At 46.3% G+C, this 57,671-nt stretch carries 39 protein-coding genes and 2 tRNA genes (1 of these 41 running past the window's edge); 20 read left to right on the top strand and 21 right to left on the bottom strand.

Annotation, left to right across the window (positions count from 1 at the left end):
* The 6 genes from ACWJAO_RS02100 to ACWJAO_RS02075 all read left to right on the top strand — a co-directional run.
* A protein-coding gene (locus ACWJAO_RS02100) for a sigma-54 interaction domain-containing protein (protein WP_449139100.1) crosses the window boundary here: on the top strand, positions 1 to 1,051 show its 3' portion. The gene continues 314 nt to the left of window position 1, outside the view; only the last 1,051 of its 1,365 coding nucleotides appear in the window; the start codon falls outside the window, past its left edge; its stop codon occupies positions 1,049 to 1,051.
* On the top strand, positions 1,048 to 1,569 hold the full coding sequence (locus tag ACWJAO_RS02095; protein WP_006846339.1) for an LptE family protein: 522 nt from the start codon (positions 1,048 to 1,050) through the stop codon (positions 1,567 to 1,569). Before ACWJAO_RS02100 ends, ACWJAO_RS02095 begins: the two co-directional genes overlap by 4 nt.
* A gap of 34 nt (positions 1,570 to 1,603) precedes the next feature.
* Complete coding sequence (locus ACWJAO_RS02090) at positions 1,604 to 2,392, top strand: tetratricopeptide repeat protein (RefSeq protein WP_449139099.1); 789 nt, start codon at positions 1,604 to 1,606, stop codon at positions 2,390 to 2,392.
* Between the two features lie 93 nt (positions 2,393 to 2,485).
* Positions 2,486 to 2,878: a preprotein translocase subunit SecG gene (secG, locus tag ACWJAO_RS02085; RefSeq protein WP_449139098.1), complete on the top strand. Its 393-nt coding sequence runs from the start codon at positions 2,486 to 2,488 to the stop codon at positions 2,876 to 2,878.
* Between the two features lie 78 nt (positions 2,879 to 2,956).
* Positions 2,957 to 3,032: transfer RNA gene (locus ACWJAO_RS02080), tRNA-His, on the top strand.
* Between the two features lie 34 nt (positions 3,033 to 3,066).
* Positions 3,067 to 3,142, top strand: a tRNA-His gene (locus ACWJAO_RS02075).
* Between the two features lie 193 nt (positions 3,143 to 3,335).
* Here ACWJAO_RS02075 and ACWJAO_RS02070 read toward each other — a convergent pair.
* The 6 genes from ACWJAO_RS02070 to ACWJAO_RS02045 all read right to left on the bottom strand — a co-directional run bounded on the left by ACWJAO_RS02070 (position 3,336) and on the right by ACWJAO_RS02045 (position 9,935).
* Positions 3,336 to 3,908: an L-threonylcarbamoyladenylate synthase gene (locus ACWJAO_RS02070; protein ID WP_449139097.1), complete on the bottom strand. Its 573-nt coding sequence runs from the start codon at positions 3,906 to 3,908 to the stop codon at positions 3,336 to 3,338.
* A gap of 37 nt (positions 3,909 to 3,945) precedes the next feature.
* Positions 3,946 to 5,040, bottom strand: a complete 1,095-nt coding sequence (gene fmt, locus ACWJAO_RS02065; RefSeq protein WP_449139096.1) for a methionyl-tRNA formyltransferase — start codon at positions 5,038 to 5,040, stop codon at positions 3,946 to 3,948.
* Between the two features lie 79 nt (positions 5,041 to 5,119).
* Complete coding sequence (locus ACWJAO_RS02060) at positions 5,120 to 6,880, bottom strand: chloride channel protein (protein WP_449139128.1); 1,761 nt, start codon at positions 6,878 to 6,880, stop codon at positions 5,120 to 5,122.
* A gap of 69 nt (positions 6,881 to 6,949) precedes the next feature.
* Entirely contained in the window at positions 6,950 to 8,536 is a 1,587-nt protein-coding gene (locus ACWJAO_RS02055) for a peptide chain release factor 3 (protein WP_117692056.1), read from the bottom strand.
* A gap of 68 nt (positions 8,537 to 8,604) precedes the next feature.
* Positions 8,605 to 9,159, bottom strand: a complete 555-nt coding sequence (locus tag ACWJAO_RS02050) for a DUF4924 family protein (protein WP_006846332.1) — start codon at positions 9,157 to 9,159, stop codon at positions 8,605 to 8,607.
* Positions 9,160 to 9,257: 98 nt separating this feature from the next.
* On the bottom strand, positions 9,258 to 9,935 hold the full coding sequence (locus ACWJAO_RS02045) for a LysE family translocator (RefSeq protein ID WP_118253816.1): 678 nt from the start codon (positions 9,933 to 9,935) through the stop codon (positions 9,258 to 9,260).
* Positions 9,936 to 10,248: 313 nt separating this feature from the next.
* Between ACWJAO_RS02045 and ACWJAO_RS02040 the strand changes: the two genes are divergently transcribed.
* Entirely contained in the window at positions 10,249 to 11,229 is a 981-nt protein-coding gene (locus tag ACWJAO_RS02040) for an ROK family protein (protein ID WP_449139095.1), read from the top strand.
* Positions 11,230 to 11,456: 227 nt separating this feature from the next.
* Here ACWJAO_RS02040 and ACWJAO_RS02035 read toward each other — a convergent pair whose 3' ends face one another.
* The 7 genes from ACWJAO_RS02035 to trpD all read right to left on the bottom strand — a co-directional run bounded on the left by ACWJAO_RS02035 (position 11,457) and on the right by trpD (position 18,500).
* Positions 11,457 to 12,023 carry an anthranilate synthase component II gene (locus ACWJAO_RS02035; protein WP_449139094.1) on the bottom strand — a complete coding sequence of 189 codons (567 nt, stop codon included), beginning with the start codon at positions 12,021 to 12,023 and terminating at the stop codon, positions 11,457 to 11,459.
* 82 nt (positions 12,024 to 12,105) lie between these two features.
* Positions 12,106 to 13,641, bottom strand: a complete 1,536-nt coding sequence (locus ACWJAO_RS02030) for an anthranilate synthase component I family protein (RefSeq protein WP_449139093.1) — start codon at positions 13,639 to 13,641, stop codon at positions 12,106 to 12,108.
* Positions 13,642 to 13,660: 19 nt separating this feature from the next.
* A complete protein-coding gene (trpB, locus tag ACWJAO_RS02025; protein WP_022121018.1) occupies positions 13,661 to 14,860 on the bottom strand; it encodes a tryptophan synthase subunit beta in 1,200 nt (399 codons plus the stop codon).
* Positions 14,861 to 14,966: 106 nt separating this feature from the next.
* Entirely contained in the window at positions 14,967 to 15,743 is a 777-nt protein-coding gene (gene trpA, locus ACWJAO_RS02020; RefSeq protein ID WP_449139092.1) for a tryptophan synthase subunit alpha, read from the bottom strand.
* 34 nt (positions 15,744 to 15,777) lie between these two features.
* Positions 15,778 to 16,512 (bottom strand): phosphoribosylanthranilate isomerase, encoded by a 735-nt coding sequence (locus ACWJAO_RS02015; protein WP_449139091.1) that lies wholly within the window; start codon positions 16,510 to 16,512, stop codon positions 15,778 to 15,780.
* 8 nt (positions 16,513 to 16,520) lie between these two features.
* On the bottom strand, positions 16,521 to 17,330 hold the full coding sequence (gene trpC / locus ACWJAO_RS02010; RefSeq protein ID WP_449139090.1) for an indole-3-glycerol phosphate synthase TrpC: 810 nt from the start codon (positions 17,328 to 17,330) through the stop codon (positions 16,521 to 16,523).
* Between the two features lie 165 nt (positions 17,331 to 17,495).
* Positions 17,496 to 18,500: an anthranilate phosphoribosyltransferase gene (trpD, locus tag ACWJAO_RS02005; RefSeq protein WP_449139089.1), complete on the bottom strand. Its 1,005-nt coding sequence runs from the start codon at positions 18,498 to 18,500 to the stop codon at positions 17,496 to 17,498.
* A gap of 570 nt (positions 18,501 to 19,070) precedes the next feature.
* On the opposite strand from trpD, the gene ACWJAO_RS02000 reads away from it, so the two are divergent.
* Together ACWJAO_RS02000 and rpe are read left to right on the top strand one after the other, a co-directional pair.
* Positions 19,071 to 19,199: a hypothetical protein gene (locus tag ACWJAO_RS02000; RefSeq protein ID WP_022120798.1), complete on the top strand. Its 129-nt coding sequence runs from the start codon at positions 19,071 to 19,073 to the stop codon at positions 19,197 to 19,199.
* 13 nt (positions 19,200 to 19,212) lie between these two features.
* Positions 19,213 to 19,866, top strand: coding sequence for a ribulose-phosphate 3-epimerase (gene rpe, locus ACWJAO_RS01995; protein WP_449139088.1), 654 nt, complete (start codon positions 19,213 to 19,215; stop codon positions 19,864 to 19,866).
* Here the strand turns inward: rpe and ACWJAO_RS01990 are convergent.
* The gene (locus tag ACWJAO_RS01990) at positions 19,863 to 20,459 is read right to left on the bottom strand and encodes a sigma-70 family RNA polymerase sigma factor (RefSeq protein ID WP_317596053.1); all 597 of its coding nucleotides are present in this window, start codon (positions 20,457 to 20,459) and stop codon (positions 19,863 to 19,865) included. The genes rpe and ACWJAO_RS01990 overlap by 4 nt on opposite strands.
* A gap of 283 nt (positions 20,460 to 20,742) precedes the next feature.
* On the opposite strand from ACWJAO_RS01990, the gene ACWJAO_RS01985 reads away from it, so the two are divergent.
* Together ACWJAO_RS01985 and ACWJAO_RS01980 are read left to right on the top strand one after the other, a co-directional pair.
* On the top strand, positions 20,743 to 23,367 hold the full coding sequence (locus ACWJAO_RS01985) for a glycoside hydrolase family 88 protein (RefSeq protein ID WP_449139087.1): 2,625 nt from the start codon (positions 20,743 to 20,745) through the stop codon (positions 23,365 to 23,367).
* A gap of 58 nt (positions 23,368 to 23,425) precedes the next feature.
* A complete protein-coding gene (locus tag ACWJAO_RS01980; RefSeq protein ID WP_449139086.1) occupies positions 23,426 to 25,219 on the top strand; it encodes a pectate lyase in 1,794 nt (597 codons plus the stop codon).
* A 79-nt stretch (positions 25,220 to 25,298) separates the two neighbouring features.
* On the opposite strand, the gene ACWJAO_RS01975 is transcribed toward ACWJAO_RS01980, so the two are convergent.
* Complete coding sequence (locus ACWJAO_RS01975) at positions 25,299 to 25,949, bottom strand: hypothetical protein (protein ID WP_449139085.1); 651 nt, start codon at positions 25,947 to 25,949, stop codon at positions 25,299 to 25,301.
* Between the two features lie 280 nt (positions 25,950 to 26,229).
* Entirely contained in the window at positions 26,230 to 27,795 is a 1,566-nt protein-coding gene (locus ACWJAO_RS01970) for an AAA family ATPase (RefSeq protein WP_449139084.1), read from the bottom strand.
* Positions 27,796 to 28,137: 342 nt separating this feature from the next.
* Between ACWJAO_RS01970 and ACWJAO_RS01965 the strand changes: the two genes are divergently transcribed.
* The 8 genes from ACWJAO_RS01965 to ACWJAO_RS01930 all read left to right on the top strand — a co-directional run bounded on the left by ACWJAO_RS01965 (position 28,138) and on the right by ACWJAO_RS01930 (position 49,516).
* Positions 28,138 to 31,329, top strand: coding sequence for a pectinesterase family protein (locus ACWJAO_RS01965; RefSeq protein ID WP_449139083.1), 3,192 nt, complete (start codon positions 28,138 to 28,140; stop codon positions 31,327 to 31,329).
* A gap of 431 nt (positions 31,330 to 31,760) precedes the next feature.
* Positions 31,761 to 35,009 (top strand): SusC/RagA family TonB-linked outer membrane protein, encoded by a 3,249-nt coding sequence (locus ACWJAO_RS01960; protein WP_449139082.1) that lies wholly within the window; start codon positions 31,761 to 31,763, stop codon positions 35,007 to 35,009.
* A 20-nt stretch (positions 35,010 to 35,029) separates the two neighbouring features.
* Positions 35,030 to 36,955: a RagB/SusD family nutrient uptake outer membrane protein gene (locus ACWJAO_RS01955; RefSeq protein ID WP_449139081.1), complete on the top strand. Its 1,926-nt coding sequence runs from the start codon at positions 35,030 to 35,032 to the stop codon at positions 36,953 to 36,955.
* A gap of 18 nt (positions 36,956 to 36,973) precedes the next feature.
* Positions 36,974 to 38,560, top strand: coding sequence for a DUF5123 domain-containing protein (locus tag ACWJAO_RS01950; RefSeq protein ID WP_449139080.1), 1,587 nt, complete (start codon positions 36,974 to 36,976; stop codon positions 38,558 to 38,560).
* A gap of 1,854 nt (positions 38,561 to 40,414) precedes the next feature.
* The gene (locus ACWJAO_RS01945; RefSeq protein ID WP_449139127.1) at positions 40,415 to 43,663 is read left to right on the top strand and encodes a SusC/RagA family TonB-linked outer membrane protein; all 3,249 of its coding nucleotides are present in this window, start codon (positions 40,415 to 40,417) and stop codon (positions 43,661 to 43,663) included.
* Positions 43,664 to 43,687: 24 nt separating this feature from the next.
* Positions 43,688 to 45,397, top strand: a complete 1,710-nt coding sequence (locus ACWJAO_RS01940; RefSeq protein WP_449139079.1) for a RagB/SusD family nutrient uptake outer membrane protein — start codon at positions 43,688 to 43,690, stop codon at positions 45,395 to 45,397.
* Between the two features lie 243 nt (positions 45,398 to 45,640).
* Positions 45,641 to 47,704, top strand: a complete 2,064-nt coding sequence (locus ACWJAO_RS01935) for a glycoside hydrolase family 28 protein (protein ID WP_449139078.1) — start codon at positions 45,641 to 45,643, stop codon at positions 47,702 to 47,704.
* A gap of 21 nt (positions 47,705 to 47,725) precedes the next feature.
* Positions 47,726 to 49,516 (top strand): glycoside hydrolase family 43 protein, encoded by a 1,791-nt coding sequence (locus ACWJAO_RS01930; RefSeq protein WP_449139077.1) that lies wholly within the window; start codon positions 47,726 to 47,728, stop codon positions 49,514 to 49,516.
* A 110-nt stretch (positions 49,517 to 49,626) separates the two neighbouring features.
* Here ACWJAO_RS01930 and ACWJAO_RS01925 read toward each other — a convergent pair whose 3' ends face one another.
* From ACWJAO_RS01925 to ACWJAO_RS01915, 3 genes are all read right to left on the bottom strand, one after another.
* Positions 49,627 to 51,075 (bottom strand): glycoside hydrolase family 57 protein, encoded by a 1,449-nt coding sequence (locus ACWJAO_RS01925; protein WP_449139076.1) that lies wholly within the window; start codon positions 51,073 to 51,075, stop codon positions 49,627 to 49,629.
* Positions 51,076 to 51,160: 85 nt separating this feature from the next.
* On the bottom strand, positions 51,161 to 52,429 hold the full coding sequence (locus ACWJAO_RS01920; protein WP_022121648.1) for a glycosyltransferase family 4 protein: 1,269 nt from the start codon (positions 52,427 to 52,429) through the stop codon (positions 51,161 to 51,163).
* An 18-nt stretch (positions 52,430 to 52,447) separates the two neighbouring features.
* Complete coding sequence (locus ACWJAO_RS01915; RefSeq protein WP_449139075.1) at positions 52,448 to 54,391, bottom strand: glycogen debranching enzyme N-terminal domain-containing protein; 1,944 nt, start codon at positions 54,389 to 54,391, stop codon at positions 52,448 to 52,450.
* A gap of 212 nt (positions 54,392 to 54,603) precedes the next feature.
* Between ACWJAO_RS01915 and ACWJAO_RS01910 the strand changes: the two genes are divergently transcribed.
* The gene (locus ACWJAO_RS01910) at positions 54,604 to 55,308 is read left to right on the top strand and encodes a Crp/Fnr family transcriptional regulator (protein ID WP_449139074.1); all 705 of its coding nucleotides are present in this window, start codon (positions 54,604 to 54,606) and stop codon (positions 55,306 to 55,308) included.
* A gap of 55 nt (positions 55,309 to 55,363) precedes the next feature.
* Here the strand turns inward: ACWJAO_RS01910 and ACWJAO_RS01905 are convergent, their stop codons facing one another.
* Both ACWJAO_RS01905 and miaA read right to left on the bottom strand, forming a co-directional pair.
* Positions 55,364 to 56,293, bottom strand: coding sequence for a diacylglycerol/lipid kinase family protein (locus ACWJAO_RS01905; protein ID WP_449139073.1), 930 nt, complete (start codon positions 56,291 to 56,293; stop codon positions 55,364 to 55,366).
* 116 nt (positions 56,294 to 56,409) lie between these two features.
* A complete protein-coding gene (miaA, locus tag ACWJAO_RS01900) occupies positions 56,410 to 57,366 on the bottom strand; it encodes a tRNA (adenosine(37)-N6)-dimethylallyltransferase MiaA (RefSeq protein ID WP_449139072.1) in 957 nt (318 codons plus the stop codon).
* Positions 57,367 to 57,671 lie beyond the last annotated feature (305 nt).

The following is a 57,671-nucleotide window of genomic DNA, read 5'->3' as shown; positions in this document are numbered from 1 at the left end:
TGCCAACAAGGGTACCATCTTCCTCGACGAGGTGGGCGAACTCCCGATACAGACGCAGGCAAGACTGCTGCGCGTGCTCGAAACGGGAGAATACATCCGCGTGGGTGGAACTGAGATAAGAAAAACGGATGTCCGCATCGTGGCAGCCACCAACGTAAACATGCGCAAGGCTGTGAGCGAAGGCCGCTTTCGCGAGGACCTCTACTACCGCCTCAACACCATTCCGATACAGATGCCTGCATTGAGAGAGCGTGGAGACGACATCCTCCTGCTCTTCCGCCTCTTCGCCATGCAGATGGCCGAAAAATACCGTCTGCCTAAGATTTCACTCTCAGATGAGGCCAAGCAGATCATGCTGAAATACAAGTGGCCGGGAAATGTGAGACAGCTCAAGAACATTACCGAACAGATGTCAGTGCTGAGCCGAGAAAGAGATATCGATGCACAGACCCTCACCCAGTTTATTCCGAGAGATGAGGAGTCTACACAGCTCGCCACCATACAGAAGGATGGCAAGGACGACCATAGCTACGCCAGCGAGCGCGAACTGCTCTACAAGATTCTCTACGAACTGAGGGGCAACGTGAGCGACCTGAGACGGGAGATGAACAGCCTGCGCAAGCAGCTCGATGAGGCACGCCAGCTGGGCGGCACCAGCGGATATGTTTCGCCGGTTCAGCCAAACACCCAGGTAGCTCCGGTTTCAACGGTTCCATCCGTATCTCCAGTTTCATCAGTTTCTCCGGTTTCATCGGTATCTTCGGTTTCTCCGGTATCTTCCGTGCCTCCAATTACCGATCTCGACGAGCTCCAGCACATCCGCCAGGAAATGGCTGCAGGAGGCATGAGGGGTGCTTACAAGCCCGAAACCGAGGATGCGGAGATTGAAGAGATTAAGGAAGAAAACGAGAATCTGAACCTCAGCGACCTGAGCAAACAGATGATAGAAAAGGCATTGGAGAGAAACAACGGAAACCGCAAGAAAGCGGCTGAAGAACTGGGCATCTCCGACAGAACCCTTTACAGAAAGATTAACAAATATAAGTTATGAAGCATATACGCGCGTACCTATATATAATAGGAGTCACACTGATGGTGGCGGTCATGGCCGCATGCTCCGTGAGCTACAAGTTCAACGGTGCCAGCATCGACTACACCAAAACCAAGACCATACAGATTGCCGACTTCCCTATCAGAAGTTCCTATGTATGGGGTCCGATGGGTCCGATGTTCAACAACGAACTCAAGGATAAGTTTGCCAGCAACACCCAGCTCATACAGGTGTCGCGCAACGGCGACCTGAAGATAGAGGGCGAAATCACCCAATATTCTCAGCGAAACAAATCGGTAAGTTCTGAGGGATACTCAGCTCAGACTGAGCTCAGCATAACCGTAAACGTGCGCTTCACCAACACCAAGAACCATGCCGAGGACTTCGAAAAGCAGTTTACATCTGCCAAGACCTACGACACCACCCAGAGCCTTGCCTCGGTGCAGGAAGAACTGGTAACCCAGATTATCAAAGACCTGGTAGACCAGATATTCAACGCTACGGTAGCTAACTGGTAGAAAAGTTAATAGTTTAAAGTTAATAGAAAAAATCGTGGAATTAAGCAGATTGATACAACACCCAGAGGAGATGAACCGAGAGACGCTTTACGACTTGCGCGCCCTCTTGGCTCTATATCCGTATTATCAGACAGCGCGCCTGCTGATGCTGAAGAATCTGTACCTGCTCCACGACCCAAGTTTTGACGAAGAACTGCGCCGGGCAGCCATCTACATCACCGACCGCAAGATTATCTTCGAGATGGTAGAGGCAGCCCACTATCAAATAAAACCCGATCCTGCTGAGGCTGAAACCAACCAGCAGCAAGGTACAAAAAAAGTGAGAACGGGAGAAGAAAAGTGCGGCGACCGTACTAGCGACCTCATCGACCACTTTCTGGGTTCCATACCGATGGATGCCGAAGAGGAAGAGAAGAAGAAGGAGAAGCGCAAGCCTACACCGGCTGACGCGGCTGTAGACTATGTGGCTTATCTCATGGAGACCGAAGACCAGCAGGAGCCTGAAGATACTTCGCGCACCATGAGCCTTATCGACGACTTTATGGAGGATGGCGGATTTAAACTGCCTAAAATCCAGCAGGACGAAGATTACAAGCCGGAATTCACTCCCGAACTTCAGACTGATTCCGGCAAGGATGGCGAAGAGGAAAACAGCGGCGTATTCACCGAAACCCTCGCCCGCATCTACATCAAGCAGGGCAAGTATCAGAGGGCTTACGACATCATCAGCCGACTGCATCAGCAGCATCCAAACAAGAACGGATATTATGTTGACCAGCTCAGATTTCTGGAGAAACTGATGCTGAACAGCAAGAAGAAATAATGAGAAGAAGAAGTAATATTCGGAACAAAGGAAGAAAACTTCGAAACATAGAAATAAAGAAGAATAATAAATAAATAAAACTAGTTTTAAAAAATGGCTTACACATTATTAGTAGTATTAATCGTCCTGGTAGCTATCTTGATGATTTTCATCGTGCTCATCCAGGAATCAAAGGGAGGTGGACTTGCAAGTAACTTCTCTTCAACCAACTCAATCATGGGTGTTCGCAAGACCACTGACATTGTTGAGAAATTAACATGGGGCCTCGCTGCAGCCTTGGTTGTCATCAGCGTGGCATGTGCTTATGTAGCCCCTCAGGCAGCTGGCGAAAGCAGTGTTTTGGAGGGAGCCACTCAGGAGCAGACCGCTCTTCCTGCTATGCCAGGTGCTAGCAAGGATGCAGCAGGTGCTCAGAAGGCTGTTCCTGCAGCTGGTGCAGATGCCCAGAAGGCAGCTCCAGTAGTTCCAACAAGCCCTGCAAAATAAAAAATAGGAAAAAAGGTACGAAAAAATTTGGTAGAATCATTTTTTTTTCGTACCTTTGCACCCGCTTAACAAGAATATGGTGGACGTAGTTCAGTTGGTTAGAGCGTCAGATTGTGGTTCTGAATGTCGTGGGTTCGAGTCCCACCTTCCACCCAACTATTTTTGAAAAAGCAAAACATAACCAACATGGTGGACGTAGTTCAGTTGGTTAGAGCGTCAGATTGTGGTTCTGAATGTCGTGGGTTCGAGTCCCACCTTCCACCCAGGATAAGCCCTGCAAGATTGATTTCTTGCAGGGTTTCTTGTTATATATCCGTATTGGGGTAAATTCTTCTTGCAATAAAAACACATTGCAATGACTAATTCTTTATGAACATTAGACTGAAAGCATACAAAAAAGCCTGCTAAAGGAAGTAAATCCCCTACCAGGCTTTCTATAAGGATCAATATACAAATCTTATCTAATTACTTTCACCTCACCGTCCTTCGCTATTTTTACAATACTTGAAGGCTGATGAGGTTTATGCTCCTGACGGCGAGTCCAGCAAACATAATCTACGGCATTGAGAATTTCCTCGGAGATATCACGATAATTCTGTGCTGCAGGCTCACCACTCACATTGGCACTAGTACTCACAATTGGTTTCTGAAACCGGTAACAAAGCTGCTTGGAGAAAGACTCATAAGTTACTCGCATAGCCAGACTACCATCCTCTGCTACAAGATTATTAGCCACACCATTCGCATCATCCAGTATAACCGTGGTAGGCTTTACTGGCATGGCGGCATCGATGAAATCCCATGCTACCTGTGGCACATTGCGGAAATAACGCGCCATGCGGTCAGCAGAATCTATCAGGCAGATAAGCGCCTTAGAATCGTCACGTTTTTTTATTTCATAAACTTTCTTTACCGCTTCAGGGTTGGTGGCGTCGCATCCTATGCCCCATACGGTATCTGTAGGATAGAGTATCACTCCACCCTTTCGCATGCACTCTACAGCACGCTTGATGTCTTCTTCTACAGTCATAATACAATAAAACTAAAAATCAAAAATCTTTTGAATCTTAAAAATCGTCACTAACATCTTTCTTCAAACACTCATAATAAGCTATGTCCTTCATACCATTGAGAAAAGCAGAAGCATCCATGCGTTTCTTGCCACTGAGCTGCAACTCCTGAATAATGAGCCATTCATCAAGGCAGGCTACTTGTAACGACTTCCCCTCAACGCGGAGCGATCCTACAGGCGCATCACCACGCTTCATACATGAAAGACGGGTAGAAAATATCTTAAGTACCTGAATTTTCTGTGTACTCTGCTTATGGGATGGATGAGTAGTAGGCTCAGGGAACCTCACGTAATCATCATCTCCCTTAGGATAGTCAAAGAATACTACTGTCTCCTTCTTCTTAATTTCAGTCCATGCACCAGGGTATGGAGAAAGACCGCGGATGAAATCATACACCTGTTTGGCAGGCTTGTGGAAGTCGATGCGGCAGGTATCCTTGAAGATTTTCGGAGCCGGCTTGAGTTCGGCACCCTGTCCTATCAATTCGCTCTGAGGAATGGAACCGATATTGCCATCGGCAGCGATGAGCGCATCAATGGTTTCCAGCGCCAATTCAGCACCAAGATGCATCAACCCGTCGTAAACATACTCCACATTTGCCGTCTCCGGAATAGGAAAACGTTTCTGCAGGATGATGCGACCGGTATCAATATCGTGGTCGAGGAAGAAGGTGGTAACACCCGTCTCCTTCTCGCCATTAATCACTGCCCAGTTGATAGGCGCCGCACCTCGATACTGCGGAAGGAGGGCTGCATGTACATTAAAAGTACCATATTTCGGCATCGCCCAAACCACCTCTGGCAGCATGCGGAAAGCAACTACCACCTGCAAGTCAGCCTGATAAGAATGCAACTGCTCCACAAAGTCAGGGTCCTTCATCTTTACAGGCTGCAGCACCGGTAAACCATGCTCTACGGCATACTGCTTAACCTGCGAAGGTTGCAGCGTATCCTGATGTCTGCCCACCGGTTTATCAGGCTGGGTAACCACAGCCACCACGTTGTAACCGCCCTCTACCAGGCGCTTGAGGGATTCCACCGCAAACTCCGGTGTTCCCATGAAAACAATTCTCAAATCCTTCTTCTCCATAAAACACTAATATTTTTTTAAAAAACAGCAAAGCCATTGAATTCTTCACTCTTCGTTCTTCACTCTTCACTTAAAACTCCTACTCTGCCGACATATCCGCTACAATCTGCCTGTACATGGAATAGATTCTAGTACGGCTGATGTAACCCTTCAGTATGCCTGCCACATCAACCACTGGCAGTTGGGCAGCATCGGTTTTATCAAATTTCTGCATCACCTCGTCCATACTGTCATGTTCAGTAAGAACGGCAGAAGGCTGCATCATCAGCTGACGCACGGTGAAATGCTGATACAGTTCGGTGCGGAAGATGATGTGGCGAATCTTCGTAATATCTATTACTCCCAGCAGCACGCCCGCCTTGTCGAGAACCGGCAAGAAGTTGTTGTTACTGCGGCTTATCTCACTCACCAGCTTGCTCATCGGCAGATCCGGACCTACCGGATGATAATCTTTCTCAATGACATCCTGCATGCCCAGCAGCGTGAGCGCAGCCTTGTCAATATGGTGGGTGAGCAGCTTGCCCTCTCTTGCCAGACGCAGGGCGTAGATGCTGTGGCTCTCGAAGATGCTGATGGTGAGCAGCGAAGAGATGCACACTATCATCAGCGGCATGAAGAGCTGGTAGCCGCCCGTGAGTTCGGCGATGAGGAAGATGCCCGTAAGCGGGGCATGCATCACGCCCGTAATGAGGCCCGCCATGCCCAAGAGTGTAAAGTTTTGCTCAGGAATGTAGACGCCCACCTGGTTCACATTCCAGAGGCGCGCAAAGAGGAAACCGGCAAAACCGCCAATGATGAGCGAAGGGGCAAAGGTACCACCGCATCCGCCACTGCCGTTGGTTGCCGAGGTGGCAAAAACCTTGGTAAAGGTTACCAGGGCGATGTAGAGGATGAGCAGCTGGTTGTGCCCGTAGAAGAGCGAACGGCTCATCACCTGCCCCCAGTCTTCCACATTCTGTCCCTTCAGCAGCACGTTGACTGCCGAATAGCCCTCGCCGTAGAGCGAAGGGAAGAGGAAGATGAGCGAACTAAGAATCAGTCCACCAAACAGCAGTTTTACGTATGGATAAGGTGAAAGCTTGGCAAAGAAGCCCTCGCACACCGACATAGTGCGCATGAAATAAAGGCTCACCAAGCCGCAGAAAATGCCCAGCAAAAGGCAGGCAGGCACCCTGTCGAGCGCCCACGGACTGGTAAGCGTAAAATCGAAAAGGCTCTTGGAGCCCATCAGGATGTAAGTAAAGCAAGTAGCTGTTACACAACTGATAAGGATAGGCAGCAAGGAAGCCATGCTCAAGTCTACCATCAGCACCTCAAGTGTAAACACGAGTCCGGCAATAGGCGCCTTAAAGATTCCAGCAATGGCTGCAGAAGCGCCACAGCCCACCAGCAGAATCATGGTTTTCTTGTCCATGCGGAAGATTTGTCCCAGGTTTGAGCCGATGGCCGAACCCGTGAGCACAATAGGAGCCTCGGCTCCCACGGAACCACCGAAACCGATGGTGATGCCTGATGCCACCACCGATGACCAGCAGTTGTGGGCCTTGAGCTTGGAATTTTTGGTAGAGATGGCGTAAAGCACACGGGTGATACCATGGGAAATATTATCTCTGACCACATATTTAATAAAGAGCATGGTGAGGTAAATACCCACAATCGGGAAGAGCAGGAAGAGCAGGTTATAGGTGCCCTTGTTAAATCCCGAAGTGAGCAGCAACTGTATTTCGTGCACAATGCCGTGCAGGAAATATCCTGCCACCGACGCCAGAAGGCCGATGATAAAAGCCAGGATAAGGGTCATCTGGCGGTCAGAAATATGTTTTTTCTGCCAATCCACCATCTTACTGACCCATCCCTCTTTCTGCTCGTTGTAATCTAGAATTTCTTCATCCATCTTTTTTACATTGATTTAGAATTCCGATGTGAAATGGAACTTGATGTGTTCAAAATCCTGCTGCGCCATGCTCAACACGTAGCCCGAATCGGCAAGAAAGACATCACGCCCCTCAATATCCTTGGCCATGTACTGGTACTTGCGCTTCTTGAAGTTCTCGAGTTCCTTCTCGTCATCTGCCTCTATCCAGCAAGCCTTGTGAAGATGCACAGGCTCCCAGCGGCACTTGGCGTTGTACTCGTTCTCCAGGCGGTACTGGATAACCTCGAACTGCAGCTGACCCACGGTGCCCACAATGCGGCGGCCGTTGAACTGGTTGACGAAGAGCTGCGCCACACCCTCGTTCATGAGCTGCTCCAATCCCTTTTGGAACTGCTTGCTCTTCATCGGGTCATCATTCTCGATGTACTTGAAAAGGAGTGGAGAGAAGCTTGGCAAACCGCGAAAATGCATCTTCTCTCCCTCCGTCAACGTATCTCCTATCTTGAAAATACCGTTGTCTGGCAAACCTACAATGTCACCCGGATAAGCCTCGTCAATGGTACTCTTGCGCTGTGCCATGAACTGGGTAGGCGAAGAGAAACGCACGTTCTTATCCAAGCGCACGTGGTAATATGGCTGATTTCTCACAAATTTGCCCGAGCATATCTTACAGAAAGCGATGCAGGAGCGGTGGTTTGGATCAATATTGGCTGTAATCTTGAAGATGAAACCACTGAACTTAGGTTCTTCAGGCTTCACCAGTCGCTCCTCTGCCTGGGTTGGTCTAGGAGATGGGGCAATATGAACGAAACAGTCGAGGAGTTCCTGAACACCGAAATTGTTCAGCGCCGAACCGAAGAACACTGGAGCTACCTCGGCTGAGCGGTAGGTTTCTTCCTCAAACTCAGGGTAAACACCATCTACCAGTTCCAGTTCCTCACGCAGCTGTGCAGCCTCACGTTCACCAACCCGCTCGTCGAGTTCTGAACTTTGGATGTCTACCTCTACCTTCTCGGTAACTCGCTGTTTGTTAGGGGTAAAGAGGTTCAGCTGATGCTCGTAGATGTTGTAAACGCCCTTGAAACGAGCGCCCTGACCGATAGGCCAGCTCAGCGGGCGAACCTTGATTTTGAGCTCTTCTTCCAACTCGTCGAGCACATCAAACGGGTCGCGTCCCTCACGGTCCATCTTGTTGATGAAGATGATTACCGGGGTATTTCTCATGCGGCACACCTCCATGAGTTTGCGGGTCTGTGCCTCCACACCCTTGGCAGAGTCAACCACGATGATGGCTGAATCTACGGCTGTAAGTGTGCGGTAGGTATCCTCGCAGAAGTCCTGGTGACCTGGAGTATCCAGAATATTCACCTTATAAGGTTCTCCCTCCTGTCCAGCAGGGAGATAATCAAATTCCATTACAGATGTAGATACCGAGATACCACGCTGTTTCTCAATATCCATCCAGTCAGAAGTCGCAGTTTTGCGAATCTTGTTATTCTTTACGGCACCTGCCACCTGAATCTGTCCACCGAAAAGCAGAAACTTCTCGGTCAATGTTGTCTTACCAGCATCCGGGTGAGAGATAATGGCAAATGTTCTTCTTCTTTCTATTTCGTTCATCCTGTTGTATATATATAATGTATATTCTAAAAAGTAATCACTAATAACTAATCACTAATAACTAATCACTACATGTCGTCATCATCAAACTTGAGTCCCTCGGTTCGGTCTTTGATGTAATAATCGCTGAGCAGACCTATGAAGACGGTAATCTCCTTGATGGCCCTTTCGGTTTCGGGCGTAATTTCCTTCTTCTGCAGGCGCAGCATCATCACACCATAGAGGGCATCGAGGCAGGTTTCAATCTCGTTGAGATCCTTGTCGCCCCGCTGGCGCAGCTCTACTATGAAAGGCAGCACCTTGTAATATTCGGCATTGTAGATAGGAAACTTGGTGCTCTGCAGCAGCATGCCGTGCAGGTCAATGACGTCCTTTAGTATCACCTTATTAATATTAAGGTGTCCTCCCTCGCGCTTTCCCTCCTCGTTCATCATGCGAATCAGGTTGCCAAACCAGTCGAGTTCTTCCTCGCGCTGCTCGGGTGTAAAGTCGAACCGGTCTACATAATTTTTCTTGATGACAGGCAGCGAGCATCCGTAAGCTCGGATGATGTCCTCAATCTGCCACATATATAATAAGTATTCTGCGATACTTTTCTTTCTTAATTCTTGTGCTACAAACATTTTTTCTGTATAAGAAGAAACGAGCTTAAGCCCTATTAACTATAAACTCTAAAGCGGCTAAAGCCCCTATAAACTATAAACTATTAACTATAAACTCTTTAAAATTCCGGCAGATGATACAGATTGAAAATCGTGCCGAAGAGAGCGATGATGGAGAAGATGATGACCACGCTGCCTATTACCTTATTGATAATGACGATGCCGTTGGTATCAAATTTGTTCCTAATCTTGTCGACGAGCCAGGTGAGTCCGAACCACCACAGCAGGGCTCCGAAGACGATGCTGAGATACCCTACTCCCATTTCTACCGGCATATCCGGTACGACGAAAGCAAACTGCGCGAAGGTGGCCATGAAGAGGAACACGATGAGCGGATTGGAGAGTGTTACGAGGAACGCCGTGATGCCGTTGTGCATCAGGGTACCCTGCTTGTTGCTCGACTTGTGCATGTTCTTCATCGGGTCGCTCTTGAAGCAGTAGATTCCAAACACGAGGAGCATCAGGCTTCCGAAAATCTGAAGATAGAACTTGTTCTCGGAGTTGCTCACAAAATCCATCACAAAACTCATGCCCAAGCCTGTGAATAAGGCATATACGATGTCGCTGCATGCGGCACCCACACCTGTTACAAACCCATACCAGCGGCCCTTGTTGAGCGTGCGCTGGATGCATAGGATGCCTACCGGACCCATAGGGGCTGAGGCAAGAACACCGATGACAATTCCTTTGAATATGAAGTCAAGGATGTTTATCTCAATTGGAAATGCTAAATTCATCTTATTAGTATCGTTACAATTTCTAACAGGCGGCAAAGTTACAAAATTTCGGGCACAAAGCACAATTTTTTCGCCTAAAAGTTCATTTTATATCCGTTTTTTATATTTTCGGGCACGGATTACACGGATTACGCGGATGTTCTGCATGAATATAAACAGGATTTAGGGCAACAGAGAAACTTCGGACAGCAAATCATCTGGCAGAAAAAAAAGAAAATTAAAATTTTTTATATTTAAAAATAAACGAGATTCAAAAGTTTTCAGTATCTTTGCCGAGAAATAAAATAATTCTAACTAATTTTAAATAATTAACATGACAGATAATACACTTAAACCGTACGTAATAGGCCTTGACCTCGGCGGTACAAATTCAGTTTTCGGCATCGTAGATGCTCGCGGAGAGATCAAAGCAACAACTGCCATCAAGACAGGCGGTTACGGAAAAGTTGAAGACTATGTGAAGGCAGCCGTAGAAGCCCTCCAGCCTATCATTGATACAGTAGGCGGCATTGACAAGATCAAGGCAATGGGTATCGGTGCGCCAAACGCAAACTATTATAATGGAACCATTGAGTTTGCTCCAAATCTTCCTTGGGCACACGACGGAGTAGTGCCATTGGCTGATTTGTTCAGCAAAGCCCTCGGCGGCTTGCCTGTAGGTATGACCAATGATGCCAACGCTGCTGCGCTCGGCGAGATGACATACGGTGTAGCAAGAGGCATGAAAAACTTCATCGACGTTACACTCGGTACAGGCGTTGGTTCTGGTATCGTCATCAACGGACAGATGGTTTACGGCTGCGATGGATTCGCTGGCGAATTGGGTCACGTTACCATGGTACGTGGCAAAGAAGGCCGTACCTGTGGATGTGGCCGTACAGGATGTCTCGAGGCTTACTGCTCTGCCACTGGTGTGGCTCGCACAGCACGCGAGTTCCTTGAGAAGAGTGATGAGCCTTCATTGCTCCGCGAAATGAACCCAGAAGACATTACATCTTATGATGTGAGCGTTGCTGCAGGCAAAGGCGACAAGCTGGCGCAGCGCGTATATGAGTTCACCGGCAAGATGCTCGGTGAGGCTTGCGCTGATTTCGCTGCCTTCTCTTCTCCAGAGGCTTTCGTCTTCTTCGGTGGTCTGACAAAGGCTGGCGACCTGATCATGAAGCCTATCCAGAAGGCTTATGATGAGCACGTGCTCCGCATCTTCAAGGGCAAGGCTAAGTTCCTTGTTTCTACCCTTGATGGTAGTTCTGCTGCCGTACTCGGTGCGAGTGCAGTGGCTTGGGATATGTAAAGGGATTGATTGTAAAAATAAAAAGATTTAATTTTCCATTTTTGGAAAAATCAGTTTAGGTAATATGCTTCGCGAAACTCGTGAGAGGATTGTAGCGAGGGGTAAGACTTGGTTAATTATTAAAGCCTGACACTCGAGAGAGCGTCAGGCTTTGCTGTTTCTTATCATAAAACAAAAAACCTTAACAACCACCATGCGGTCATGGTGGTCATTAAGGTCATTGGTCATTAAGCTTTTTCCAACCAGTTTCTCACCATTTTCTTGCCGTCTGGCGTCAGCACGCTTTCCGGATGAAACTGGATACCATGAATACCATAGTTCTTATGCTTCAGACCCATGATGCAACCATCATCGCTTACTGCCGTAACGTCCAGGCAGTCAGGGAATCCCGAGCGGTCTACCACCCAAGAGTGGTATCTGCCAATCTCTATGCGCTTGTCCAACCCGTCGAAAATAACATCGTTGCCAAACTGGGTGCAAGGGGTAGCCACTCCATGATACACCTCAGAAAGATTGGTAAGCTTGGCTCCAAACGCCTCGCCTATGGCCTGATGGCCCAGGCAGACGCCCAGCATCGGCTTGCGGCCCGCATACTTGCGGATAACATCCATCAGCAGTCCTGCCTCCGAAGGGATGCCCGGACCCGGACTGAGAATAATCTTGTCGAAACGCTCCAGCTCCGACAACTGGAACTGGTCGTTGCGGTAAACCGTAACATCAGCTCCCAACTCCTTTACCAGATGGGCCAGATTATAGGTAAAGGAATCGTAATTATCTATGATTACTACTTTCATCTTTTATTATTGATTATTTATTATTGATTATTTATTATTGATTATTGAGTAGTGAGAAATAATCACTAACAACTAATCACTATTACAACTCTTCAGCAATGTGAATCGCCTTGGTCAGCGCACCAAGCTTGTTGTTACACTCTTCCAGCTCATACTCATCATTGCTCTTTGCCACTACTCCACTACCCGCCTGGAACCAGAGTTCGCCATTTCGGCTGATAAAGGTACGGATGACGATAGCCTGATTCAGGTCACCGTTCAGACCGATGAAACCGATGCAGCCTCCGTAGGCACCGCGGTTGTGAGGTTCCAGCTCTGAGATAATCTGCATCGCTCTCACCTTAGGCGCACCGCTCAGCGTGCCGGCAGGGAAGGTATCAATAAACTCCTTGATGTGGTCGGCATGCTCATCCAACTCTCCGCTCACACGACTCACGAGGTGGATGACATGACTGTAGAACTGCATATCCTTGTAGAAATCTACCTTCACCCCATGACAGTTGCGGCTCAGATCATTTCGCGCCAAGTCTACCAGCATCACGTGCTCAGCATTCTCCTTCGGGTCGTTGCGCAGGAATTCGGCAGCCTTGCGGTCCTGCTCCATATCTCCCGTGCGTCGGGTGGTTCCGGCAATCGGGTCGATGAATGCCTTATTGCCCACGATGCGGTTGTGGGTTTCAGGCGAAGAACCGAAGATACGGAAACCGCCGAAGTCGAAATAGAAGAGGTAAGGCGAAGGGTTGATGCTGCGCAACGCACGATAGAGTTTGAAATCATCGCCCTCATATTTCTGTACGAAGCGGCGACTCACCACAATCTGGAATACATCTCCGCGCAGGCAGTGCTGAATGCAGCGGCGTATGTTTGCCTTGTGCTCCTCATCGGTGAGGGTAGAGGTAGTTTCGCCCACCGGGTGGAAATCGTAAGGCTTCACATTGGCCTTGTTCACCGCCTTCAGCAGCTCGTCGAGTTCTGGAAGTGAAGAGTGAAGAGTGAATAGTGAAGAATTCTCTTGCTCTTCTCCCTGAGTTTTCGAAATAGAGTCTTGAGCAACAGAACTATTGGATTCTTCACTCTTCACTCTTCGTTCTTCACTCTCCTGGAGCGCAATGAACTCCATGGTGTTGTTGAAATGGTCGAAGACGATGATGTCCTTATACATGATGTAATAGATGTCGGGCGCATCATTCTTCTCCATGGTAGTATCCTTAACCGGGATGTTTTCGAAATATCTCACCGCATTGAAGGTGGTGAAACCATAGAGTCCGCAGTATTCCTTGCTCTCGCCCTCAACATGGAAGGAAGAGATGAAATCGTTGATACTCTTTGAGATGGCGAGCTTGCACTCCTCGCCCTTACCTGCACCGAAGGCAGGAAGCTGCTCTTTCTCTACACTTCCGTCGGGATAGGTCTTGATGACCTCACCATGACTTACGGCGATGCTTGCCAGCGGATGCACACCGATGAAGGAGCGCGAATTCTCGGAGCCATGATAGTCGGAACTCTCCATCAGAGCCGACTGCGGATAAATATCTCTCAGTCGCATGTAGACTCCCACCGGCGTATAGAGGTCGGCGAGAATCTTGCGGGTAACTGTCTTGTAACTAAACTTTGCCATTTTAATTAAATCTTTGCTATTAGAAGTTTCCGTACTCTCCCGCCATTTCCTTATGGCTCAAATACGTTTCTACATCCTTGTCGCCACGGCCTGATACGGTGAGCACCACCACATCATCCTTCTTGAACTTCATCTTCTTCAGGGCAGCCACGGCGTGCGCACTCTCAATGGCTGGAATGATGCCCTCCATGCGGGTGAGCTCGTAACCGGCGTAGATGGCCTCATCATCCTTGATGGCGAGCACATGACTTCTGCCCGAAGTGGCAAGATCGGCATGCATAGGGCCGATGCCCGGATAGTCGAGACCGGCACTGATGGTGAAGGCTTCCTCAATCTGTCCATCTTCGGTCTGCATCACGAGGGTGCGGGCTCCGTGGATGATGCCCTCTGTACCGCAGTGCATGGTGGCAGCGGTGTAGTCGGTATCTATTCCGTGTCCGGCAGCCTCAGCCAGGTAAATCTTCACGCGGTCATCATCAATATAGTGGTAGATGGTTCCGGCAGCGTTGCTTCCGCCACCCACGCAGGCGATGAGGTAATCAGGATAGTCGCGGCCTATCTTCTCCTCAAGCTGCCATTTCAGTTCTTCGCTGATTACGCTCTGCATCTTAGCAACAATGTCTGGATAAGGGTGCGGACCCATGGTAGAACCTACAATGTAGAAGGTATCCTGTGGGTGGCAGCACCAGTCGCGTATGGCCTCAGAGCAGGCATCGCTCAGCGTCATGTTACCGGTGCGCACAGGGTTCACCTTGGCTCCCAGCATCTTCATACGCTCTACGTTGGTATGCTGGCGTTCCACATCGGTGGCACCCATGAAAATCTCACACTTCATGTTCATCAGGGCGCATACCGTAGCGGTAGCCACACCGTGCTGTCCGGCTCCGGTTTCGGCAATGATGCGGGTCTTGCCCATCTTCTTGGCCATGAGGATCTGACCGATGGTGTTATTGATTTTGTGTGCACCGGTATGGTTCAGGTCCTCGCGCTTCAGATAGAGCTGGCATCCGTACTTCTCGCTCATGCGCTTGGCATAATAAAGAGGTGAAGGGCGGCCCACATAATCTTTGAGCAGCGCGCGGTATTCCTTCTTGAACTCCTCGCTCTCAATGATTGGCTTGTAAGCCTGCTGCAACTCGGTTACACATTTATATAATATCTCAGGAACATAAGCTCCTCCGAATTTTCCAAAAAATCCTTTTTCGTCAACTTGATACATCGCTTTTTAATTTTGAATGTTAAATGTTGAATGTTAAATTAGGCTTTCGCCCTTGAGTCACAAACGAAACGGATGAATTCTTCTCTCTTCGTTCTTCACTCTTCACTTACTTTTTGAGTGCCTCAAAAAGCCTATCTAATGCCTGATCCGGATCACCGGTTTCATTGAGCAGGGTAACAAACTTGCTGCCGATGATGGCTCCCGCCGCATTATCCTGCGCACTGGTAAGGGTCTGCTTGTTGCTGATGCCGAAACCAATCATGCGAGGGTTGCGCAGATTCATGCCGTTGATGTGGTTGAAATAAGCCAACTTGGCATCACCGAAACAGCTCTGGGCACCCGTGATACTCGCCGAACTGACCATGTAGATGAAACCATCGGTATGCTCATCGATGAAACGGATGCGCTCCTCGCTGGTTTCCGGCGTAATCATCATGATGACACGGATATCATACTTGTCGGCAATGGGTTTCACCACCTTCAGATAATCATCAAAAGGAAGATCTGGGATGATGGTGCCGCTCACGCCGCTCTCTACGCAGCTCTTGAAGAAAGCCTCAATGCCGTAGTGCATGATTGGGTTCAGATATCCCATCAGCACGAGTGGAAGCTGCACTTCATCCTTGATTTCCTTCAGCTGGGCGAAGAGTTTCTTCACCATCATTCCGTTCTTCAAGGCCTTGGTTCCGGCGCTCTGAATCACCGGACCATCAGCCAACGGATCGCTGAAAGGGATTCCTACCTCAATCATATCTATCCCCTTGCGCTCCATCGCCTTGATTACATTACCGGTACCTTCCAAAGTTGGGCATCCGGCGCAGAAATACAAGCTCAAAAGCTTGCGTTCTTTATTGTTTGCAAATAATGCATTTATCTTGTTCATCTCTCTTTATTTTTAATCATTAAAAATCTGCAGTTTATTCTATTTCTCTCTTATACTCAGGACCGAGTGCATCAATAAATTCCTTTACTTTCTGTGCATCCTTTATGCCCGGCGAAACTTCAAATTTAGAATTGATATCAATTCCACCACATTTCGGATGGTTGAAAGCCTTACAGCGCTCTAAATCATCAGGACCGATGCCACCACTCAAAAGAAATTCTACATCTCCGTCATACTGGTTCAGTATGCTCCAGTCAAATTGCTGACCGCTACCACCCTTCTCTTCACACTTGGTGTCGAAGAGAAAGAAGTCAACAACCCCTACATACTCCTTATATTTCTGAAGATCTTCAGGTTTAGAAATACTGATGGTCTTTACAATCTGACAGCAGCAATTAGCAGGAAGTTCTTTTCCTATACTTCTATAAGCTGGCACGATTTGCTTCTCCCAGATATTCTGCATTTTATCCCTCATCTGCCTGCAATATTCAGGGGTCTCTTCTCCATGCAGCTGAATAACGCTAAGCGAATAATCGTAATAAACTTGAAGCACAGTTTCTATGGATTCATTCACAAAAACACCAAATCGAGGCACCTGCATTTTATCCTCCATTTCTGTTCTAAAGATAATTTTATCACTATCAGTTTCTATGGTAACACCTCTAGGACTTTTATCATAGAAAATCATACCCACGGCTGTAGCACCAGCCTTTATTACCTCTTCTATATTCTTCGGGTCGCGCAAACCGCACACTTTTACATATTTCATAATTTCTTTTATTTTAATTGTTTGATAAACTCTTGAAGCGCCACGCCCGGGTCTGCCTGTTTCATGAACTGTTCGCCCATCAGGAAACCTCTGAAGCCGCCTTCTTCTCTCAACCAGAGAACCGTCTGCGGGTTGGAGATACCACTCTCGCTCACCCTGCACACATCCTTCGGAAGTTTCTCTGCCAATCTGAAGCTGTTCTCTACATCCGTAAAGAAGGTTCCAAGATTTCGGTTGTTGATGCCGTACATATCCGGTTCCAGTTCAGCATACTCGAAGTCGCGCTCATTATGCATCTCGAGCAGCACCTCCATGCCCAGCTGGTGAGCCATGTTCATGAGTTGCTTACACTCCTCCTTAGTCAGGCAGGCCGCAATGAGCAGCACGGCAGAAGCTCCGCAGTATCTCGCCTGCAGCAGCTGGTATTCCTCAACCACGAAGTTCTTATATAAGATAGGTAGGGTAACGCCCACATGGCGCGCCTCCTGAATATACTCATCATATCCTCCGAAATAATCAATATCGGTCAGGATGCTGAGTGCCGAAGCTCCGTTCTGCTGGTAGGCGAGCGGGATGATACTCGGCTTACCTTCCTGCTTGATCCAGCCCTTGGAAGGCGATTTGCGCTTGAATTCAGCGATGATTCCCGTCTCTGAGTTCATCAGCGCCTCCTTCATGCTTCCGCCCGGCACCTTTCCCCCATCCTCCTGCATCTTCTGCTCGGTGAGGGTTATCATCTGCCGTGGCTGGATAAAGCGCTTGCGCTGCTCAATCTCTATCCTTTTATGAGCCACAATTTCCTCTAAAATATCAGCCATTTTTTTCGTTTTTACCTTTTAACCTTTATTGGGGGACCAGCGATGGAATCGCTGGGAACGGGGGCGCAAAGAGGAACAAAGGGGTTAAGGCTCTTTTTACCCTTTTACCTTTTTACTTTTAAAGGCTCTTTTTACCCTTTTACCTTTTTACCTTTAAAAAGCCCTTTATCTATTAATCTCTACGAATTTTTTGAAGGTAGCGAGCGCCTTACCCGAATCGATACTCTCTCTTGCAATCTCCACACATTCCTCAATGTTCTTCTGGCCCTTCTCCATCACCTGGATACCGAAGGCTGCATTGGCGAGAACGATGTTCTTCTGGGCTGGGAGAGCACGGTTTTCAAGCACTGCATCAAAGATATCCTTTGCCTCTTCCTCGGTAGCTCCGCCTCTCACCTCTTCAGGTTTGGCAATCTCGAAACCGAGATCCTGTGGTTTGAAAATCTTCTCATAGTTGTTGGTGGTTACCTTGAAGTCGCTGGTGAGTGAAATTTCATCATATCCGTCGATGCTGTTCACGATACCATAGTCGATGCCCAACTTCTGGTAAACCTGATTGTAGAGGCGCATCTGGTCGAGATTGGCTACACCCAGCAACTGACATTTAGGCTGACTAGGATTGACAAGAGGACCTAACAGATTGAACACGGTAGGGAACTGCAAAGCCTTGCGGATAGGACCTACAAACTTCATTGCCTTGGCAAAGAGCTGGGCATGAAGATAAACGATGCCTGCCTCGTTGATGCTGCGGTTCAGCTTGTCTATATCATCGGTAAACTGAACACCATGGTTCTTGATGACGTTGCTGGCACCGCTCACCGAAGTAGCCGCATAGTTGCCGTGCTTTGCCACCTTGTAACCCGCACCCGCAATGACGAAGCAGGAAGTAGTAGAAATGTTAAAGGTGTTCTTGCGGTCGCTACCGGTTCCCACCACGTCAATGTAGCGGTCGCAATCCAGGATGGCTGGCACGCCTGTAGCAAGAATACCATCACGGAAACCGAGCAGTTCATCTACCGTTACGCCTCTCATCTGCAGTCCGGTGAGCAGGGCTGTAATCTGTTCCTCAGGAAATTCACTCTTGGTGATTCCTACAATGATGTCTCGGGTTTCCTCACGAGAAAGTTCCTCGTGGTTCAACATTCTGTTCAAAATGTCCTTCATTTCCATAGTTAATATCTCCTATATTTTTGTTTTTATTTTTCGTTGTAAAAGAAAAGGGGCCTGTCGTAAGTTACGGCAGGCCCCTAGTATATTATGTTGTTCACATCCACATACGGCGTCTCGACTCACGACTTCTGGAATCTTGAGTTACGCCACCACCATGATGTAGATACGAATGTATTCATATTGCTTTTCCTTTAAATTGTTTGTTACTAAAACGAGGCGTTTCTTTCTTTTTAACGAAAAGATTCTCCTTCGTTCTTCATTTTCTACTGCAAAAGTACAGTTTTTCTTTTAAACTACAAACTTTTTGTCGAGAAATTTTAAGATTTAGCACAATTTTATCATCTAAAATACCTTTTTCCTCACTTTTTCCCTTCCTTCTTCCCCCTATACCTTATTATATATAGAGAGAAAAAGAAAAAAATATTTCGACAGAATGTAATAAATTGCCAGAGACGCCGTTATTAATTTAGAGAACAGGTTAAGAAAAGAGGAAAACTCACCTCAAGACAAGCCCGTTCTGAAATCAACAAATAATAAGTAGTATTCATTTAAACAAAAAGATTCACGCCTATGAAGCAAGTTTTTACACCAAAGAAAATGAGACCTTCGGCTCAAACCATCTACTTCATCAAGCAGATAGCCTATTCCTATCATACCATGGTGCAAAATGGTAAGCTTAAGGTGTGCTATCCTAACTAACAGAAGAAGAAAGATGAAAACAATGATATCCCCTTCATTGCTCTCAGCCAACTTTATTGACCTGAAGAGTGATATCGAGATGATAAACAAGAGTGAAGCCGACTGGCTCCACCTCGATGTGATGGATGGTGTCTTCGTGCCCAACATCTCGTTCGGATTCCCTGTGATTGAAGCCGTGAGCAAGGTATGCACCAAGCCCCTCGACGTCCACTTCATGATTCAGCACCCGGAAAATTACATTGAACAGACTGCCAAGCTCGGTGTCATGATGATGAACGTGCACTACGAAGCCTGCACCCATCTTCACCGCACCATCCAGCAGATTCACGCAGCAGGCATGAAGGCAGGAGTTACCCTCAACCCTTCTACCCCGGTATGTGTGCTGGAAGACATCATCTGCGATGTAGACATGGTACTTTTGATGAGCGTTAACCCAGGCTTCGGCGGACAGAAATTCATCGAGAACACCATCAAGAAGATAGGCCGTCTGCGCCAGCTCATCAAAGAGAGCGGAAGCCAGGCACTCATCGAGGTAGATGGCGGTGTGCAGGCAGAAACTGCTCCAAGACTGGTGAAAGCCGGAGTAGACGTGCTGGTAAGCGGAAGTTATGTATTCAAGAGCACAGATCCTTATGCTACCATCCATGCTCTGAAAGAACTCCACTAATCAAGATTCAGATAGATATTGTGCTCCTTAGCCATCTTGCGGAGGTTAAGGAGCGCATAACGCATTCTTCCCAGACTCGTATTGATGCTCACATTGGTACACTCAGCAATTTCCTTGAAAGACATTTCCTGATAATAACGCATATAAACCACCTCGCGTTGTGGAGCCGGCAGAAAGTCTACCAGTTTCTTCACATCACGAAGCACCTGTTTGCGTACTATCTCCTGCTCAGCACAGTCCGCCTGGAATTCTTCGCCGCGCAGACAGGAAAGATCATTGTCGTTCCCCTGTTCAACCATGCGGAACACACACTGACTGCGATAACCGTCGATGATGACATTATGCGCTATACGCATTAACCACGAAATAAATTTGCCTGAACAAGAATACTGGCCAGCATGCAAACGACTGATTGCTTTTACGAATGTCTCCTGGAAGATATCATTCGCCAGATCCTCATCGTGAACCACGAAAAGGATATAAGAGAACAGTTTCACCTCGTTGCGTGAAAGCAAGAGGTCAAAGGCTCTGTTGTCGCCCCCGACATAAGCCAGGGCCAACTCTTCGTCTGTCATTTCATTGAGTTTACTCATTTTCTTAATCTTATTTTATTCATTAAGTAAATGTCTATCCAATAGGCTACCCAGTATTTATTGCGTTAATAATGTTAATTATCGTTGCAAAGGTAACATTTTATTTTCAAAACACCAAACTTTTTTCCAAAAACATTTAATTTTAACATTACCAGCACCTGTTTTACAAATAAAATTCGTATCTTTGCACCGATGTGTTAAACGTCAGAAACGACAAACGAACAAACAGATCAATACAAACGAATTCATAAATACAAATAATCATAAAACTAGAACAAAGACAATGAAGAAATTCTTTAAGACCTTACTCGTTGCTCTGCTCCTCATCCCTACCTGCGCTTGGGCAGATAAAGGATGGAACGATGCTGAATATCAGCGCATTGAACAGAGCATACAGTTGCCTAACATCAAGCAGGCAGCTAAGAAGTATGTAATTTCTGCCTATGGAGCCAAGCAGAACGCTTCGGCTGCACAGAACCAGAAGGCAATCAACAAACTCATCGCCCTCGTCTCTAAGAAAGGTGGCGGTACTGTAGTCATCCCGAAGGGTACCTGGCGCACAGGAGCCATTGAGATGAAGAGCTTCGTAGAACTGAACCTCGAAGAAGGTGCCGTACTGCAGTTTGCCTTTGAGCCAAAGCTCTATCCGCTGGTTCGCACCGCATGGGAAGGATTGGCATGCTGGAACTACTCTCCATGCATCTACGCCTACAAGGTTTCCGACATCGCCATTACCGGTAAAGGTACCATCGACGGAGGCGGCAACAATGATACATGGTGGCAGTGGAACGGCAATCCTTACTTCGGATACAAGGAGGGCGTAACCAAGGAACACCAGAAGATGGGCTCCCGCGCCAGACTGCAGAAAATGGCAGAAGATGGTGTGCCTTTTGATGAGCGCAAGTTCGGTATGGGACAGGGTCTCCGCCCTCAGCTCGTCAACTTCGTACGCTCTGAGCGCATCCTCATCAAGGACGTAAAGATGATCAATTCGCCTTTCTGGGTGATGCACCCTCTGCTCTGCAAGGACATCACGGTAGACGGCGTAACCGTTTGGAACGAAGGCCCTAACGGAGACGGATGCGACCCTGAGGCATGCGAGAATGTACTCATTCAGAACTGTATCTTCCACACCGGCGACGACTGCATCGCCATCAAGAGCGGACGAAACAACGACGGTCGTCTCTGGAATAAACCATCTAAGAATATCATCATCCGCAACTGTCGCATGGAAGACGGACACGGTGGCGTAGTCATCGGTTCTGAGATTTCAGGCGGATGCGAGAATGTATACGCCGAAAACTGCGAGATGGACTCTCCTCATCTGGAGCGCATCCTCCGCATCAAGACCAACAACTGCCGCGGCGGACTCATCCAAAACATCCACATGCGCAAGGTTACCGTAGGACAGTGTAAGGAAGCCGTGCTCAAAATCAACCTCGACTATGAGCCAAGAGAGGCTTGCTACCGCGGATTTGAACCTACCGTGCGCAACGTGAGCATGGAAGATGTTACCTGCCAGAAGAGCAACTACGGTGTGCTCATCATCGGTGGAAACAAGGTAGAAAACGTATACGACATCCATGTAAAGAACTGTAAGTTCGACGGTGTCATCAAGCAGCCTACCAAGGTTACCGGCAAGACACGCGATGTGAAGTTCGACAACCTCATCATCAACGGTTCACTGGTTCTCAACAAGGAAGACCGTCCTTACCAGACCTACTCAGAGTGGCTCACTCACAGCGAGATGCAGCGCGTGCCTCAGTCTTACCTGCTCGACTTCAGCAAGAAGCCAAAGTGGAGCTACGTAATGGGCATTGAGATGGAAGGTATGCTCGACACCTACCTCCATTACAAAGGCGGAAAGAGCACCTTCAAGGGAGCTGATGCCGAAGCCAACAACGAGGCAATCATCAACTACCTGAAAGAATATCCAGCCAAGATGATTGACGAAAAGGGAAACATCACAGGCTACAAATATGAGGACTTCAACCTCGACAATGTGCGCACAGCGAAGTTCATCCTCCGCATGCACAACCTCTTCCCTAGCAAGAGCAGCGAACTGGCACTGAAGACGCTCTTCAAGCAGCTCCAGAACCAGCCTCGCACCAAGGAAGGTGTTTACTGGCACAAGGCAATCTACGCCAACCAGGTATGGCTCGACGGCATCTTCATGGGGCTGCCATTCTACTGCAACTACGCCGTTCAGAACCTCAAGCCTAAGAAGGCGAAGAAGATTCTCGACGATGCGGTAGACCAGATTGTGAAGACCGACCTGCGTACCTACGATGAGAAGACCCAGCTCTGGAAGCATGCATGGGACGAGACCCACAGCCAGTTCTGGGCAAACAAGGAAGACGGAAAGAGCCAGCATACCTGGGCAAGAGCCCTCGGATGGTACGTCATGGCGATGACCGAATGCCTTGATGCCATGCCTGAAGATTATGCTCGCCGCGGTGAAATCATCACCTTATTAAATAAGGCAATGAAGAGCGTGGTGAAATATCAGGATAAGAAGACGGGCGTATGGTACGACGTGATGGATGTAAAGGATCCTCGCAACTACCTCGAGAGCACCGCTTCAAGCATGTTTGCCTATGTTCTCCTCAAGGGTTACCGCAAGGGATACCTCGGCAAGGAATACCAGGAAGCAGGTATCAAGGCTTATGAGGGAATCCTGAACAACTTCATCCAGGTAAATCCTGACAAGACCATCAGCCTTACCCGCTGCTGTGCTGTAAGCGGACTCGGTCCTGGCCCTGGTCCATACGTCAAGAAGCCAAACTTCAAGCGCGACGGAAGCTTCGACTATTACATGAGCGAGCCTATCCGCGACAATGATGCCAAGGGCGTAGGTCCTTTCATCTGGGCTAGTCTGGAAATGGAAATGCAGGGGCTGAATAAGTAAACTGCTAAGATTTGAATACATCATTTTTAAAATGAATAACAAGAAGATATTAACAAGTATGGCAGCAGCGCTTATGAGTGCTGCTGCTTTGGCACAAGCACCAGCCTTCCCGGGCGCAGAAGGTCACGGAAGATACGTAACGGGCGGAAGAGGCGGAAAAGTAGTACACGTAACTAACCTCAACGACAGCGGAACGGGTTCTTTCAGAGAGGCTGTCAAGTCGGGTAAAAGAATCATCGTCTTCGATGTGGCTGGCGTCATCGCCCTTAAGTCTGATCTCAAGATGGGTGACAACATCACCATTCTCGGACAGACTGCTCCATCTCCGGGCATTACCCTCAGATATTACACCGTTCAACCGGGCAGTAACAACATCATCCGTTTCCTCCGCATTCGCCGAGGTGAAGAGAAGGACATCAATGACGGAGCGGATGCTTCCTGGCAGCGCAACAAGACCGGCATCATCTTCGACCACTGTTCCTTCAGTTGGAGCATCGACGAGGTGGCTTCGTTCTACGACAACAACAATTTCACCATGCAGTGGTGTACCGTTGCCGAGAGTCTCACCAATCCGGGTCACTCTAAGGGAGCACATGGTTACGGAGGCATCTGGGGCGGTAAGCTCGCCAGCTTCCACCACAACTTCGTAGGTCATCTCATGAACCGCGGTCCACGATTTAATGGTGCAAGATACGGATGGACAGGCTACACCAGCAACAAGGATTACGCTACCTATAAGTGGAAGAATACCGTGCAGGCTGAAAACGTAGACTTCCGCAACTGCGTGATGTACAATGCGCAAGGTACCTGCTACGGAGGTCCAGGCGGTGGACAGATCAACATCGTGAACAATTACTACAAGGCAGGTCCAAGCCAGGGACTTAAAGAAACTACTCTGAATGGGCTCAAGGTAGATGTAAGCACCGGAAAGGAACGTGGCAGCCAGGAACGTATCACTCTGGTTACCTTATCTAACAAAAGTAATTCTGACGAGGATCATCCTGAGTTATACGACATGACCAGCCGTTACTTCATCAACGGAAACACCACCGAAACCACCAAGGGTTCTGTTACCAAGAATCAGGATTGGAAAGGTATCAGCTACGACAAAGGCATTCCAAGCCAGAACGGAGAATACTACAGTCCGGATGCCAAAAACTTTTATGGTGACAATGTTGCCCATGTAACCATCAGCGGCAAGTCTTGTGTCAAGATCAAGATGGACGCTCCTGCTCCAACAGGAGAGGTTACCACCCACTCTGCTGCCGAAGCATTCAGTAAAGTACTGACATACAGCGGAGCCTCACTCTACCGCGATGAGATTGATGCCCGCTACATGGAAGAAGCAAAGACAGGTACAGCCAAGTACAAGGGAAGTATTACCAAATCACCTGGCATCATCGACAAGGTATCAGATGTAAACGGCTACACCGAGTCAAACTTCGGAAAAGGCTCTCGTCCTGCCGACTTCGACACAGATAATGACGGAATCCCAGATGCATGGGAGACTGCCAACGGCTTAAATCCAAACGATGCCTCAGATGCCCTCACCTACTCACTCGACAGCAAGGGTTACTACACCAACCTTGAGGTCTACGCCAATTCGCTGGTTGAGGACATCATGAAACAGGGCAATGCTGATGCCGAGAACAAGGTAGATGAATACTATCCTGCATGGAAGAATCCTACAGGTATCTCACAGATCATCACCTCCAATCCCAGTGAAGTAGCCGAAGTAAAGTATTACAGCCTCAACGGCACCCTCCTTTCTGCTCCTCAAAAAGGAATCAACATCCGCAAGATGTTGTTCCAGAACGGAAAGACCGTAGTGGATAAGGTAATAAAGGAATAAAACAAAAACTTCTTATAAAACAAAAGGGCATCCCCTCGTTTGGGAATGCCCTTTTTGTTTTATCTGTTTACACAATCTGTTACTTTACATACTTCTTACCGTTCTTGATAATCAAGCCCTTTGTAGAAGAAGAAACCTCCTGACCAGCGAGGTTGTATGTCTTACCATCATTCTTGGCTGCGGCAGCGTTTACTGAAGAAATGCCAGTGCCAGTACCACCACGTACAACTGTGACCTTTACTACACAAGCACCAGTATTACCACTTCTTCCAAACTTCACGCTAGGCATGTCTTCCGTCAACGTAATTTGCTCCTCTGCAGGATCATCTGCCACAAGTTTACTATTGATAAACTGTTCCGTCGTATGATAAGTTTTTGCCTTTTCACCAACTTCACCAGTGAAGAAAGCAACAGCAGCTTTTTTTGTGTTATCTGAATTATTAAACACACCTGAAACAGTAATTACATCACCCTTTTTAAATCCACCTTCTGTTGTCAACTCAACAAAGTTATCAACAACAAGGTCATTTGCACTAAAGCTTTTTCCTATCTTAATGCAAGGCACCGCATCTTTATTAGTATGAATTTTCACTGTTGCAAACGAAATCTGTTCGTCAACATTATGAAGGGTTATACCTGACTGAGAAGTTGGATAATCAATCAAAGTTGTCTGCGCATTAACACTAGCAGCCAAAGCTACGGCTGCAATAAGAGTAAAGAATTTCTTCATAATCGTTTAATTTTAAGTTTATATATTATTAATTAGTTGTTGAATAACTTTATTTTAGTTTGATTCATTTACCAGTTTATTTCGCTGGCAAATTTAGCAAATCATTTTGAGAATCTCGGAAAAATGTGAACCAAAATGAGCTTAAACTACGAAAACGATTACGTAAATCCAAACGTCGAGTATCAGAATATAAGAGAGTTTTAACTAGCAGACATCAAACGGGCTGAAGAGACAGCAGCCCCTTCAGCCCGTTGCAAAACTATATACTAAAGTACAGTATTTATCCTTCCTTTATCTTCCAATCACTAATTGTCCGCTGATTACTATCGTAATTAACACCAATTTTGAACAAGCGTTTACCATCAGAAGAATATGGAATCAGATATCCCTTTTCATCTATCTGTTTGATTGCTTCTTCGGCAGAACCATCATACTTCAACTCGAAAACAAATACAGCATCAGGCATATACACAACGGCATCAGCCCTGCCTATTGCACTATCCTCCTCTACCCTCATATGGGCGCCCATCAGGTTGAAGATCAGATAGAACACCGTCTGGAAATCCCGTTCGTTCTTATTGCTCAAACGGTTGGAGATGCTGGCAAGATACGCTTTCAATCGAATCATTGCTCCCTCTACATCTCCATCATAAAGCATTTCCAGGAAATCACCTACCAAGCTGTTATTATCCAAAGATATTGGTGAAAGATAGTTAGGTGCAAGACTCTTGAGCATACCTATCTTTACCTCCCTGTTAGGATATTCCAGTGTATAACGATGCAGCATCGGGTTATACTTCTTGATGGTGAGATAACCACTCTGATAGAGCAATGGAAGCGCAGAAGTCATCATTTCCGGCGAAACATCAAAGTCATCCACATCACATGATTTCTTCTCAATATCCATCACATTGACGTGATACTTCTGCAGCGTCTTGATAAGATAAGTCGGCGTACCCGAGCCAAACCAGTAAGGAGCAATATCCCGTGCATTCAGTGCCTTTACCAGGCTGAACGGATTGAATACATCTTCAGATTTCTTACTGAAATGATAGCCGTCGTAGAATCTTGTCAGCTCTGCCAGGCACTCCTCATACGTCATACCCAGGTCTTCTCCCAATGCCTCTATATCCGGTTTCATCTGAGTGGTAAGTTCCTTCTTGCTGATACCGCAGATAGCCGAATACTGGTCGAACATGCTGATATTGTCTAGGTTATTCAGCTCGCTGAAGATGCTGAGCTGCGAGAACTTGGTGATACCCGTAATGAAGGTAAACTCCAGATATGGGTCGAGCTTTTTCAGAGGACTGTAGAAGTTCTGCATGATGCGGCGGAGGGGCTGCAGGTTCTCCTTCTCATGTACCACATCCAGCAATGGGGCATCATATTCATCGATGATGACAACCGCCTTTTCGCCCGTTTGTTCATAAGCACGCTTTACGATACCATCCAGTCTTTCATTAGGATATTTTTCACCTTCTCCCTTACCGTATAGCTTTTCATAGGGCAAAAGCTGTAGATTCAGATAACTGTTCAAGGCATCAGCATCAAAGTGCTTGGCACCGCTCATATCAAAATGAAGCACAGGATGCTTCACCCATTCCTTCTCATAATCAGCTATTGCCAATCCCTTGAAGAGTTCCTTTCTACCCTCGAAATAAGCTTGAAGAGTAGAGGCAAAAAGCGACTTTCCGAATCGTCTTGGACGACTCAGAAAGACATACTTCATACCTTTTTCTCTGAAATCCACGATGTATTTGGTCTTATCTACATAGAGATAACCTTTCTCGCGAATTTCTTCAAAAGTCTGAATTCCTACAGGATATTTATTTACTATTTTTACCATATTCCTACATGCTTTACGTTTTGCGCGGCTAAATTACAAAGAAAATCTGAATTAACCAAAGAAAAAATCAAATAACTTAACTTTCACTTATCAAGAAATGAAAGCACCCTCTATATACCTTACTAAAGTTTAGTAGTTTGTTTTTGCCTGCAAAAATACGACTTAATTCTCATTTGGCAAAGAGAGATAAAAAGGCGGAAATGTACGAAAACGATTGCGTAGCTTTTGAGACAAATTCGCAACAAAAAGTTCTTAAATAGAAATAATAAGTGTAATTTTGCACTTACAATCTTAAAGATAGAAAGAGAAAATAATAAGTATAACAACCTAAAAGGCAAACAAATGAAAAAGAATCTACTCAGATTTGGGCTTCTCAGCCTGCTGCTTGTCTTTGCTTTTATTGCAAAGGCACAAAATGTCACTGCTGTTTGGGACTTTCAGAACAATCTTCCTGAAGGTATCAACACTGCAGCTAACTTTCAAGGTAAGGAGGGCGACCTCGCTTCTACCGTAGAAGGCATCACTATGCACGTAAACGCTACACAAGGTAAGTTGAAGGGCAGAACATCTGATGCACAGTTTAACGCAGGAACCATCCTGCAGATTCCAGTAAAATCAGCAAATGATGTTGTAACCGTAACAAGTTACCCAAACTACCACAACCTCACCGTAGGCGGAAAGGCTGCTACTGAAGACGTAACAGAATACAACGCAACATCAGCCGAAGTGGCTAAGGGATATGTAGAAGTTGTTGCTACAGGCGGCTGCTACCTCTATCAGGTTAAGGTGGTACACGTAAGCGCCATCCAGGAGAAGGCACTCTACACTACCGACTTCACCAACTGGGAAAAAATTGACAACACAAAAGCTACGGGCGTAGTGGTAAATCTCAAAACCCTTTACAGCAAGGAGGCATTTACCTTTACATTCAATGGAGTGGGTGTTGACCCTCAGGGAAATCAGGCTAAGTTCTCCGACCGTACAGGATATATGATTACTGCTAAGTATACAAACCAATACAAGGATGCAGAACCAAGCGCAGTAACCTCTCCATTGTCTAGCATCACAAAGATTATGCTCCATCAGGCAGCTACAGGTGGCACACGAGGTATCAAAGTATCTGTAAAGGGCGACGGCGATGCTGACTGGGTAACCATCCACAATGTATCAATTGTAACCGCAAGCGGTGAAGATCTGACACTCGACGTAAACCGCACCAACTGCCAGATCAAGTTCGAAAACTTCGCCCTCAACCAGAACGCTTACGTTACCGACCTCGCCATCTACGGAAATGTAGATATGAGCAAGACTCCAATGCTCGGCGCTTTCAGCCTCAACGGCACCAAGTATTCAGCCGTTGACATCTTCAATGAAGACGCATCAGGCAAGCAGCTCGCTACCCTCCTCGTTTCAAAGAAGGCAAACCTCATCAGCGAGACCAATCCGCTGAAAGATCTCGTTGCTGCAAACGGAACCATCAAGAGCACAACATACACTACCACCGGCGAAGGTGCAGACCAGAAGACTGTGGTAACCATCGTTGTAGAATCTAAGGGAGATGAAGTAACTTACGAGCTCACCGTAGGTTTCAAGCCAGACTTCACCCTCACCTATTATAATATAGACGGCACAACAGTGCTCGGAACCCAGAAGGTGGAGCAGGATGCAAACATCGAAAAATTTGCAGAAGGCATGGAAGAAAAGGTAACCGTAGCCGAAGGTAAGAAATTCCGTGGCTGGGCCAGCAACCAGAAGAAAGACAGCAAGAAGTTCACTACCTCTTCTGTTATCACAGCAGATGCTCAGCTCTATGCACTCGTTACAGATATTGAGACCGTAAACGGAACAGCCCGTTACGACTACGACTTCCAGAAGGAAGGTTTCGACATCAACGACCACGAGGCTATCTCAGTAGAAGGCAACGGCAAGTGGCATGATACCACACACGGCTGGAGTTTCGAAGCTACCGACAAGCTCAAGGTTAAGATGGGCGGCAAGGGTTACATCAAGATGAATCTCTGCCAGTATTCTAAGTCAGGCAAGATTACCCTCCTCGACCCTCAGGGAAATGAAGTAAGCTCTATTGATGCAAAGGCAACAAAGGACGGCAACCTCGGCATTCTCCAGAACGGATCTACCGAGAGCGGTGAGTATACCATCACCTTCGATGCTGATACTTACATCCACAACCTCAGCATCGTAAACCTGACAACTCCTGCTTACACACAGAACGGCAACTGGATGGAGGTTAAGGCTGGCGATGCACAGAGCTTCATCACAGCCCTCGAAATTGCAAACGGCAACAATGCAGCAGCCAACGCTGCCCGTACATACATCTTCTTGCCTAACGGCACATACGACCTCGGCGACAAGTGTCTTACCACTATCAGCGGTAGCAACATCTCTATCATCGGCGAGAGCATGGACAACACCATCATCGTCAACAAGCCAGAGGTAGAAGGTATCGGCGTAACTGCAACATTGTATAACACAAGTACAGGTCTCTACATGCAGGATCTCACACTGAAGAATGCATATCCATTCAACAACAGTACCGGTCGTGCAGTCTGCCTCCAAGACAAGGGTACACAGACCATCTGCAAGAATGTGAAGATGCTTTCTTATCAGGACACTTACTACAGCAACAATAATAATGGTCAGTACTACTTCGAAGGTTCAGATATCCACGGAATCGTAGACTTCATCTGCGGCGGTGGTGATGCATTCTTCAACAAGTGTACACTCACATTGGAACCAGGTAAAGGTTCATACATTACTGCCCCTTATACAGACGGCACCAAGTATGGTTACGTATTCGACGGCTGCAAGATTGTAGGTTCAGCTACAGACAGCTTTACTTTCGGTCGCTCTTGGGGCGGTACAGCCAACTGTGCTTTCCTCAACACCATTCTCGACAAGAATGCAGCAGCCAAGATTGCTTCTACCCGCTGGTCAACAGGTGGTATGAACGTAGTTGCCAAGAACTTCTTCGAGTACAACACACTTGATGAGGACGGTAAGGTGATTTCTCCAGCCGAGAACATCGTGAAGTTTACCAAGGATAAGGAAGTAAGCGAGTACAACACCATCATCACAGCAGAGAAAGCAGCCGAGTTCAGCCTCGACAAGGTATTTACCAACTGGAAGCCTGCCGACCTCGCTTCTCAGACCACAGCGACAGCGGCTACATTGAGCAACGACAAGCTTTCATGGACCGGTGATGCCCAGATGTATCTCGTAGCAAAAGACGGCAAGTTCTTTGCCCTGACCACAGAGAAGTCAGTAAACCTCAACGGCGAGAAGGGTTCATTCACCGTACGTGCAGCCAACCAGATGGGTGGTTTCGGTGCAACAGCCAATTCAGTAAGCACCGGTATCCGCAACATCGCCTCAGCTACAGATGCAGCAGTCATCAAGACCGCCATCTATGCAGCCGACGGCACCCAGCTCTCAAATCTTCAGAAGGGGATCAACATCATTGTGAAGACCCTGGCAGATGGCAGCAAGAAGACAAGCAAGGTCATCGTAAAGTAAAGAAGCTGAGACCATAAGTAATTAGATTGACAGATAACATTCGGAGTGCAATATCCCCATCTTCTTTTAGAAGGGTGCCGGATATTGCACTTTTTTTGTTCCCTCAGCTTCTGAAACAGCAGAAACGGGAACTGAGAAAACAGACCGTCGAAATGTAAAAAACAGAGTATTTACGCAAAAATCTGTAAACGTTTACGTAATTTTTTACCCCAAACATACCTAGATTCTCATATTTTTTATCTAATTTTGCAGCAAGAAAACCGGGACTTAGCTAACGCTACGCATTCAGGTTGCCCTCCTCGGAGCCTTCGGGAGCCAAGAGGAACTGCCATGATAAAGCAACTGCTCAGGACTGGGATTCTACTTAAAAACATTTCAAAAACATTAGAAAATTAGTAATTTAGAATAAGTTTTATCTAAACCTAAAGTGTATGTCTGGTAATTTTAGAAAAAAGAAAATTGCTTTGGCGGGCGCACTGATGTTCGTAGTAACAAGTGTATCTGCACAAACAGTAAAAGGCGTTGTTACTGACAATACGGGCGAGCCAATCATCGGCGCATCTGTCATGGAGGTAGGTGTAGCTGGCAATGGTGGCGTGACCGACATTGACGGTAACTTCACAGTAAACTTAAAAGGCAAGAGCAAGAAACTGAAGATTTCATACATTGGTATGAAAGCTAAGGAAGTAAGCGTTGCAGGTAAAGAATCAATCGATGTAAAGCTTGAGGATGACAACACCACCCTCAACGATGTCGTAGTAATCGGTTATGGTACGATGAAGAAGAAGGACCTTACCGGTTCTGTGGCTTCTGTATCAGCAAAGGATATTGCCAATGTGCCAGTATCAAGTGCTGCACAGGCTATCCAGGGTAAAATGGCCGGTGTCTCTGTTATGCAGACAGAAGGTTCACCTGATGCTGATGTAAAAATCCGTGTGCGTGGTGGTGGTTCTCTTTCTCAGGACAACTCTCCTCTCTACATCGTTGATGGTTTCCCAGTAAATTCTATCAGCGATATTGCTCCTAGCGACATCGAGACTATCGACGTATTGAAGGATGCCTCTTCTACTGCCATCTATGGTGCCCGTGGTGCCAATGGTGTTATCATCGTTACTACCAAGAGTGGTAAGGAAGGTAAGGTTCAAGTTAACTTTGGTGCATCTGTAGGTGTAAGAAAACTCATCAAGGAAGTTGCTGTTCTTAACCCATACGAGTATGCTAAATACCAGTATGAGTTGGGTGAGACTTCAGCTTATGGAAGTTATGACGACCTCGACATCTGGAAATCTGTAAAGGGCAACGATTTTCAGGACGACCTCTTTGGACGTACTGGTTTGCAGCAGATTTACAATGTAGGTATCAGTGGAGGTTCTAAGGATACCAAATTCAACGTCAGCTATGCCCGCACCAACGACAAGAGCATCATGATGGGGTCTGATTATAGCAAGGATAATATCAATGCTAAGTTGAATTCTAAGCTCAACAAATGGTTTACCCTTGACTTCAATGCCCGTTTGAGCTATCAGAAGGTGAATGGTCTCGGTTCTGGTGCAGACACCAACGAGAGCAACGCTGCTAATTCTATCGTTGCACGTACTGTCATTTTCCGCCCAATCGATCCAATCACAGCAGGTCTTGAAGATGATGACGATTCAAGTTCTAGCTATGAGGCTAGTCCATATGAGCGTATGCTTGATACTTACAAGCAGCAGCGCACATTCCGTCAGAACTACAACCTCGGTTTGAACTGGAAGCCTTGGAAACATGTTACCTTCCGCTCTGAGTTTGGTTATGGCTGGACCTTCGCCAAAACCGAGCAGGCATGGGGTACAAAGGCAAGCCGTAACTCTAAGTTCGGTTATGCAGGTATGCCTCAGACAGAGATTGACCGCAAGGACAACAAGAACTGGCGTAACGCCAACACCTTCACTTACGACAACAAGGGTATCTTCTTTAAGAAAGATAAGGTGAACTTTCTCTTGGGTCAGGAGTGGTCTAGCTCACAGGATGAGACATATACATCTACAACTGTAGCTTTCCCAACCTCATTCGATCTTAAGGAAGCACTTGCTAACCAGAACTCTGGTACAGCATTGGCAAACTCAAATAATATAGCAAGAAAAGACAACATGTTCTCTTTCTTCGGTCGTTTAAACTATACCATCAACGAAAAGTATCTCTTTACAGCTACACTTCGTGCCGATGCATCATCTAAGTTTGCCAAGGGCAACCGTTGGGGTTACTTCCCATCAGCAGCTTTCGCTTGGCGAATGAGCGATGAGAAGTTCATGAAGAATACTCAAGACTGGTTGTCAAACCTGAAGCTTCGTCTCTCATATGGTACAGCTGGTAACAACCGTATCAGCTCTGGTCTTATCGACCCAACATATGCATTGGGAACAGCTACAGACAAGATTCCATACTTCGGAGAGTTGTCTTCTACCATTCTCGATATGAGCAAGCTTTACAACCCTGATTTGAAATGGGAAACTACCGTTACCCGTGACTTCGGTATCGACTATGGTTTCTTTAACGGCAAGATTAATGGTACTATCGATTTGTACTGGAACACTACCAAGGACTTGTTGATGCAGGTACCTATCACATCCGTTTCAGGCTACAACTACCAGTATCAGAACTTTGGTCAGACTTCAAACAAGGGTTTTGAGTTCGCTGTTAATTATAATGCAATTGAGAAGAAGAACTTCACTTTGACTGTGAATGCCAACATCTCTTACAACCGCAACCACATCGACAAGCTGAACACCACATCTGAGTATCAGAACTACAAGTGGGCCGGTTCAACATTCAATGATGGAGAAAACTTCAAGGTTGTAGAAGGCGGCCGCTTGGGTGAAATATATGGCTACAAGTATAATGGTTTCTATACAGCATACGATGAGACAACAAATCCAAATGGTGAACTTATCTGGAATGGTAAGCAGTGGGCTTTGCGTGATGGCATTAAGGACAACAGCTATAAGACCATCGGCGGCAAATTGATACCAGGTGCTATCAAACTCGAAACAGATGAGGATGGCAATGCCGTTAAGAAGCGCCTTGGCAATACAGTAGCTCCATGGCAGGGTGGTTTTGGTATTAATGCAACCTTCCACGGTTTTGACGCATCTGTATTCTGCAACTACTCATTCGGTAATAAGATTGTGAATGGTACTAAGTTGGCTTCTTGCTTCAACTGGGGTTCTCGTAAGGGTTACAACCTGAACAACGACTTTACTGGCCGTTATACAGGTCTTGATCTCAACACAGGTATCAACATTGCAACCAACCCAGGATCAGATGATGCTATTGCAGCATATGGTACACAGGAAGCTGCGATTACTCGCCTCAACGAGATGAATCAGGGTGCAAATACCTGGAATCCAGCAGTAGTTGGAACCATGTCATTGATGGATTACGCTGTAGAGGACGCTTCATTCCTCCGCATCCAGAACGTAACACTTGGCTATACCCTTCCTAAGGCCCTGGTCAACAAGTTGTACTTGAGCAATGTGCGTTTCTACGTTACAGGTTACAACTTGCTTACCATTACAAGTTACTCTGGTTCTGACCCAGAAACTGACGTAAGCAGCAAGAAGAACCCAATGTGCCCAGGCATCGATTATGCAGCTTATCCAAAGAGCCGCCTCTTCGTATTCGGTGTCAACGTTTCATTCTAATCGCAAGGAGGATATAAACAATGAAAACAAATATTATCAAATCAATATTGATGGGCGGTCTTATCATCGGAGCTACTTCATGTAATGACTTCCTCGACCAGACCTCTCCATCAGAGCACGACAGAACAGATGTGTTCGACTCACCTTATTATACAGGTCTCGCCCTGAATAAGGTATATGGTCAGTTGACTGAAGATGCAGCATACGCCCAGGTGATGGCTTTCACTGTAACAGCAAATAGTGACTGCGAAATCATTGATGGTATAGATGCCAGCGCTTCTACCCAGACCTCAAGTGAGCGCGGTGTTATGAACTATAATGCTGTAGCAGGTGGATGGTCAAAGATTACTGACGCATGGGACATGATGTATCAGATCATTGAAAACTGCAACAACATCGTCTATGGTGTAGACCATGGTAAGTATGCAGAAGCAAAGGGTTCTGATGCAACAAGCATGAAACAGTACAAGGCAGAAGCTCTTGTTATTCGCGCCATGTGTTACTATGACCTGGTTAAAAACTTCGGTGATGTTCCTTTCAAGACAGATCGTACAGACCCAAGTTTGAACAATGCATTCATTGGCAAGACAGACCGTGACGTCATCATGGAGAGTCTGATAACAGACCTTCAGAACGCAGCCGAAATCTTACCATGGGCAGGTACTCATGGTTATACCACAGAGCACGTAACTAAGGGTTATGCTCATGCTCTCTGCGCACAGATTGCCATGCAGCGTGCAGGCTGGGCTATCCGTGAGACTGCAAAAGAGGGTTACGAGACCGCAGCTGAAAACAGCGATCCAACCTACCCTACACAGCGTCCTGCTGCGGCTGACCGTACCAAGTTCTACAAGATTGCCCTGCAGAATCTCAATGAAGTTATCAACAGCGGCGTTCACAAATTGAACCCAAGCTTTGAAAACGAATGGTATCTTGTAAACCAGCGCAAACTGGATACTCAGTATCAGGAAAACCTCTTCGAAATTCCTATGGGATTGAACAAGAGTGGTGAGCGTGGTTATACTGTAGGTGTACGCGTTGAAGCAAAGACCAACAAATATGGTCCTAAGGGTAACTCATCTGGTAAGATCAAGACTACCGCTCCTTTGTTCTGGTCATTCGACAAGAAGGATACCCGCCGCGATATCACATGTGTACCTTATCAGATCAAGAACAACGGTGGTTTGACCAAGGAAACATTTGACAGCAACAAACCATTCGAGTTGTATATCGGTAAATGGGATGTTCGTAAGATGGCTGAGGACTGGCGCGATGCAGCTTGTGCTAGTACAGAAAAGGTACCTACCGGTATCAACGAAATCAAGATGCGCTATTCTCAGGTATTGCTTAACTATGCAGAGTGTATTAACGAGTTGAATGGCGGACCAGATGACGCTACAGGCGGAGCTGGTTTGACTGCACGTCAGGCATTGGCTCAGGTTCATACCCGTGCATTTGCAGAGAATGCTAAGTCTGCTGCTCAGGATTATGTCAACAACTTGCCAACAGACAAAGAAGGATTCTTCAATGCCATCGTTGATGAGAATGCATGGGAATTCACAGGTGAAGGTGTCCGCAAGTTCGACTTGGAGCGTTGGAATATCCTGAGTTCCAAGATTGACGAGTTCAAGGCAAAGTATCAGGAAGAAATCAATGAATATCCTGACAAGTTGTACTATAAGGAAATCAAAGATGAAGAAGGTAACATCAGCATTGACATGAATACTGTATGCTGGTATGCTGCTCCATCAAGCACTAGCGGCTACAAGAGCGCAAACTGGTGGGGAGCAGGCAATGAGAACAAGAAGCAGGAGAACCTCTTGAAGAAGTTGCCATATATCAGTGCAGGTCTTAACACTACTGTCAAGAACCGCTATTTGTTACCTATCGCAACATCTACTATTGCTGACTCTCGCAATATGATTCAAAACTCTTATGGTTTCTAAACATAAAAGACTAGAAAGATGAAACTCAATAAAATAACAAACATAGCACTTTCAGGAGCATTCATGCTCCTGGGTGCAGTTTCTATCAGTTCTTGCGCTGACCAGAACGATTGGGATGTAGACTCATCATTTGACCGTCTGTTCCATACAACAAGTCTAAGCGTAAGCCCTGACGAGAACTCTGCCGAAATTACATTCGACAAAACGCCTAATACTACCAGTTATCAGGTAGAATACAGTACAGAAGAGCTCAATGACGAAATGGAGTTGGGTACAGCTGCAAACAGTAAGACTGCAACCCTGACTACCACACCAGCTACTATTGATGGTTTGGAAGCAGAAACTACTTACTATCTGCGCCTTCGCAGTATGAATGATGAGGGTAAGACTTCAAAGTGGGTATATCTCGAAGATAAGAGCTTTACAACAAAGGCTGAGCAGATTATCTCTAAAGTTACTCCTAAAGCCAAAAGTGCATTAGTAGAATTCGGCGATAATAAAGACCTCAGCAATGTAACCCGCATCGCATGGTATCATGTAAGTAATGGAGAGGAAGCTGAAGAAGGTTCTGTTGATGTAAATGGTGCAGATTTAGCTACAGAAAAATCTTACAATATCAAAGGTTTAAAGGCTAACTACAGCTACACTGTAAGAGTTTTTGCCGGTGATAAGAAACGTGGCGAATTAAAGTTCCGCACTACAGAGGAGTTGCCAGAGAATTACGAATATCTCAACTGGGATGCAAACACTACCATCGCTGACCTCCTGTCAAGTGCAACACAGAGCGACGTTTTCATTATCTTCCCACAGGGTGCTAAGATTGACGAAGGTTCAACAACAGTTCCTTCAAACATCAAGAACATCTACTTCTGGGGTGCTGAAGGAAACAACAAGCCTGAGTGGACAGTAAAAGTTGTAAAACTGGAAGGTGACAAGGGTATTGTTAAGTTCAAGAACATAAGTTTGAAGAACGCAGGAACAGATAACGATTACGTTATCACACCAGATGCAGAAGCAGGCAATATCGGTTCTATCGAATTGGAAAAATGTAATATCAGCAATACACGTGGCGTTGTCAGATTCAATGGTTATACCAAGCAGACAGATGCAGTTAACATCAATGATTGCGTTATCAACAACATTGGTAGCTTTGGTATTGTAAACTCTAAGATTACAAATGACAACTGCGTCAAGAGTATCAAGATAACTAATTCTACAATTGCAAATGTAGAAGCAGATGGATGTATTGTAAATGCGCAGCAAAATGATATTGCCATGACATTCACCAACTGTACATTCTGGAACTGCGGTATAGCAGGCAAGAATTTCATTAACCTGAATTCAAAGAACCCTGTACCAGTATTCGAGTCATGTCTCTTGGGTTGGGATTCTGCTATTGCAATGAAGGCTGTATCTACCAAGAAGGTAACATGTACAAATACTTACTTTACAAGCGAATGTACATGGAGCAATGGTAAGATTGGTGATGCTATCGGTGCCAAGGGTACAGAAGTATTTACTAACCCTGCAAAGAATGAGTTCTACCTCCAGGATGCCTATGTAGACAAGTATGGCACAGCAGGTGACCCACGTTGGATTAAATAAATTCAATCAAACTATATTTTAAGAAAGTGCAATGCCCCCATCGGGCGTTGCACTTTTTTTTATTATCTCCCTCTCCCCCACCACTCACAAAAACTTTTTTTGTTAATTTCTTGGAAGTTACGAAAGAAAAGCGTATCTTTGCAGCGAGAGTACATAAGGAAGAGTGTACTACGTTTTTAGATTGTTGGATTTTATAACTTCAATCAAACTATATTTAAAAGAAGTGCAACGCCCAGTGTGGGCATTGCACTTTTTAATTCTGTTCAATCATGACACTATGTTAAATAGTATTGAACAAAAAGTTCGTTCGTTTAAGTTTTGTTCATTATCTTTGCAGTGTTCAATAGAATTGAACATAACTGATATATTGAACAAATAATAAAAATAATGGCAAACAATAATAAAACTGAACTTTCGCAAATTTTGCTCCACACGCCCTGAAGGGGCAGAAGCTCCTAGCCCGTTCTTGAACCACATGCGAAAGTTCAGAATGTAAAAAAACGCAAGCCCGCTAGGCGTAAAAAGAACGCCTGGCGGGCTTGCGTTTATGGTTGTACAACTAAATGGGTTATGGTTGTACAACTAAATGGGTTATGGTCGTACAACTAAATAGGTTATGGTTGTACAACTAAAAGGGTTATAGTCGTACGACTAAAGGGTGTATGGTCGTACAACTATAGGGTGTATGGTTGTACGACTATAAAGGTTGTAGTTGTACGATTAAAAGGTGTTGTCACTAGGCTCGGCAGACCTGCTGACTGCAGTCGGCAGAGCTGCTGACTAGGCTCAGCAGAGCTGCCGAGCCTAGTGGCAACCTTCGAGAAGCTGTCTCCTTCAACCTAAGAAACTATCTCTTTAAACTAAAAGAGACGTCTCCTTGAACCCAAAGAGACGTTTCATTCAGCCAACTCAGCCGCTACATTCTATCAAATAAAGTGCCTCATTCGAGCTACGAATACACCTCTTCAAGCCAACGAAGTCGAATCTTCAAGCCAACGAAGTCGAATCTTCAAGCCAACGCAGTCATATCTTCGAGCCAGCGCAGCCATATCTTCGAGCCAGCGCAGTCATATCTTCGAGCCAGCAGAAACCTCTGACTTTTTTATAAAACCACGGCTAAAAACCTCTGACTTTTTTACGATTTGACATCAAAAAACCTCTGACTTTTTAAAAATAACTGATTAGTCAATCCTCTTTATGCTATTTCTAACTTGTTTTCTTGTGGTGAAAGACTTCTGTAGAAGTTTTTCTTCAATTTTGTTGTCACATCTACCACGCGTGTTATAACTATCTGATTATGAACGAATAACGGGTGACAATAAGCGGTATTTTTATTGTCACTTATTGTCACCTATTACCACGCCCCATGGTAAGCGGGTCCGCTTACCATGGGCTGCTGAAATTACGTCACGACGTAGCATTTGCTGCGTCCCGACGTAATAACCGGTGCGTCGCGACGCAGCAACAGATACGTCGTGATGTAATTTCTGCTAACTCCTGCCCCATCAAGTAAGCCTCATCTGAACTTCAAAAAAGCCTCAGTAAACGTTACGTAGGGCTCACTTACCCGCCTGAATCAATACGACGAAAAGACAATATTGTAGAAACAACACTTCCGAAAACGTTTACGTTAGATTTTTCATTAATTTTATTCGCCATTAAATAATTTTTGTTACTTTTGTAGCAGAAATCTAAAGATTATAATAAAAAATCTAAGATTCCTTATGATCTATTGAGAATTAAACACGACAACAACTAATCGCTAGTAAGTTCAATTAGACCAAAACTTAACAAGATATAATAATAACCTACAAAACAAACATCGTTATGTATCAACAACTGAAACGTGCCAGCATGGCACTGACCTTGAGTTCGGTTTGTTTCCTCGCCTTTGCGCAGAAAACAATCCAAGGTACCGTTAAGGATGCTAATGGCGAGCCAATGATTGGTGTAACCATTACTGACCAGAATGGTAAGGCTGGTGGTATCACCGACCTTGACGGTAAGTTTACCATCCAGAACGCTGACCCTAATGCGGTCTTGACTTTCAGCTACATTGGCTGCAAGCCTAAGAAAATTAAAGTGGGGGGGCAAAGATCATGGAACATTGTTCTTGAAGATGACAATGCAGCCCTTGACGAGGTCGTTGTCGTTGGTTATGGTACTATGCGTAAACGCGACGTAACCGGTTCTATCGCATCTGTTAACTCAGAAAAGATAGCCGCTCGTGGTACTACCAATCTTGCAGAGTCTCTGCAGGGTTCTGTTCCTGGTGTCAACATCACCCAGTCTGGTAGCCGCGCAGGTGCAGGCTTCAATATTCAGGTTCGTGGACAGGCTTCTATCAACAAGCAGGCACAGCCATTGTATGTTATCGATGGTGTAGTTTGCGACAACATGGACTTCCTCAATCCTGATGATATCGACCGCATCGACGTATTGAAAGATGCATCTTCTACAGCTATCTATGGTTCCCGCGCTTCTGCCGGTGTCATTATGATTACCACCAAGGGCAGCAAGGGTGCAGACAAGGCACAGAAGGCAACCATCTCTTATGATGGATATTATGGTATCAAGAAGGTGGCACGCATGCCGGAATTTATGGATGCCAACGAGTTTATGGATTACCGCTTCCAAAGATATACCTTACTCGACGGAAAGAGCTACGATGGCTCAAGCCGCAAGGGTGTTGATGCAGAAGGACATCCACATTATATCATCAAGGATACCGACTTGAATTCAGCCTTCCTTGCCCGCAAGGGAGCAACCAGCTATAAAGATTCCAAACTTTATGAACTGATGATGGATCCAAGCTTCGACGGTTACGACTGGAAAAAGCAAGTAACCCGTACAGCCGCCCAGCAGAACCACTTTATCAGTGCTGCCGGTGCTACTGACAAGGTCAACTACCGTGTAGGTATGGGTTATCAGGGAGAAGAGAACGTATTCAAGGGCAACGACTACGAGCGTTTCAACTTCAAGGGATCTATGGATGCCAAGCTCTCCAAGATTTTTGAAGCAGGTTTCTCTGCCAACATGTCAATGAGCCGCACCCAGGATGTATGTACCGATGCCACTTATTCTCCATACGTGAATGCATTCTATTTCAACCCATTCGTATCTCCTACAGATGCAGATGGCAACCTGATTCCTAATCCGGGAGCAAAGGCTGCCTTTGAATCTGACGCACAGTTTACATCTACATACAACCCACTCATCGATTTGAATGACGGTAACTATACCAATGAGACCAAAAAGTACCGACTGATGGGTAACTTCTACCTGCGTGCCAACATCATCAAGGGATTGAAGTTTACAACCACCTTCTCTCCTAACTACTCTCACAAGCGCCAGGGCATCTTCTATGCAACAGGTATCAAAGAGGGTAATGATGTAGGTTCTACTTACTACCAGAAAAACAAGACCAACTTCGGTTCTGTAGCCAATACTACCCGTGTTGATTGGACTTGGGACAACCAGTTTGACTACAACCGCACATTTGGCGACCACACCATTGGTGCCATGGCATTGTTCTCACTCTACAAGAGCAACACAGAATACCAGTATGAAGAGGGCAAGGGTATTGCCAGCGACCACACGACATTCCACAATCTGGGAACAGCCAGCGGCGACAAGGTACTCTCAAGCGACTATACAGAGTCATCACTGGAGTCATTCGCTTTTCGTGCCAACTATTCCTACAAGGGTCGCTACATGGCTACAGCTACACTCCGTACCGATGGTAGTTCCCGTTTCGCAGACGGCAACCGTTGGGGCTGGTTCCCTTCTGTAGCTGCTGCATGGCGTTTCTCGGATGAAGCATGGATGAAGCAGTTCAGCAACTGGTTGGACAATGCAAAACTCCGTCTTTCATACGGTGTTACCGGTAACAACAATGTGGGTGACTATGTAACTATCGCTTCAGCTACAGGTCCAACATATGTAACTATTGACGGCAAAGAGGTACAGGGTTATCATCCTAACGGATTGATAAATACAGAACTCATCTGGGAGAAAGTAAAGGAGTTTGACCTCGGTCTCGACTTGAGTTTCCTGAAGAACCGCATCAATGTAACAGCCGACTTCTATAACCGTCTTTCTGATGGTCAGATTATGTCTCGTTCTGTGCCAATCGAAACCGGTGAGAAGACTTCAACCTTCAATGTAGGTTCTGTCCAGAACAGAGGTATTGAACTCGGTTTGAACTTTAACATCATCAACAAGAAAGACTTCTCCTGGAGTGCGAACGTAAACTTCGCCCGCAACTGGAACAAGATTAAGGAGTTGAGTAATGGTAAGGTTGATGAGGTAGCCAACAACTGGTTTATCGGTGAGCCTCTGAACGTACTCCGTGACTATACCCATACAGATGTCATCACCGACAAGGGTGTAACCATGCACACCATGAATGGTGACAAGCACTATACCTTGAAGGAATTTTACGAGAAGTATGGCACTAAGTATAAGTGGTATGAAGGTCAGGTAGCCGTTAACGATTGGAACGATGACGGTAAGATTGACGACAACGATAAGCAGATTTATGGTTGCACCGATCCACGTTGGACCGGCAGTTTCTCTACCAATGTTTACTTCAAGGGCTTCGACTTCTCTATCATGTTCTATACCAAGAGCGGATTCTGGTCACGCAGCTACTTCCACGAGAAGTATATGAAATATAGCGACCGTGGTAATGCCCATATGCAGCTGGATTACTACATACCAAAGGGAGCGCCAATCATCGATCATGCAACAGGTGACATTACAACCGCCACAGAGACCCACTACGGAAAGTATCCTTATCCAAACAACAGCGATACATCTATGGGTGGTTACTTCGGCGACAAGGGTTCAGCCAAGGGAGAAGGCTTCCAGTATCAGAAGACCTCTTTCACCAAGGTTAAGAACATCACCCTGGGTTACACCTTGCCAAAGAACGTAGTGAGCAAGGCAGGTATCAGAAATCTCCGTGTTTATGTAAACGTTCTGAACCCATTCTGCTTCACCAACTATAAGGGCTTCGACCCTGAGTGGGCATCAGAGAATCTGCAGAATGGCGGTCCATCATCTGTAACCTATCAGTTTGGTGTAAATCTTAAGTTCTAATCTCATTAAATGAAGTAAACAATTATGAAAAAGATATTATATAGCGTAGCATTGGCGGCGTGCTGCATGGGAACCATGACAAGTTGCAGCGACTTCCTGGATGCTAGCAACAAGTCGAATGTAACTGATAAACAGACATTTGCTACAAAAGAAGGCTTCAATAGCCTCGTCAATGATGCTTATCAGCATCTGCAAAACGTTTATGCAGCTCCTCTGTTCACAAGCTGTTTTTCAGCAGGTACAGATATGTATGCCGATGCCCGTAACAAGATGAACGAGCCTTTGAACACTTACGAGACTCTGACTCCAGAAAATACGGACATCAAGAATCTCTATACTTACCTCTATGCAGGTATCCGTGCAGCCAACTCTGTGTCATATTATGCACAGACAGCACAAGTAGATGAAAAAACGAAAGGTCAGCTAGTAGGCGAAGCCCGTGTATTGGCAGCCTACGAGTATTATCTCCTGGTAAACAACTTCGGTGGAGTACCTATCATGAAGGGGTTCCTTACCACAGCAGGCACAGGATATCCTAAGTCTTCTGCTGAAGATGTATACGCCTATATTATTAGCGAACTCGAAGATGTTATCAGCAAGAATGTGCTCCAGGCTTCTACAGCTACCAAGGGTGGCGGCAGAATCAGCCAGGAAACAGCCAAGGCTATCCTTGCCAAGACCTACCTTTCTGCTGCATGGGACCTCAACAAGCAGGATTACTTCTCTAGGGCTGCTGCTCTTGCCGATGAGGTAATTGCAGGCAGAAGACTGACTACCCCATATGCCAAACTCTGGAAGGCAGACGGATCGGGCGATGACAACGAAGAGTTCCTTTGGGATGTGGAGTATGATTTGGCTACAGCCAACAACACCACATCAGGCGGTACAGAATGGAGCGGTTACTACTGCAACTATCTGGGTGGAAACGAAGATAATATCAAGGCTACAACCTCCAGCTATGTGCCTACCCTCTATGCCTTGCATTGTTTCAAGAAGGGAGACCAGCGTTACGACGCTACCTTTATGAAGGAGTTGCCGGATATTAACAAGGGAAATGCTGCAGGAACCGGTTACTGGACCTGGTATAAGAATGGTGAGAGTCTGGTAGGTAAGCCAGTAACCCGTTACTATTCTGCATGGTATGAAACAGATGCCGACTTCGAAGCATGGAAGGCAAAAGATCCTGCTAACAGAGCAAAAACCTATCGCATTCCGATGGATTCACAGAGCAAGGAAGCACAGAACATGGACGGCAGAGATATGGAATATTACGACAACCAGCAGCTGGTATATGGTTGCAGTCCTTGCAAGAAGTTTGACGACAGCAAGACTGCTACTACAGAGAAAAATACCTGCTATCGCGACATCCATATCATCACTTTGCCAGAGATGTATCTCGTAGCAGCCGAGGCTTATCTGAAGGCTGGCGACAACCCTAAGGCATTGGCACGACTCAATGAGGTTCACCAACGCGCTGGTCTCCCTGCACTTACAGGAACAGTTACTATCGACAACATCCTTGATGAGAATGCCTGCGAGAACTTCGGTAATGAGGCTCGTTGGATGGATCTTCGCAGAACCCAGACTCTAGTAGATCGTTGCACCAAGTATAACCATGAGATGGGAGACAAGGCTGCCCAATATATCGGCAAGAAGCTTCTTCGCCCTATCCCACAGGCAGCAATTGATGCCAACGATAATTTGTCATTAGCTGACCAGAATCCTGGTTACTAATCAAAGTCATTATGTTGATAACAAAACCTATCAGGACATACGTTAATCATTAGGTTTAAGACCGTATCCTAGGGAGATGTTTCCCGACGGATGCGGTCTTTCTTTTTGTTCTATAGGCAAGGTATACGTAATCGTTTTCGTAGTTTTTCGCTCACTATCTGCATGCGGTAAGCAAAAATGTCGTAACTTTGCACAAAATCTTATAGAAAAAGAAAATAATAAAATAAATAAACCTAAGAAGAAATGAAGAAATCAATCATTAAGACAGTCGTGCTGGCAGCACTCATGGCTCTGCCTATGTTCGCTAAAGCACAAACTTTCGCTGGCATCACAGCCGAGCAGAATGCACAGAACACTCCTGAAGGATGGACTGCTGTTGCCCTGCCACAGTTGCCTGCCATCACTTCGGCAAACACATTCAACATCAAGGATTATGGTGCTTCTACATCTGCTACAGATAACACCAAGGCTATCCAAAAAGCACTTGATGCTGTGCCTTCTACCGGTGGTATGGTCGTGATCCCTGCCGGTACATGGATGTTTGGTAGTACAGACCAGATGACAAGCACTACCGAGGTACTCAGCATCAAGTCAAAGACTGTGCTCCACCTTTGCAAAGGTGCTACATTGAAACTCGTGGAATATGGTAAGGCACCTAACAACAAGAATAAGAATAAGATTGTCTTCATCGGCGGAAAGAACAAGGGCAAGAACGTTACCGACATTGTTATCGAGGGTGAAGGTGAAACTTCAGTCATCGACGGTCAGGGTGCACGCTGGTGGCTCGCAAGAGAGAATGGTGAAACCTTCAATCCTGGTGCAATGATCCGCTTCGAGCAGGGCAAGCGCTTCCTGCTCCGCAACCTCAAGATCCAGAATACTCCGGGTGTAAACATCACCATCAGCAACAGCGGTAAGGCTAGCCATGCTACCATCCATGATCTGATTATCAGCGAACCTTCATCTGAAGCTGGCAAAGGAAAGGCATCGCATAACACCGATGGAATCTCTATCTGGGGTCCATACGTTAATATCTACAACTGTAACATCAGCAACGGCGATGACAATATCGTTTGCGACAACGATGCACAATATATCCATGTATGGAACTGCTACTTCGGAACTGGACATGGTGCTTCTATCGGCAGCTTCACCAACAACATCAAGCATGTATGGTTCGATAACATCACCATGAACGGTACAACTGCGGGCATCCGCATGAAGACAGGTCAAGATGTAGATAAAACAACCAACAAGGTAACTCTGTGCGGCGGTGGCGAGGAGGACTGGAAGTTCACCAACTTCACCATGACCAAGGTTAAGAACCCATTCTCTATCGACTGCTACTACGACAAGAACTACAACAGCGATCCTGCCGTAGACAAGGCAAATGCCAGAGCTCTTGATAGTACTACCCCTACCTACAACGGCATTCTTCTCCAGAACGTGAAGACAACAGATGTTTGCGAAGGTAACGCAATCTTCCTGATTGGCCGCCCTGAGAGCCACATCAAGAACGTGACTCTCGACAACGTGCAGATTTCAGCCAAGAAGGGTATCGATATCCGCTTCGTAGATAATCTCGTGTTCAAGAACAACTCTAAGATTACATGCCAGTCTGGCAAACTCTGGATTCGCCAGTACGATTCTATAGTAGATGACCAGTGTGATGCTACAGGGGCAGGTACAAATCCAAATCCCACTCCCAATCCAGGTGAGACAACAGAAGTAAGCTATATTCTGGATGCATCAACCAGCACTTCTTCAAGCACAGATCCATCTCCATGGACGTTCAATAATGGTTGCAGCATAGAGAGCAGCAAAGGTTACGCTACAGCTAAAAACAATACCATCAAGTACAGCAAGGGCGTACAGTTTACCATCAATCTGCCTGAGAATATTACCATTACATCGGCTACATTTGCAGGATATGCCAATGAAGACAACAAAACCTGCTATCTCGGCGAACTGAACGGAACAACCTTTGCCAGCGACAAATACGTGTACCCTAGCCGTACAACCCAAACGGATACGAGCACAAAGTTTGATATTACACTTGACACTCCTGCTACTGGCGTTCTTACCTTCACACCACAAAATGCACAAGCCGCTTGGGTTATCACACTGAAAGGTGTAAAGGTAACAAGTTCAGGTATCAACAATGTTGTTTTAACCGCCAAGGTAAACAATAACAACATTTACGACCTCAGCGGTCGCATGGTAAAGCTCAATGCCAAGGCAGAAGACCTGCAAGGTCTCAAAAAAGGGATCTATATCTACAACAACAAGAAATACGTAGCTAAATAATTCGTTTAAACATCAGTAACAATGAAAATAAAATCTCATTCACTCCTGTGCATTCTCGCCACTATCGCATTGAGTTCTCCACTCTCTGCACTGAGCGTGAATGCCCAAAAGGCGGTATCCAAGACATGGAATCCGAACATGAAGAACGGAATGTACCGCAACCCGGTTATTGACGCCGACTACTCAGACCCTGACGTATGCCGTGTGGGCAATGACTACTATATGACATCCTCTTCTTTCCAATGTTTCCCGGGCTTGCAGATTCTGCACAGCACCGACCTGGTAAACTGGGAGATTATAGGTGCTGCCCTACTCGATGACTATCCGGTTTTGCCAGAATACCAGGGCACCGAACTGGATTGGCGCAAGAAGGTTCAGCATGGTAACTACGTGTGGGCACCCTCTATCCGCTATCATGACGGATGGTTCTATATCTACTGCGGCGATCCTGACCAGGGTCTCTTTATGACCAAGACACAGGATCCACGCGGCCCTTGGGAGCCTATCACCTGGGTGATGAAAGGAAAAGGTCTGATTGACTGCTGTCCTCTCTGGGATGAAGACGGCAAGGCATATCTTTCGCATGGATGCGCCGGTTCAAGAGCCGGTATCAAATCGGTACTCTTCGTAGCTCCGATGTCACCAGACGGAACCAAGGTGATTGGTCCTTCACGCATCGTATATGACGGTCATGAAGACCAGCCAACCATCGAGGGTACCAAGTTCTACAAGCGCAACGGCTATTATTACATCATGAGTCCTGCGGGCGGCGTGAAGTATGGCTGGCAGGTAGAACTGCGTTCCAAGAATCCATACGGTCCTTACGAGGAGTATGTGGGTATGGCACAGGGAAAGAACAAGAAGGTGAACGGCCCTCACCAGGGTGCCTGGGTTGATACCCAGAACGGCGAAGACTGGTTCCTCCACTTCCAGGACAAGCATGCCTATGGTCGTGTGGTTCATCTGCAACCAGCCAAATGGGTAAACGACTGGCTTGTTATCGGCGACGACAAGGATGGTGACGGCTGCGGTGACCCAGTGCAGCAATGGAAGAAGCCAAACCTGCCATCAAGCGGAAACTTCCAGCCTAAGGAATCGGATGATTTCAACAGCGTAGATTTAGGTCTGCAATGGCAGTGGAACGGTCCTTACAGTCAGTACTGGTACTTCTGTGATGCCAAGAACTCCAAGTTGCGCCTCTACGGTGTGCAGCAGGCTGAAGATGTAAAGAACCTGTATGATTTGCCTAACCTCCTGCTCCAAAAACTCCCTACTGAGAACTTTACTGCTACTGCCAAGGTGAAGTTTATTCCGAACCGTACCGAGGCTTACAAGGAAAATGATAAGGTACTGGGCGAAAGCGCCGGCATGATTATGCAAGGCATGGACTATGCGGCACTCAAGTTTGTTGATACCAAGGAAGAGGGTGTTGTTTTGCAATATGTAACCTGTGAGAAGGCTGAGAAGGGAAAGGCTGAGAAAGTGGTAAAGCAAGTTGCCATCAAGACCGGCAAGCAGCCTCAGCCTTACACCGTAAAGTATGCCGTAGATGATATCCCTTCATCCCGCATCGCTACCCAGGATGTATGGCTCCGCGTGAAGGTTCATAGCGAGGGTATCGCCAACCAGATACAGGCTATTGCAGAATGGAGTTACAGTCTGGATGGTAAGAAGTTTACCAAGATAGGCAGCCCTTTCACTGTGCGTGAAGGCAAGTGGATAGGCGCCAAGCTCGGTTTCTTCAACACCCGCACAGCCAAGAAGAACGATGCAGCCTTCTTCGACGTAGACTGGATTCATTTCGAAAAATAACGCTTACCAGTCAACACGTTATTTCAGAGAATATTTTGGGAAACAAAAAATCCCCCTCTTTGCAAACCAATGCATCGAGGGGGATTAATATTTATGAGGAATCTAAAACTCTAATCCTTCTTTTCTTCTGTAGGCTCTGCCTTTACTGTCTTCTTAGCAGGAGTTTTCTTGGCAGGAGTCTTCTTGGCTGCAGGCTTAGCTGCGGCCTTCTTGGCAGGAGCAGCCTTAGCAGTCTTCTCGCCATGGTGCTTCTCTGCCTCCTTCTCTATCTTTTCAATCTTAGCCTGAAGACGGACAATCTCCTTGTCCTTCATCTCTATCTCTTCATCCTGGTTCTTGATGGTAGTAAGCAGACCCTCAAGCTGGTCGTTATCAACATCAGCAGGATAAAGGTCGTTCACACGGTTGATGAAGTCACCAAGAATGTTCATATAGTTGGTGAAAGCATCGAAAGGACTTGAATAGATACCTCTGTCAAGACCCACATTGCTTGGCTTGGTAGTCATGAAACGGAAGTTGTTGCTTGCCTGCAGGTAATCCCAGTCCTGATTGATACGTGGATCGTTAGCGATACGAACACGGTCTGCCACACTGTAAAGCTTGTTGAAAGCCTCGCGCTGCATAGGGTTACCCAACCATGAACTAACATCACGCTCCTCGTCTACCCAACTCAAGGTATCAGGCACATTCACCTCGCCTACCGACTTGATCTTCTTGCAGATTTCAGTAGGTGTAGAGAAAGTGATGCCACGGTCCTTGGCACACTGAGGCAAAGCCTTCATAAACTCGAGGATGTTGCTTGACAGAGGCTGGGCAATACCAAGAGCAGAAAGCTCCATGAAAATATTGATAACCTGCTCCTCCTCTGGGAAGGCAGCAATCCGGTTCATATAGTTGTCGGCAAAGAGTGGATAACCGTCCCAATCGCTGTTGCTGAAGCGCAGAGAGATATCATCGCTCAGGTTCACATCGCGCAAAAGGAGCTTCAACTTAGGGTTCAGGGCGCAATGGTAAACATAGTGAGGAGACTTCCAGCCGAGCACGTGCTTGGCACCCTCGGTGAGCATACCAATGAATCCCATGTTGGCAACATCGTTACCGATATCATCGCTGTAGATGAGCGAAGAGTTGCGCAATACGGTAGGTTTCTTTCCGAAATATTCCTCAATCTTAGTACATTGGCGCATCACCTCATCCTTGAAACTTGCCTCATTAACCAGAGAAGCAAGTCCGTGAGAGTAAGGCTCAGCCAGGAACTCTACACAACCCGTATTGTTGAGCTGCTGAAGCTTCTCCAGTACCTGAGGAGCATGAAGTTCCAACTGCTCCATACCCACACCCGAAAGCGAGAAAGCTACCTTGAAATACTTGCCGTTCTTTTCAATCATCTCCTGAAGGGCATTCAAGGCTGGCATATAAGAGCGCTCAGCAATCTCGTTGATGCTACGGTCGTTCTCGTAGTCATCATAGTAATAATGGTCGGTACCGATGTCGAAGAAGCGGTAACGTTTCAGATGGGTAATCTGATGTATCTCGAAATATAAACAAATTGTTTTCATAAAAATTTGAAATTTGAACGTTTAACTTGTAAGATGAGTAAAGCCTCAAAATTATTCATTCTTCGTTCTTCACTCTTCACTTAACCTACTTCCACCCTAAGGTCTTGAGGTACAGGTCTTTGATGCGGGCTCCCACTTTCTCCCAGGTAATCTGGTCTACTTCTTTCTTGCCTTCCTCTGAGAGATAATCGAAAAGACTCTCGTTGTGACAGATGCTGTAGATGGCATCGGCAAGGGCATGGATATCCCAGTAGTCTACCTTGATACAGTTGGACAGGATTTCTCCACATCCACTCTGCTTGGAGATAATGGTTGGTGTGCCGCACTGCATAGCTTCCAAAGGTGAGATACCGAACGGCTCGCTCACAGATGGCATCACGTAGACATCACTATCTTTCAGACATTCATAAACCTGTTTGCCGCGCATAAAGCCAGGGAAGTGGAACCGGTCGGCAATGCCTCTTTCGGCAGCGAGATAAATCATCTGATCCATCATATCGCCCGAACCTGCCATACAGAAACGCACATTGCGGGTACGGTGCAATACCATGTTGGCAGCCTCTACGAAATATTCAGGTCCCTTCTGCATGGTAAGACGTCCCAGGAAGGTTACTACCTTCTCCTTGCCCTTATGATTTGGGCGTGGAATATCCTGCCACTCCTGCTTCAATGGATATACGGCATTGTGCATGGCGAAACACTTGCGTGGATCCTGGTGATACTGGTGAATCACCGTCTGGCGGGTCAGTTCGGATACACACATGATGCAGTCGGCATTATCCATACCGTCTTTCTCGATAGCGTAAACGGTAGGGTTCACCTTTCCACGACTACGGTCGAAATCAGTAGCATGAACGTGGATGCACAATGGTTTGCCACTCACGCGCTTGGCATGAATTCCGGCAGGGAATGTAAGCCAGTCGTGAGCATGGATAATATCAAATTCTTCTGAACGGGCTACAACTCCGGCAATGATGCTATAGTTGTTGATCTCGTCATGAAGATTTGACGGATAACCACCGGCAAAGTCCATACAGCCGAGGTCATTTACATGCATATAGTTAAAATCGGCATAGATGTGGTCACGGTAGCGGAAATAATCGTCCGGATTCATGATATTGCCTACGCGCTGCTGCACATAGTCGTGATTTACATCTCGCCAGGCGATAGGCACACTGTTCATTGCCACAATCTTGCAGGCACTGCGGTCCTCATCACCGAAAGGATGAGGCAGACACAATGTGATATCAACATCGCCCTGGGCATGAAGTCCCTGGGAGATACCAAAGTTGGCAGTTGCCAAACCACCAAATACGTGAGGAGGATACTCCCATCCAAACATTAAAACTTTCATATAGCAGTCCTCCTATTATTAATATTGATATTTTTCAAGTAACTCGAGCGCACGCAGAATCTCAGCCACATTCATGGCGAAAGAGATGGCACCACGACCTGCGAATGGAGGGTTTCCATCGAAGAGTTCGCTGATGGTACCGAGACAGTGGGAAGACATTTCGTCCTCATAACCAACCATCTGGCGTTCAATAAAGCTCAAACGGGTACGCTTATAGAGTTTCAGACTTGCCTCCATATAGAAGCCGCCGAGCCATGGCCACGCTGTACCCTGATGGTAAGCATAGTCGCGCTGGGTCTGCGGACCTACATAAACAGGATTATATCCACCGCTCTTTGGCGAGAGTGAACGCAATCCTTTAGGTGTAAGGAGTTCACGAGTACAGATATCAAGTACCTGCTTCTTCTGGTCTTGCGACAATGGTGAATAGTCGAAAGCCACAGCAAATATCATGTTCGGACGAACGCTCCAGTCCATCATATTGCCATCTACATAGTCGTAGAGATAGCCATATTCATTGAGGAAGGTATCGAGGAATGCCTGCTTGGTCTGCTCTGCCTGAGCCAGGAGTTTCTGCTGGCTGTCTTCCTCGCCTACTGTTGCTGCGAGAGAAGCACAGAAGCACAAAGCGTTATACCACAGTGCATTAAACTCTACGATATAACCTGTACGAGGAACCACCGGTCTGCCGTTGGCAGTAGAGTTCATCCAGGTAACAGCCTTGTCCTTACCATCGGTATAGAGCAATCCGTTCTCTTCGAGTTTCAGGTTCGGATGCTTGTTATCCTGGATAAAGTTGATAACATCCTTGATAAACTGTCCATACTTCTTGAAGCATTCTTCCTTGCTGGTTTCCTTGGCATACTGCTGCAAAGCCCAGATAGCCCACAAAGGAACATCCGGCTGCTCAATCTCAGCGATATGAACGCTAATCGGCTTACCTTCCATAAACTCGTAGTAACCGCGCATGGCTGTCTTCATCACCAGTTCGAAGTAGTCATCCTCCTCGATAGAGAGGGTGAGACCCGGAAGAGCAATGAATGTATCGCGGGCACGGCACTTGAACCAAGGATAACCTGCCAGGATATAACGGTCATCGTTCTTTTCACGACGGTGGAACTGATGGGCCGCATTGACCAGACAGTGGAAGAAATTGTCACGAGGCGAACGCTCATCCACTTCCTTGTCGAAGAGCTTCTTCAGGCTGACCGCCTTGATTTCAGAGGTAGAAGCAGCAAAGACGATGGTTTCGCCTTTCTTGATATCCATCTCAAAATAGCCAGGAACATAGAGGTCTTCGTTAGAAGCATAACCTCTCTCCTGCTCCTTCGGATATTCTACGCCACGATACCAATCCGGACAGAATTTAAACTCGTTCTTCTTGGAGAACTGCATGTAGAGATCTGGATAACCTGCATACATACAGGTCTTGATGCCATGATCTACCTCAGCATAATCACGAGATGCGGTAGCATTCTCATGAGTAAACTGACGGACACTGCGGAAAGCCAGGAAAGGACGGAAACGAAGGGTTGTAGCCGAATGGCCGTCTACCAGCGTATAGCGAATCAGAATGCGATTCTCGTAATGCTGGAATACAACTTCCTTTTTCAGGATAACACCACCTACGCGATAAAGGGTAGTTGGCACTTTATCACAATCAAACTCACGAATGTACTTGTGGCCCATAGGACTGTAGTTGTTGCCCTGGTACTTGTGCAAGCCGAGGTTAAACTCTGCTCCATGCTGAATCACCGTAACATCCAGCGAACTCAAGAGCACGTGATTGTCATCGTCCAGTTCAGGAACCGGCACGACAAGTAATCCGTGATACTTGCGGGTATTACAGTCTACAATCGTTGAGCACGAATATGCACCCGAGCGATTGGTTCTCAACAACTCCTTAGGCAACGATTCTTGAAGATTCGTCATAAGGGCCTTTTCGAATTTTAGATAACTCATAGATCTATATTAAGGTTCTATATTTTTGTTGACTAAATTAATTGCTTTCAAAGGTAACACTTTTTTGTGGTATAACAAAGTTTTTTGTGTGCCATTTTTATAAAAAATTGCCTTTTTATGTTATAAAACATATTTTTAGACAAAAATGCTTGATTATTTCGAGAAAAAGCATTACTTTTGCACTCAGTTTTCAGTTTAAAAGATTTGTACACATGGCAGCTAGAGGAAAATATGATAAAGAAAATATAGCAATGCTGATTGCTAAGCTATGGGGAGGCATCACGGATGACCAGTTCGATTTACTGAAAGAACATCTCGAAATCAAGAAGTATAAGAAGAACGATATCATCTACAAGAATGAGGGTACTCCTGAATATGCACTTTGTCTCATAGCGGGAAAAGTGAAGATATACAAAGAGGGTATTGGTGGCAAGAGTCAGATTATCCGTGTCATCAAACCGATTGAGTTCTTTGGTTTCAGAGCCTATTTTGCGGATGAGATATACAAGACGGCAGCCATGTCGTTGGAAAACTGCGTCGTTGCCCAGTTCCCGCTGGCGGTTCTCATGAAGCTGCTCTCCAAGAGTTTCAACATCGGCTTCTTCTTTATCAAATACCTCAGTATAGAGATAGGAAAATCGGACGACCGTACCGTGAACCTCACCCAGAAACATATCCGTGCCCGACTTGCCGAGGGACTGATATTTCTGAAAGACTCTTATGGGTTAGATAAAGATGGCAAAACTCTTGACATCCGCCTGAGTCGTGAAGATCTGGCAAACCTCTGCAACATGACAACGAGCAATGCCATCCGTACGCTCTCAGCCTTTACGGCAGAAGAACTCATCAAGACTGAAGGAAGAAAAATCAAAATCTTAGAGGAAGAAGAAATCAAAAAAATAGCAGAACTCGGATAAAGTTCTGCTATTTTTATTTATATATTTTACGTTTCCCTTATTACGGGTATACGGGTTATACCGGTATCAGGAAGTTGATAACCTCCTGAATGACTGTTACCTGGAACGGACCTACCGGTGTATTCATCAATCTGCCATCGATACCTATCAGGGCATGCTGGGCATCGAGCACCTCTACCTCGCGTGTACGGTAAGGATGCACACTCTTATGGTTGAGGAACTTGCCTTTCACAAAGAGATAGATACCCTCGAAGAGTTGGGTCATCTTAGGATGAGATACAACCGATACATCGAGCAGACCATTATATGGCACAGCATTCGGAGTCTGTCCGTAGCCAGTTCCGTTGCCTATACACATCGTCATTACTCTACGTTTGATGACATCCGAATTGATTTTCACATGCATCTTATAGTCCATACGCTGGAAAATCATCAGGATAAAGGAACAGAGGAACGAGAGGGTACGCGAACCGAAGATATGATGAGTCTTGCGTCTCAGGTTCATGATGGCAGCGATGAGTCCGATATTGATACAGTTGAGGAAATAGCGACGGCATTTCTCCCCCTTCTTGTTCACATATCGGATACAACCGAGGTCAATCTTTCTGATACGACGCTTCTTCAGCGATGCCACCGTCTTCTCGATGTCACTGTCGCTGAATCCCCAGAAGTGGGCAAAGTCGTTCATCAGTCCGTTAGGAATGACGCCCAGTGCCACCTCTTCTCTTTCTTTCTGATCTATCTGCATCAGACAGTTTACGGCATCATTGAGTGCAGAATCTCCGCCCACCACGACAATGGTCTTATAGCCATTGTTGATGAACATTCTGATGAGCCTCTCTACGCTCTTCTGATTCTCGCTCTGCACAAAGTCGTAATCTACGCCCTGCTGCTTGAGCACCTTTTCTATTTTTTCCCAGCGCTTGTTACTTCGCCAGCCTCCTCTAGGGCAATAAAGCAGCCCCCATTTATTCTCGTTTACCATTGTCTCTTCTTTGTAATTTGTCTCTTCTTTGTAATTAGAAAAATATTACTTCCGCCTAGCCACCGTTGCATCCGATTCCATCGGATGCCAGCCCTAGCCAGCTTCCAAGCCGCAGCCTAGCTCCTCATCAGCCCCAAAACAGCCTCCACCTTTTTCTCCATTGGCTGCAATGCATCTACCCAATGGATGGTAAAGCCTCTGCGCTCCATACCTCGGAACCACGTCATCTGCCTTTTGGCAAACTGGTGGATTGCAATTTCCAGACCGCGATACATCTCATCGTAGGAAGTCTTACCAATCACATATTCTGTAATAAACTTATATTCCAAACCATAATAGATGAGATTTTCGGCAGGGATGCCACGGTCTAGCAGCCCCCTGATTTCATCTACCATTCCCTCATCCAATCGCTGTTTCAGCCTGCGGGAAATCTTCTCCCTTCTCGCATCGCGGTCGATACTGACACCGATAATCAGCGAATCAACCGGTGGGAGTTCACGTTCCGGCATCGGATGCTCCAGATTATAGCTTTCTATCTCTATCGCCCGGATAGCTCGCTGTGCCGTATCCACATCTGTGCGATTGTGCATATTAGAACCGGTTTTTGCCTTCAGCTCTTTCAGTATCAGTGTAAGTTCTTCTAAACTCTTATGAGCCAGCGACTCACGGAGTTCCGGGTTCTGCGGAACAGGTGAGAGATGATAACCCTTGAGCACCGATTCGATATAGAGTCCTGTGCCTCCGCACAGTATCGGGAAGGCTCCCCTCTTCTGAATATCCTGATAGGCATCATAAAAATCCTGCTGATATTCAAAGAGATTATATTTCGTACCCGGCTCACAGATATCAATGAGGTGATAAGGTATCTGCTCGCCATGGATGGTATAGTCAGCCAGATCCTTACCCGTACCAATATCCATGCCGCGATACACCTGCCGGCTATCAGCACTAATGATTTCAGCGCCCTTGGCAGGGATACCCGACAAGTGAGCATCCAGGCTATTGATCCTGGCTGCAAGAGCGGCAGCAAGACTCGTCTTACCACTCGCCGTAGGTCCCAATATGGTTATCATCGAATATTTCATGCCGCAAAGTTAAATGAAATTATTGAGAAAACAAAATAAAATGAAAAGAAATTCTCACTTCCTTTCTTGTACAGGCAGACATTTGCTACTTTTTGCACAAAAGCAAGTAGGTATGTTCCTATAAAAACGAAAAAGCCGTCCAGCATAAAAATGCTGGACGGCAATATCTTAATCGTTAAGAGGCAACGAATTAACCGTTGTGCTTCTTCATGATCTTGATCAACTCAACAACCTTGTGTGAGTAACCAATCTCGTTGTCATACCAAGAAACAACCTTAACGAAGTTGTCTGTC

Source organism: Segatella sp., from assembly GCF_977051555.1.
The sequence above is the reverse complement of the archived record's forward strand: the minus strand, read 5'-3'. Positions and strand labels throughout refer to the sequence as shown.

Coding starts and splice junctions, on each gene's coding strand:
- ACWJAO_RS02095 (WP_006846339.1), top strand. CDS start 1,048: ATGAAGCATATACGCGCGTACCTATATATAATAGGAGTCACACTGATG.
- secG (WP_449139098.1), top strand. CDS start 2,486: ATGGCTTACACATTATTAGTAGTATTAATCGTCCTGGTAGCTATCTTG.
- ACWJAO_RS02070 (WP_449139097.1), bottom strand. CDS start 3,908: ATGACTGTAGAAGAAGACATCAAGCGTGCTGTAGAGTGCATGCGAAAG.
- fmt (WP_449139096.1), bottom strand. CDS start 5,040: ATGGAGAAGAAGGATTTGAGAATTGTTTTCATGGGAACACCGGAGTTT.
- ACWJAO_RS02060 (WP_449139128.1), bottom strand. CDS start 6,880: ATGGTGGATTGGCAGAAAAAACATATTTCTGACCGCCAGATGACCCTT.
- ACWJAO_RS02055 (WP_117692056.1), bottom strand. CDS start 8,536: ATGAACGAAATAGAAAGAAGAAGAACATTTGCCATTATCTCTCACCCG.
- ACWJAO_RS02050 (WP_006846332.1), bottom strand. CDS start 9,159: ATGTTTGTAGCACAAGAATTAAGAAAGAAAAGTATCGCAGAATACTTA.
- ACWJAO_RS02045 (WP_118253816.1), bottom strand. CDS start 9,935: ATGAATTTAGCATTTCCAATTGAGATAAACATCCTTGACTTCATATTC.
- ACWJAO_RS02040 (WP_449139095.1), top strand. CDS start 10,249: ATGACAGATAATACACTTAAACCGTACGTAATAGGCCTTGACCTCGGC.
- ACWJAO_RS02035 (WP_449139094.1), bottom strand. CDS start 12,023: ATGAAAGTAGTAATCATAGATAATTACGATTCCTTTACCTATAATCTG.
- ACWJAO_RS02030 (WP_449139093.1), bottom strand. CDS start 13,641: ATGGCAAAGTTTAGTTACAAGACAGTTACCCGCAAGATTCTCGCCGAC.
- trpB (WP_022121018.1), bottom strand. CDS start 14,860: ATGTATCAAGTTGACGAAAAAGGATTTTTTGGAAAATTCGGAGGAGCT.
- trpA (WP_449139092.1), bottom strand. CDS start 15,743: ATGAACAAGATAAATGCATTATTTGCAAACAATAAAGAACGCAAGCTT.
- ACWJAO_RS02015 (WP_449139091.1), bottom strand. CDS start 16,512: ATGAAATATGTAAAAGTGTGCGGTTTGCGCGACCCGAAGAATATAGAA.
- trpC (WP_449139090.1), bottom strand. CDS start 17,330: ATGGCTGATATTTTAGAGGAAATTGTGGCTCATAAAAGGATAGAGATT.
- trpD (WP_449139089.1), bottom strand. CDS start 18,500: ATGGAAATGAAGGACATTTTGAACAGAATGTTGAACCACGAGGAACTT.
- ACWJAO_RS02000 (WP_022120798.1), top strand. CDS start 19,071: ATGAAGCAAGTTTTTACACCAAAGAAAATGAGACCTTCGGCTCAAACC.
- rpe (WP_449139088.1), top strand. CDS start 19,213: ATGAAAACAATGATATCCCCTTCATTGCTCTCAGCCAACTTTATTGAC.
- ACWJAO_RS01990 (WP_317596053.1), bottom strand. CDS start 20,459: ATGAGTAAACTCAATGAAATGACAGACGAAGAGTTGGCCCTGGCTTAT.
- ACWJAO_RS01985 (WP_449139087.1), top strand. CDS start 20,743: ATGAAGAAATTCTTTAAGACCTTACTCGTTGCTCTGCTCCTCATCCCT.
- ACWJAO_RS01980 (WP_449139086.1), top strand. CDS start 23,426: ATGGCAGCAGCGCTTATGAGTGCTGCTGCTTTGGCACAAGCACCAGCC.
- ACWJAO_RS01975 (WP_449139085.1), bottom strand. CDS start 25,949: ATGAAGAAATTCTTTACTCTTATTGCAGCCGTAGCTTTGGCTGCTAGT.
- ACWJAO_RS01970 (WP_449139084.1), bottom strand. CDS start 27,795: ATGGTAAAAATAGTAAATAAATATCCTGTAGGAATTCAGACTTTTGAA.
- ACWJAO_RS01965 (WP_449139083.1), top strand. CDS start 28,138: ATGAAAAAGAATCTACTCAGATTTGGGCTTCTCAGCCTGCTGCTTGTC.
- ACWJAO_RS01960 (WP_449139082.1), top strand. CDS start 31,761: ATGTCTGGTAATTTTAGAAAAAAGAAAATTGCTTTGGCGGGCGCACTG.
- ACWJAO_RS01955 (WP_449139081.1), top strand. CDS start 35,030: ATGAAAACAAATATTATCAAATCAATATTGATGGGCGGTCTTATCATC.
- ACWJAO_RS01950 (WP_449139080.1), top strand. CDS start 36,974: ATGAAACTCAATAAAATAACAAACATAGCACTTTCAGGAGCATTCATG.
- ACWJAO_RS01945 (WP_449139127.1), top strand. CDS start 40,415: ATGGCACTGACCTTGAGTTCGGTTTGTTTCCTCGCCTTTGCGCAGAAA.
- ACWJAO_RS01940 (WP_449139079.1), top strand. CDS start 43,688: ATGAAAAAGATATTATATAGCGTAGCATTGGCGGCGTGCTGCATGGGA.
- ACWJAO_RS01935 (WP_449139078.1), top strand. CDS start 45,641: ATGAAGAAATCAATCATTAAGACAGTCGTGCTGGCAGCACTCATGGCT.
- ACWJAO_RS01930 (WP_449139077.1), top strand. CDS start 47,726: ATGAAAATAAAATCTCATTCACTCCTGTGCATTCTCGCCACTATCGCA.
- ACWJAO_RS01925 (WP_449139076.1), bottom strand. CDS start 51,075: ATGAAAACAATTTGTTTATATTTCGAGATACATCAGATTACCCATCTG.
- ACWJAO_RS01920 (WP_022121648.1), bottom strand. CDS start 52,429: ATGAAAGTTTTAATGTTTGGATGGGAGTATCCTCCTCACGTATTTGGT.
- ACWJAO_RS01915 (WP_449139075.1), bottom strand. CDS start 54,391: ATGAGTTATCTAAAATTCGAAAAGGCCCTTATGACGAATCTTCAAGAA.
- ACWJAO_RS01910 (WP_449139074.1), top strand. CDS start 54,604: ATGGCAGCTAGAGGAAAATATGATAAAGAAAATATAGCAATGCTGATT.
- ACWJAO_RS01905 (WP_449139073.1), bottom strand. CDS start 56,293: ATGGTAAACGAGAATAAATGGGGGCTGCTTTATTGCCCTAGAGGAGGC.
- miaA (WP_449139072.1), bottom strand. CDS start 57,366: ATGATAACCATATTGGGACCTACGGCGAGTGGTAAGACGAGTCTTGCT.